This is a genomic window from Blautia sp. DFI.9.10, assembly GCF_024461705.1.
Taxonomy (GTDB): domain Bacteria; phylum Bacillota; class Clostridia; order Lachnospirales; family Lachnospiraceae; genus Blautia_A; species Blautia_A fusiformis.
In genome coordinates, this window is record NZ_JANGAA010000025.1 from 1 (window position 1) to 50456 (window position 50456).

At 46.1% G+C, this 50456-nt stretch carries 41 protein-coding genes; 6 read left to right on the forward strand and 35 right to left on the reverse strand.

The features are described 5' to 3' along the window. Positions 1-809 precede the first annotated feature (809 nt). The 16 genes from NE671_RS13425 to NE671_RS13500 form a co-directional block, all read right to left on the reverse strand. On the reverse strand, positions 810-1598 hold the full coding sequence (locus NE671_RS13425; RefSeq protein ID WP_021652699.1) for a DUF975 family protein: 789 nt from the start codon (positions 1596-1598) through the stop codon (positions 810-812). Between the two features lie 100 nt (positions 1599-1698). After that, the gene (locus tag NE671_RS13430) at positions 1699-2907 is read right to left on the reverse strand and encodes an aspartate kinase (RefSeq protein ID WP_021652698.1); all 1209 of its coding nucleotides are present in this window, start codon (positions 2905-2907) and stop codon (positions 1699-1701) included. A 21-nt stretch (positions 2908-2928) separates the two neighbouring features. Beyond that, positions 2929-4140, reverse strand: coding sequence for a homoserine dehydrogenase (locus tag NE671_RS13435; protein ID WP_021652697.1), 1212 nt, complete (start codon positions 4138-4140; stop codon positions 2929-2931). A 4-nt stretch (positions 4141-4144) separates the two neighbouring features. Then, entirely contained in the window at positions 4145-4597 is a 453-nt protein-coding gene (locus tag NE671_RS13440) for an ACT domain-containing protein (RefSeq protein ID WP_021652696.1), read from the reverse strand. Positions 4598-4768: 171 nt separating this feature from the next. Next, a protein-coding gene (gene prfB, locus NE671_RS13445; RefSeq protein WP_110104007.1) for a peptide chain release factor 2 occupies positions 4769-5888 on the reverse strand; the annotation gives its coding sequence in 2 pieces (ribosomal slippage) (positions 4769-5812 and positions 5814-5888; 1119 coding nt in all). Positions 5889-5961: 73 nt separating this feature from the next. After that, complete coding sequence (locus tag NE671_RS13450; RefSeq protein WP_173740527.1) at positions 5962-6795, reverse strand: carbon-nitrogen hydrolase family protein; 834 nt, start codon at positions 6793-6795, stop codon at positions 5962-5964. 255 nt (positions 6796-7050) lie between these two features. Then, positions 7051-9630: a preprotein translocase subunit SecA gene (gene secA, locus NE671_RS13455; RefSeq protein ID WP_021652694.1), complete on the reverse strand. Its 2580-nt coding sequence runs from the start codon at positions 9628-9630 to the stop codon at positions 7051-7053. Between the two features lie 232 nt (positions 9631-9862). Continuing rightward, complete coding sequence (locus NE671_RS13460) at positions 9863-11662, reverse strand: fibronectin type III domain-containing protein (protein ID WP_173740526.1); 1800 nt, start codon at positions 11660-11662, stop codon at positions 9863-9865. Between the two features lie 70 nt (positions 11663-11732). Next, positions 11733-12626: a hypothetical protein gene (locus NE671_RS13465; protein ID WP_173740525.1), complete on the reverse strand. Its 894-nt coding sequence runs from the start codon at positions 12624-12626 to the stop codon at positions 11733-11735. Between the two features lie 142 nt (positions 12627-12768). Continuing rightward, a complete protein-coding gene (gene hpf / locus NE671_RS13470) occupies positions 12769-13296 on the reverse strand; it encodes a ribosome hibernation-promoting factor, HPF/YfiA family (RefSeq protein WP_015526242.1) in 528 nt (175 codons plus the stop codon). A 247-nt stretch (positions 13297-13543) separates the two neighbouring features. After that, complete coding sequence (hisA, locus tag NE671_RS13475) at positions 13544-14314, reverse strand: phosphoribosylformimino-5-aminoimidazole carboxamide ribotide isomerase (RefSeq protein WP_015526243.1); 771 nt, start codon at positions 14312-14314, stop codon at positions 13544-13546. Positions 14315-14394: 80 nt separating this feature from the next. After that, entirely contained in the window at positions 14395-14853 is a 459-nt protein-coding gene (locus NE671_RS13480; RefSeq protein ID WP_173740523.1) for a hypothetical protein, read from the reverse strand. 179 nt (positions 14854-15032) lie between these two features. Continuing rightward, positions 15033-15788 (reverse strand): 4-hydroxy-tetrahydrodipicolinate reductase, encoded by a 756-nt coding sequence (gene dapB / locus NE671_RS13485; protein ID WP_015526245.1) that lies wholly within the window; start codon positions 15786-15788, stop codon positions 15033-15035. Between the two features lie 35 nt (positions 15789-15823). Beyond that, positions 15824-16720, reverse strand: coding sequence for a 4-hydroxy-tetrahydrodipicolinate synthase (dapA, locus tag NE671_RS13490; RefSeq protein WP_015526246.1), 897 nt, complete (start codon positions 16718-16720; stop codon positions 15824-15826). Positions 16721-16755: 35 nt separating this feature from the next. After that, positions 16756-17262: a cob(I)yrinic acid a,c-diamide adenosyltransferase gene (locus NE671_RS13495; protein WP_015526247.1), complete on the reverse strand. Its 507-nt coding sequence runs from the start codon at positions 17260-17262 to the stop codon at positions 16756-16758. Positions 17263-17393: 131 nt separating this feature from the next. Then, positions 17394-18020 (reverse strand): single-stranded DNA-binding protein, encoded by a 627-nt coding sequence (locus NE671_RS13500; RefSeq protein WP_015526248.1) that lies wholly within the window; start codon positions 18018-18020, stop codon positions 17394-17396. A gap of 201 nt (positions 18021-18221) precedes the next feature. Between NE671_RS13500 and typA the strand changes: the two genes are divergently transcribed. After that, the gene (gene typA, locus NE671_RS13505) at positions 18222-20054 is read left to right on the forward strand and encodes a translational GTPase TypA (RefSeq protein ID WP_044962244.1); all 1833 of its coding nucleotides are present in this window, start codon (positions 18222-18224) and stop codon (positions 20052-20054) included. 788 nt (positions 20055-20842) lie between these two features. Further along, positions 20843-23479 carry a bifunctional acetaldehyde-CoA/alcohol dehydrogenase gene (gene adhE / locus NE671_RS13510; RefSeq protein WP_059086686.1) on the forward strand — a complete coding sequence of 879 codons (2637 nt, stop codon included), beginning with the start codon at positions 20843-20845 and terminating at the stop codon, positions 23477-23479. Positions 23480-23634: 155 nt separating this feature from the next. Here adhE and NE671_RS13515 read toward each other — a convergent pair whose 3' ends face one another. The 14 genes from NE671_RS13515 to NE671_RS13580 form a co-directional block, all read right to left on the reverse strand. Next, positions 23635-24825, reverse strand: coding sequence for a pyridoxal phosphate-dependent aminotransferase (locus tag NE671_RS13515; RefSeq protein ID WP_092069757.1), 1191 nt, complete (start codon positions 24823-24825; stop codon positions 23635-23637). A gap of 156 nt (positions 24826-24981) precedes the next feature. Further along, on the reverse strand, positions 24982-25536 hold the full coding sequence (locus tag NE671_RS13520; protein WP_256164091.1) for a phosphatase PAP2 family protein: 555 nt from the start codon (positions 25534-25536) through the stop codon (positions 24982-24984). A gap of 339 nt (positions 25537-25875) precedes the next feature. After that, positions 25876-26550: a V-type ATP synthase subunit D gene (locus NE671_RS13525; protein ID WP_256164092.1), complete on the reverse strand. Its 675-nt coding sequence runs from the start codon at positions 26548-26550 to the stop codon at positions 25876-25878. A gap of 15 nt (positions 26551-26565) precedes the next feature. Then, positions 26566-27939, reverse strand: coding sequence for a V-type ATP synthase subunit B (locus NE671_RS13530; RefSeq protein ID WP_015526254.1), 1374 nt, complete (start codon positions 27937-27939; stop codon positions 26566-26568). Position 27940: 1 nt separating this feature from the next. Then, positions 27941-29710, reverse strand: coding sequence for a V-type ATP synthase subunit A (locus tag NE671_RS13535; protein WP_256164093.1), 1770 nt, complete (start codon positions 29708-29710; stop codon positions 27941-27943). 24 nt (positions 29711-29734) lie between these two features. Continuing rightward, positions 29735-30055, reverse strand: a complete 321-nt coding sequence (locus NE671_RS13540; RefSeq protein ID WP_021652678.1) for a V-type ATP synthase subunit F — start codon at positions 30053-30055, stop codon at positions 29735-29737. Further along, a complete protein-coding gene (locus NE671_RS13545) occupies positions 30048-31019 on the reverse strand; it encodes a V0D/AC39 family V-type ATPase subunit (RefSeq protein WP_173740538.1) in 972 nt (323 codons plus the stop codon). Before NE671_RS13545 ends, NE671_RS13540 begins: the two co-directional genes overlap by 8 nt. Before the next feature lie 30 nt (positions 31020-31049). Next, a complete protein-coding gene (locus NE671_RS13550) occupies positions 31050-31643 on the reverse strand; it encodes a V-type ATP synthase subunit E (protein ID WP_015526258.1) in 594 nt (197 codons plus the stop codon). A 20-nt stretch (positions 31644-31663) separates the two neighbouring features. Beyond that, positions 31664-32134: a V-type ATP synthase subunit K gene (locus tag NE671_RS13555; RefSeq protein ID WP_015526259.1), complete on the reverse strand. Its 471-nt coding sequence runs from the start codon at positions 32132-32134 to the stop codon at positions 31664-31666. Positions 32135-32138: 4 nt separating this feature from the next. After that, complete coding sequence (locus tag NE671_RS13560) at positions 32139-34145, reverse strand: V-type ATP synthase subunit I (protein WP_173740521.1); 2007 nt, start codon at positions 34143-34145, stop codon at positions 32139-32141. A gap of 16 nt (positions 34146-34161) precedes the next feature. Then, a complete protein-coding gene (locus tag NE671_RS13565; RefSeq protein WP_022427344.1) occupies positions 34162-34470 on the reverse strand; it encodes a V-type ATPase subunit subunit G family protein in 309 nt (102 codons plus the stop codon). 314 nt (positions 34471-34784) lie between these two features. Continuing rightward, a complete protein-coding gene (locus NE671_RS13570; protein ID WP_173740520.1) occupies positions 34785-35882 on the reverse strand; it encodes a substrate-binding domain-containing protein in 1098 nt (365 codons plus the stop codon). Between the two features lie 149 nt (positions 35883-36031). Next, positions 36032-36730: an RluA family pseudouridine synthase gene (locus NE671_RS13575; RefSeq protein ID WP_092069748.1), complete on the reverse strand. Its 699-nt coding sequence runs from the start codon at positions 36728-36730 to the stop codon at positions 36032-36034. 2294 nt (positions 36731-39024) lie between these two features. After that, positions 39025-41283, reverse strand: coding sequence for a hydratase (locus NE671_RS13580; RefSeq protein WP_022427347.1), 2259 nt, complete (start codon positions 41281-41283; stop codon positions 39025-39027). A 227-nt stretch (positions 41284-41510) separates the two neighbouring features. Here NE671_RS13580 and NE671_RS13585 point away from each other — a divergent pair, with 227 nt between their 5' ends. Beyond that, positions 41511-41777, forward strand: a complete 267-nt coding sequence (locus tag NE671_RS13585) for a hypothetical protein (RefSeq protein WP_173740519.1) — start codon at positions 41511-41513, stop codon at positions 41775-41777. Positions 41778-41809: 32 nt separating this feature from the next. Continuing rightward, entirely contained in the window at positions 41810-42010 is a 201-nt protein-coding gene (locus NE671_RS13590; RefSeq protein ID WP_110103583.1) for a hypothetical protein, read from the forward strand. Positions 42011-42179: 169 nt separating this feature from the next. Here the strand turns inward: NE671_RS13590 and NE671_RS13595 are convergent, their stop codons facing one another. From NE671_RS13595 to NE671_RS13615, 5 genes are all read right to left on the reverse strand, one after another. Beyond that, the gene (locus NE671_RS13595; RefSeq protein WP_059086678.1) at positions 42180-42779 is read right to left on the reverse strand and encodes a hypothetical protein; all 600 of its coding nucleotides are present in this window, start codon (positions 42777-42779) and stop codon (positions 42180-42182) included. A 149-nt stretch (positions 42780-42928) separates the two neighbouring features. Further along, the gene (locus NE671_RS13600) at positions 42929-44317 is read right to left on the reverse strand and encodes a UDP-N-acetylmuramoyl-tripeptide--D-alanyl-D-alanine ligase (RefSeq protein ID WP_173740518.1); all 1389 of its coding nucleotides are present in this window, start codon (positions 44315-44317) and stop codon (positions 42929-42931) included. Positions 44318-44381: 64 nt separating this feature from the next. After that, on the reverse strand, positions 44382-45422 hold the full coding sequence (locus tag NE671_RS13605; RefSeq protein ID WP_173740537.1) for a D-alanine--D-alanine ligase family protein: 1041 nt from the start codon (positions 45420-45422) through the stop codon (positions 44382-44384). A gap of 67 nt (positions 45423-45489) precedes the next feature. Next, positions 45490-46890 carry a L,D-transpeptidase family protein gene (locus NE671_RS13610; RefSeq protein ID WP_173740517.1) on the reverse strand — a complete coding sequence of 467 codons (1401 nt, stop codon included), beginning with the start codon at positions 46888-46890 and terminating at the stop codon, positions 45490-45492. A gap of 72 nt (positions 46891-46962) precedes the next feature. Beyond that, positions 46963-48246 carry a hypothetical protein gene (locus tag NE671_RS13615; protein WP_021651427.1) on the reverse strand — a complete coding sequence of 428 codons (1284 nt, stop codon included), beginning with the start codon at positions 48244-48246 and terminating at the stop codon, positions 46963-46965. Positions 48247-48639: 393 nt separating this feature from the next. Between NE671_RS13615 and NE671_RS13620 the strand changes: the two genes are divergently transcribed. Then, positions 48640-49503 carry a class I SAM-dependent methyltransferase gene (locus NE671_RS13620; RefSeq protein ID WP_092069884.1) on the forward strand — a complete coding sequence of 288 codons (864 nt, stop codon included), beginning with the start codon at positions 48640-48642 and terminating at the stop codon, positions 49501-49503. 508 nt (positions 49504-50011) lie between these two features. Further along, the gene (locus NE671_RS13625; RefSeq protein ID WP_015526276.1) at positions 50012-50200 is read left to right on the forward strand and encodes a hypothetical protein; all 189 of its coding nucleotides are present in this window, start codon (positions 50012-50014) and stop codon (positions 50198-50200) included. Positions 50201-50456 lie beyond the last annotated feature (256 nt).

A 50456-nucleotide genomic window follows, 5' to 3' on the forward strand; every position in this document is an offset into this window, starting at 1 on the left:
AATGTAACATAAAGAATCATCTACAAAATGTTCTATCTAAATGGCATTGGGCCGTATCCCCTTCTCGCGCTCTTCCCCTCCTGGCCACGCCGCTGTGATGCGTTGTGGAACGTGTAAGTGCATCGGCTCAGTCCTGTATTCTGCTGTATCGGCAGTGACAGGCTGAGCCGATTATTGATTCGGCCTTGCATTCTGCTGCACTAGCAGTAGCAGGCTAAGCCGATTATTGCTTCGGCCATGTATTCTGCTGCACTGGCAGTGACAGACTGAGCCGATTATTGCTTCGGCACTGTATTCTGCTGCACTGGCAGTAGCAGGCTGAGCCGATTATTGCTTCGGCACTGTATTCTGCTGTACCGACAGTAGCAGGCTGAGCCGATTGTTGCTTCGGCGCTGATTATTGCTTCTTCACTGTTTATCGCTTCTGGCTGAATGGGAAAGTGGACTGCGTAGCGGGCTTGTTCTCTGGATTGTGGTGTATCGCTGTTATTCAGGAACAGGCTTCGCCAATATATTTACGTCAGCATAAATCGGCTCAACCTTCCACAGCCAACGTAGTAGAATCCATCGCCCCTCCAATATCTTCACATATTTCTACAACCTACAATAGCTGCGTGCCCGGAAAGGGGGAGCTCGAGGGGGAAAAGCGGGCTTCGCAACTTTGAGTGCTTTCCCCCTCGTACCTGCCCATGCCAAAATGGTCCCCCGGAAAGGGAAAGTACCTGCGTCTCAAGCATCACCCCCCGGAAAGGGCATCACCTGCGTTTCATGCATCCTCCCGGAAAGGGAAAACATCCTCCGGAAGGCGATCAGGCTTCTGTTTCATCGTGGAACTGCGGGATCGGAGTTACCGGAGGATAAGGATCCTCTGGAGGTTCATCAAACTCTCCGGAAATATTCCGATAGAAAACTGCCATACAGGTTTCTATATAAGGCACCAGCCAGATCAGTGCCAGATACAATGTAAATATGGAAAAAATGATCCACGGAACAAAACTTAAGAGCATTTTCATATATTCCCAGTAATGTCCCTTCATAAGCTTTGCACTGGCTTTCAGTGCCTGCACTCCTTTTATGTCCGAATTATCGGACAGGATGTAATAGCTCATGGTAAACGGCATAGCTGCCAGCAGGTTCAGCGCGAACCCGAGAAGTGTGAGCAGCATGTAAGTTACTGCCCAGTTCATCTGCTCCTCCGTTGTATTTCCCATATTGCTTGTAAAAGAAAACCACGCCAGTGGAAGTGATGTCACCAGATTGATCAATGCCAGCACAAAGGATGCCACGATCACATGATCCGGCTGATGGCTGAAAAAGTACAGAAGGTCTCCGAAAGAGTAGGTTTCCCTTCTGGAAATATTCAGATAGATCCGGTAAAGTCCTGCGGAAAAAATACAGATCACCAGAGAAAGGACAAAGCTGAATACCTCTCCTCCAATGATCGCATACAGGGAATCTCCCGGAAAAAGTGCTGTGGAAATATAGCTTGAAACTGCGCTCATCGCCGCAACCGCAATACTCCCGATCACAGGGACCGTAAAATTACCGGCCAGAGTTTCCCCTGCCAGCTTCTTACAGCCCTTCAGATTTTTTCTCATAATTCTGTATCCCTTCGTTATAGAAGGCGGAGACTCATCCAAGCCTCCGCCCCGTCATTTTTTACTTCAGATATATCATATTCTCATATTTCACATCTGTTTAGTCTGCAAGATTAAACGCATCATGTACCGCATTCATGGCACGTACGCCATCTTTCTCGTTAATGAGAACCGTCACACGGATCTCAGATGTTGCGATCATATTGATGTTCACACCCTCATTGTAAAGGCTCTCGAACATTTTTGCAGCAACACCCGGATTGCTCATCATACCTGCTCCTACAATAGAAAGCTTGGCAATGTTTTTCTCCGCATGAAGCTCAGAATAAGCGATGCGTGCCTGGTTAGCTTCCAGAACACCCATTGCATCGTCCAAATCATTTTTATCAACAGTAAAGGAAATGTCCTTGGTTCCGGCACGGCCGATAGACTGAAGGATCATATCCACATTGATATTTTTCTTAGCCAGGGTATCAAAAAGCTTAAATGCCACTCCTGGTGAATCTTTAAGTCCGATCACAGCAATACGTACTGCATCTGTATCCAGAGCAACACCGCTGATCAGCATTCTCTCCACTGTTACTTCCTCCTTTACCACAGTTCCTTCGCTGTTGTTGAGACTGGAACGTACCACCAGCGGCACGCCGTATTTCTTTGCCATCTCCACAGAACGGTTATGAAGCACTCCCGCACCCAGAGTTGCCAGATCCAGCATCTCATCGTAAGTGATCTCCTTGAGCTTGCGGGCATTCGGAACCTTACGCGGGTCAGCGGTATAAACACCGTCCACATCGGTATAGATCTCACAGGCATCTGCATGAAGCGCTGCCGCAAGAGCTACGGCTGTGGTATCAGAACCGCCACGTCCAAGTGTGGTATAGTCATTATATTTATCAATGCCCTGGAAGCCTGTGACCACAACGATCCTGCGGTTATCCAGCTCTCTGCGGATACGTGCCGCATCGATCTTTTTCAGGCGTGCGCTGCTATGTGCACTTGTTGTGTGCATAGCTACCTGAAAGGCGTTCAGAGAAACAGCCGGTACTCCCAGACTGTCCATAGCCATGGACATCAGTGCCACTGACATCTGCTCTCCGATGGTAAAAAGCATATCCATCTCACGTTTCGGAGGTTTGTCATTGATATCCTTTGCCATGGTGATCAGCTCATCGGTATACTTACCCATTGCAGAAAGCACGACCACCACGTCGTTTCCTTTTTTGTAATCTTCGATACATCTTCTGGCAACATTAAAGATACGCTCTTTGTTTGCCACAGAAGTACCGCCGAATTTTTTTACAATCAACATGTTCTTTTCTTCCCTTCGGCATCAATCCTTTACACGGATCATTGCCAGTACTTTTCCGGTGAGCTTGCTGATCTTCTCATAATATTCAGCCTGCTTCATCACCGGTGTGATAAATCCGAATTCGTCCGGAAGGTCATCCGGCTCGATGGTCTGTACATCACCAAAAGCTTTTTCCACTTCATCCATAGTAGTATCAGACACACGTACGAAGAAACGTCCCTCAACTTCATCCATATCCATAAGCTTCAGGGCATAGCTGCTCCAGTTTGTCATGATATTTCTGTGGAGATGCTTTGCTTCATCCACAACATCTGCAACTACTGCACTTGCAGTCGGAAGCTTACCTGCTCCGCTTCCGTAGAACATGGCATCTCCAAGAACATTTCCGTGCACAAATACTGCATTAAACACATCATTTACACTGTAAAGCGGGCTACTCTGGCCTACCAGGAACGGCGCTACCATTGCATAGAAAGAATCTCCGATCCTGCGGCTTGTGGCAAGAAGCTTGATAGTCATGCCAAGCTCTTTTGCATATTCCATATCTGCCGGTGTGATCTTTGTGATTCCTTCTGTATAAATATCCTCGTAATTCAGGAATTTTCCGTATGCAAGTGAAGAAAGGATGGCGATCTTACGGCATGCGTCAGCACCTCCTACGTCTGCAGTCGGATCTGCCTCTGCATAGCCCTTTGCCTGAGCTTCCTTCAGAACCGTATCAAAATCACAGTTCTCTGTGCTCATCTTGTAAAGCATGTAGTTGGTGGTTCCGTTAAGGATTCCTGTGATCTCATCGATCTCATCTGCTGTCAGCGAAGAATTCAATGCGCGGATGATCGGGATACCACCGCCGCAGCTTGCCTCAAAAAGGAAGTTGATATTTTTTTCTTTTGCGATCTCCATGAGCTCAGAACCATGCTTGGCTACCAGAGCCTTATTGGATGTGCTTACGCTCTTTCCTGCCTGAAGCGCTCTTTTTACAAAGGTATAAGCCGGCTCGATCCCGCCCATAACCTCAACAACAATATCTACCTCCGGATCGTTTACGATCACTTCATAATCATGAACCAGAACTTTCTCAACCGGATCTCCCGGAAAATCTCTTAAATCAAGAACGTACTTGATGTTAATCTCATCTCCAGCTCTCTTGTTAATGCTCTCATGATTGGTGTTAATGACTTCAACAACTCCGCTTCCTACTGTACCGTAGCCTAATACTGCTATGTTTATCATATGCTTACTCCCTGCCTAAAATTTTCAAATAGTGTATACCGTCTCTCTGCTCAATATTCTCCACCATAGCCTCTGCGTCGCCTTCTCCCGGAAGGATGTCAACGCTCAGCGTCAGCGTTGCGACTCCGTTAATGGGAATACTCTGATGTATGGTCAGGATATTACCGTGAAAACGGGCAATCGTCTGCAGCACCATTGATAAAAGCCCCGGCTCATCGTCCATCTGAATGATAAAGGTGATGGTCTTTCCCTTGGTCTCCTCGTGGAAAGGAAAAATATCGTCCTTATATTTGTAAAAAGAACTGCGGCTGATCCCGGTCCTTTCAGCAGCTTCCTGAACAGTAGCCACCCGTTTGGATTCCAGCAGTCTCTTGGCCTCAACCACCTTGAGAAGTACCTCCGGCACTGCCCGTTCTCTTACTACATAGTATTTTTTCTTTTCAACCTGTTTCTGCATAGCAACCTCTCTAACTGCTGTTCACATTGTGGCCAGCAGCCTCCTGTCCGTTTCATAAAGACAACTGTTTTTGTACAAGAGATATATTATCATAATAAAAGAAACTCCACAAGCGCTTTTTTGCCTGCGGAGTCCTTTTCTCTGTCTTTATGGGGTTCCGTGACAGTAATGTTATTCTTTCTTTTTCGCCAGCGCGATCCATTTCAGGTATGCATTGATAAAAATGTCAATACCACCGTCCAGAACTGCGTCAACATTACCGGTTTCTTCATTGGTTCTATGGTCTTTTACCATGGTGTATGGCTGCAGGACATAGGAACGGATCTGGTTTCCCCAGCCGATATCTGTCACTTCGCCTCGAATGCCGGAAAGCTTCTCCTCGGCTTCCTGCTGTTTCAGCAGATACAGCTTGGCCTTCAGCATCTGCATGGCCTTGTCCTTGTTCATGTGCTGAGAACGTTCATTCTGGCACTGTACCACGATTCCTGTCGGGAAATGGGTGATACGGATCGCAGAGGATGTCTTGTTGATATGCTGTCCACCGGCACCACTGCTTCGGTAGGTATCGATACGGATATCGTCATCATTGATCTCAACATCCAGATCCTTCTTGATATCCGGCATAACATCGCAGGATACAAAAGAGGTCTGTCTCTTTCCTGCTGCATTAAACGGAGAAATACGTACAAGACGATGAACACCCTTCTCGGATTTCAGATAACCGTAGGCGTTCTCTCCGTTCACCTGGAAGGTTACGGATTTCACACCGGCCTCATCACCGTCAAGGTAATCCAGGACCTCCAGCGCAAAGCCTTTCTTCTCCGCCCATCTGCTGTACATACGGTAAAGCATTCCGCACCAGTCGCAGGCTTCTGTACCGCCGGCTCCTGCGTTCAGCTTGATGATGGCATTCTCTCCGTCGTACTCTCCGGAAAGGAGTGTCTTCACACGGATGCTGTCAAAGCTTGCCTGGAACTCGTCCAGCATTTCCTGGATCTCAGGGACGATCTCTGGATCATTCTCCTCATATCCCATCTCGATCATGGTTTCCATATCTTCCATCTGTGTTTCCAGATTATGGTATGTCTCAATATCGTCCTTGAGACTCTTTAACTGTTTCATCTTCATCTGGGATGCTTCCGCATTATCCCAGAAATCAGGCGCCTCCATCTCGCGCTCTAATTCTTCGACCTTCTGCTCTTTGTTAGCGAGGTCAAAGTGAATCCCTCACTTCCACTAATGGCTCTGTGTATGTTGCAAGAATACTCTTGAACTGATCTAACTCAACCACAGCTTCACCTTCTTTCTATATATTGATACAGGATTTCCTGCCTGTCTTATACAATACCATATGGGCATGGAAATTACAACGAAAACGTGGTCAGGGCGTAAATATCCCCTCTCCTGTGCTTCAGAAGCGGCAGCTGCTCACGGACTTTTTTTACCTCGTCCAGTTCCAGTTCCACAACCTTCACAGCCGGCTTCTCTTCCATCTCCATGAGGACTTTTCCCCAGGGGTCTGCGGCAATGGAGTGGCCCCAGGAATGATACCCGGCGTTCAGGTCTCTGGCGGGGGCAGCTCCGATGGTGTATACCTGGTTATCCACGGCTCTCTGGCGGAACATCAGCTCCCAGTGAAGGGGCCCTGTTGTCATGTTAAAAGCAGCCGGCACGATGATTACCTGGGCGCCTTCGTCCACCATCAGCCTGGCAAGCTCCGGAAAACGGAAGTCGTAACAGATGCAAAGGCCCATCTTTCCAAATTCTGTATCAAAAACCGTCACCTGGTCTCCCGGTGTCAGAGTATCGGATTCTTTAAAATACTGGCCGCCTTTTACATCAATGTCAAAAAGATGCATCTTCCGGTGCTTACCGATCTGATGACCATTTCTGTCAAAGACATAGGAAGTGTTATAAATATTGCCGGCTTCATCTCTCTCCGGCATACTTCCTGCTACGAGATAAATTCCGTGTTCTGCCGCCAGTCGGGAACATTTTTCCCAGGTATATCCCCTCTCTGGTTCCGCATATTCCGGGAAGTATTTGTTCTCGTAGGGGCAACAGAACATTTCGGGCAGGACTGCCAGATCGATCCCCTGAAGCTCCGGGCTGGCAAGAAGTTCTGCTGCCTGGGTGATATTGCGAAATTTATCAGTATATACATGTATCTGAAGAATTGCAGTTTTTATAATTGCCATATTATCATGTCCCTTCTCTTACAGCGAAAATTAAGTATCTGCTCTATTGACGCAGGATGACTTTCTCATATGCAGGGCGGGAGAATGAAGCGTAGCGGTGGCTACGGCGATTGACGACAACGCAGCATATAAAAAATCAGACAAGTCTATATGACTATTATTTAATATTCGCTGTACTCTGTTCCTATGTAACAGAAATCCCAGAAAAAATAGCCCCACCACATCATCCGGGTGAGACTATTTTTATCTTCCTTCTCAGATCTTGGCAGCCTTACGTCCGCAGCACTGTTTGTATTTCTTGCCGCTTCCGCATGGGCACGGATCATTCGGGTATACTTTATCTTCTTTTCGCTGAACCGGTTTCTTCGGGCCTGCGCTGTCATCTTTGTTTGTGCCGGTTACCTTAGCAACCTGCTCACGCTCGATCTTCTGCTCCACATGAACATGATACAGCATACGTACAGTGTCTTCCTGAATGGAGCTGATCATGCTGTTAAACATCTCGAATGCGTTCATCTTGTACTCAACAACCGGATCTCTCTGGCCGTATGCCATCAGACCGATACCCTGACGGAGCATTTCCATATCATCGATGTGATCCATCCATTTGCTGTCGATGCATTTCAGAAGGACAACTCGCTCAAGCTCACGAAGCTGTTCCGGTTCCGGGAACTCAGCCTCCTTCGCTTCATAAAGCTTCACAGCCTCTTCCTTCACAATATGCTTGATCTCGTCTTTCTTATGGCCTTTTACCTTCTCTGCGGTCAGCGGGTGGATCGGGATGATCGGAGTGATCGCAGTGTTGAACTCATTAAGATCCCACTCAGAAGAATCCATGTCATCGGAAAAGCACATGTCTGTCATGCTGTCTACGATATCTGTGATCATCTTATAGATGGCATCACGCATATTCTCACCGTCAAGTACCTGGCGGCGCTCCTCATAGATGATCTCTCTCTGCTCATTGTTAACCTGGTCATAGTCGAGAAGGTTTTTACGGATACCGAAGTTGTTGAACTCGATCTTCTCCTGGGCTTTCTCGATAGCATTGGAAAGCATCTTGTGCTCGATCTGCTCATTCTCCTCAACACCAAGGGATGTGAACACCTTCATCAGTCTCTCGGAACCGAACAGACGCATCAGGTCATCCTCAAGGGAAATGTAGAAACGGGATTCACCCGGATCTCCCTGTCGTCCGGAACGTCCACGGAGCTGGTTATCGATACGTCTTGACTCATGACGCTCGGTACCGATGATCTTTAGACCGCCGGCCTCTCTTGCCACATCGTCAAGCTTGATATCGGTACCACGGCCTGCCATGTTGGTCGCGATGGTAACGGCATCTGCCTGTCCTGCCTGAGCTACGATCTCAGCCTCAAGCTCATGGAACTTGGCATTCAATACATTGTGGGGGATTCCCTCTCTCTTCAGCATTCTGCTGAGAAGCTCGGAAGTCTCGATGGTGATCGTACCAACCAGTACCGGCTGATGTTTTGCGTGAGCTTCCTTAACTGCCTCTACAACGGCGTTGAATTTCTCTTTCTTTGTCATGTAAACAGCATCATCAAGGTCTTTACGCTGTACTACACGGTTGGTCGGGATCTCTACAACGTCCATGCCGTAAATATCACGGAACTCTTTTTCTTCGGTAAGGGCTGTACCTGTCATACCGCCTTTTTTATCATATTTGTTGAAAAAGTTCTGGAAGGTAATAGTTGCGAGAGTCTTGCTCTCTCTCTTAACCTTCACATGCTCTTTCGCCTCGATCGCCTGATGAAGACCATCGGAGTAACGACGGCCCGGCATGATACGACCGGTAAACTCATCAACGATCAGGATCTCGTCATCTTTTACAACATAATCCTGATCCTTGTGCATCAGATTATGTGCACGAAGTGCAAGGATGATGTTGTGCTGGATCTCCAGGTTTTCCGGATCTGCCAGGTTCTCGATATTAAAGAATTTCTCAACCTTCTTGATACCCTGCTCGGTAAGGTTGACGATCTTATCTTTCTCATTTACAACGAAGTCACCGGTCTCGATAACCTCCTCACCCATGATGGCTGCCATCTTGGTCATCTCATGGCTGGCCTCACCACGCTCCAGCTGCTGTGCAAGGATATCACACACCTCATAAAGCTTGGTGGACTTGCCGCTCTGTCCGGAAATAATCAGAGGTGTACGTGCCTCATCGATCAGGACAGAGTCGATCTCATCGATGATACAGTAGTGAAGATCTCTCTGAACAAGCTGTTCTTTATAGATAACCATGTTGTCACGAAGATAATCAAATCCAAGTTCGTTGTTTGTTACGTATGTGATGTCACATCCATATGCCGCACGACGCTCTTCCGGCTTCATGTCGTTAAGTACCACGCCTACAGTCAGGCCAAGGAACTCGTGAACCTTACCCATCCACTCAGCATCTCGTTTTGCCAGGTAGTCGTTGACGGTTACGATGTGGACACCTTTTCCCTCAAGGGCATTCAGATATGCAGGAAGTGTGGAAACAAGAGTTTTACCTTCACCTGTTTTCATCTCGGCGATACGGCCCTGGTGAAGGATGATACCACCGATGATCTGTACACGGTAATGCTCCATTCCAAGTACACGCTTGGCTGCCTCACGTACGGTGGCAAATGCCTCTGGAAGAAGATCATCCAGTGTTGCACCTTCTGCAAGACGTTTCTTATATTCTCTTGTCTTGTCTCGTAACTGCTCATCCGTAAGCTGCTGCATCTGAGACTGATAGCTCTCGGTTTTTTCAACCAGCGGCATAATACGTTTTACCTCACGCTGGCTGCGGGTTCCAAATACTTTTGAAAAAACATTCATGTTTCTGCTCCAATCATTTTATTCAAATAAGACTGCTGTCTCTGATCTGTCCAATTTTGGATCATTCCAGTTCTCTGTTGATATCCGTTATACTGGATCACATATGGTATATATTCTACCACTTTCCTGTTATAAAAACAATGAACAATTATTTAACAAATCATGTCAGGAACAACAGAAAATATCCCGCATAGGATCCTGTTTTCGAGGATCCCGCGGGATATTACAGATCTTATTTCCTTACTTTTGCATTTTTCACACTGCTCCAGGCACCGTAATATGTCTTTCCGCTCACTTTTTTGTATGCACGGATACGAACATAATAAGTGCTTCCCTTTTTCAAACCGGAAAGTGTTCGGGTCAGTGCACTGGTGGACACTGTTCTGGCCCCTCTCATGGACCTTGAGGCCGCATACTGGATCTGATAGCCGGAAGCGCCAGCTGCTTTTTTCCAGCGGACAGTCAGCTTCCCGGAAGCCTTGCTGGACGGTTTGTACTGCACCGGAGCTGTCAGACGGACGATCCGGCTGCCGTTTTTGTTATAAGCACTTAAAGCAGAGCCCTTGTATGCGCGGACTGTATAGGTATACATGGTTCCTGATTTTACTGATCCGTCTGTATAGACCAGCGTATTGCTTCCGCTTACGGTAGCGATATTGACCCACTTGCTGCTGTTTCCGGTCCTTCGATAGATCTTGTAGCCGGAAGCATTTGCAGCTCTTTTCCATTTGAAGACGATGCCGGCAGGACTGTTGGAAGTGCCGGATAACCCGGGCGTGGTAAGCTTTACCGTTGTAAGGGCCGCGGAACGGAACTGGTATACGGCTGACTGTACTTCATCAGTCTTTTTCCATTCAGCTTTCTGATAAACATACTTCTGGAAAAAGATATACATGTTATAAGTTGCGGCTTTGTTTATTCCTTTGGCAGATCCGATCCGCCATGTAGTATTCTTCCTGTTATCGGTTGGATTTGGTGAAGTACTCCAGTAAACTGGCACCCACTTCACATCTCCAGGCCCGGGATTTGAATTTGTAGTTCCCGCACCGGTCACGGTAAAATTATAATATTTATTCGGAGTAAATTTCAGCGGAGAATCCAACCCTCTTACAAAACTATCTTTGACATCTGGTATAGAAGGTATATAGGTCGGTGTCGGCGTCACATCATATTTCGGGCGGGTTCCCCTGTAATTCAACTTTAATTTTTTCAGGTTGCTGGTTCTTCCGTCTGAACCCAATACCTTAAGATACAGATCAAATTCTTTCTCTGTATCCAGATTCTTAAGATATATCACAAAGCTTCTGTTTGCAGTAACCGCCACACGAGAGTTTCCCGTATCGACCCTCGGAACATCAGAAGTTCCGTCCTTTTTTCTCGCTACAGCTTTATAGTAGCAGGCTCCGTTTGCATCAACTTTAAGTGTCACATTTACAGAATTGCGGCTTACCCATTTTTCTCCGGTCCATTTTACGTTTATTTTTGGCACCGGTGTTGGTGTCACTGTCAGTTCAGGATCCGCTGTCGGTGTCACTGTCGGTTCCGGATCCGTTATCGGTGTCACTGTCGGTTCCGGACCCGCTGTCGGTGTCACTGTCAGCTCCGGATCTGACGATGACATAGCTTCTGCGTTTTCTTCTTCCATACTGTCTCCTGCTTCTTCAGGTATCAGTTCTGTCAATAATACTTCCGGATCATCCTCACTGGAGATTTCTTCTGAAACTCCTTCCTCAGCTCCGCCGAAAGCATCCTCGCTGTTCTCCGCATTTTCTGCGTTTTCCACATCTTCCATGGTTGCATCGGAAGAGTTATCCACCATTTCCTCAGAAATATCCTCACTGTCTTCTGCAGGCTGCTCAGTCTCTCCCATAGACTCTGTAGTTTCCTCTGCGGAAAACACTTCCTGGCTGTCCGCAGCATTTTCTGTGATTTCTGCATCACCGCTGCCAAACTCTGCAGCCATACCGGTTGCCGGAAGCACCGTCACACAAAGTGCAGCACTTAAAAAAAGTGCCAGAACTTTTTTCTTCATTTACCTTCCTCCTTTTCTCCGTGAGTTACATATTTGTTATGTCAAGGAGATATTCGCACTCCACACAGTATTATTTTTCAGAAAGTGGGGCTGACTGAAACTTGTACTGTACAGACTGTATCTTATCCGTAGACTGCCATTTGGAATCCTTGCAGGTATATTTGCGGAAGAAAACATACAGATTAAAAGTTCCCTCCTGGTCGATTCCTTCCTTGGAACCGATCTTCCAGGTGCTTCGGATCCGGTTGGAATTCGGATTCGCAGATGTGCTCCAGTAAACAGGCACCCACTTAATGTCTCCGTTTTCCGGATCCTCATTATCGGTACCTGCACCGATAACCTTAAAATCATAAAATGTATCCGGGTAGAATTCCAAAGGAGAATCCAGCCCCTCTACCGTACTGTCCTCTGCCTTTGGTTTGGATGCTTTATGTTTTTTCTCAGAATCTGTTTTTTTCGCCGGGCGGCTGTCCTGATCCAGCTCCATCCGCTTCAGATCACTTAATTTCCCATTCTCATCCTCAATCTGGATATACAGATCAACTGCCTGGTCTGTATCCAGGTCTGCAAGTGTGATCCCGAACTCTTCATCCTCACTGATCAAAACCTCATCATTCACGGTATTTCCGGTCTCGATCTGAGGCACCTGGGGATTTCCGTCTTCCCCCCGCTCTGCCCATTTATAATAGCAGACGCCGTTAACGGCTGACGTAAGCGTTATCTCTGCCTGGGAATAGCTGTCCCATTTAAATCCTGTCCATTGTATTTCTGACTTTTGTGAATCCTTTGTATTGTTTTCTCCGGAACTCAGTTCCAGGTCCTCCACAGTCTGTTCTTTTATGGTGTCACCACTGTTAAATTCCGCTGCCATACAGGTAGCCGGTATCATGGTCATACCAAGAGATACACTTAAGATCACCACAGGAAGCTTCTTTTTCCTTTCTCCTTTCGCATATGTCTTCATTATATAATTCTCCCCTATTGCTTGCAACAGAAAAGAAGCCTGATTTTGCTGTGACATAAAAGGCTCCGGAAACCTGCCGATTTCTCACACAGATTCCCGGAGCCTTCCATTCAATATTCAGTTGTGATAATAAAATTCCCTATCAGAACTCTGGTTCGATCAGTCCGTAAGTATTTCCTTTACGTTTATAAACTACGTTAACCTGCTCTGTCTCAGCATTAAAGAATACAAAGAAATTATGTCCGAGAAGCTCCATCTGTACGCATGCATCTTCCGGATACATTGGTTTGATCCCGAATTTCTTGGTACGGATGATCTTAACTTCCTCATCCTCTTCATAATCCTTATCAAGGTATGCCTTCTGGAAGTTTGTGGATTCCTGCTGCTTGTCAACGATCTTGTTCTTGTATTTACGAAGCTGACGCTCAATTACCTCTTCAACCAGATCGATGGATACATACATATCATTGCTTACCTGCTCGGAACGGATAATGTTACCTTTCACAGGGATCGTTACCTCGATCTTCTGGCGATCCTTCTCAACGCTTAAGGTTACTGAAATCTCAGTTTCAGGAGTGAAATACCTTTCAAGTTTACCAAGCTTGTCCTCAACAGCTGTTTTAAGTCCTTCGGTTACTGCTATATTCTTTCCACTAATAATAAATTTCATGACTTCCATCCCCTTTGCTGTTTTATGTTGCTATTATAACATATTAAATTGAATTTTAACATCACTTTTCAAAAATTTCATAAATTTTTTCCAAATTTATTCGATATATTCCTTCAAAATGTTTTTTTTGTCGTGAATGCGCAACTATTAGAGTATTTCATCTAATTAATTCATTACAAATGTATATCTGCACACCAGTGCCAGAAGATTGATGGGACAAAAGCATCTGCTTCACTATTTGTATATACTATTTCATTTTAGCCAGAGCTTCAAAGGGTATACTTCCGCCAAAAATATCCAAAGCACTGCCAACAGTCACATCCAGTCTGCCCTGACCTGCTTTTCGAAGCTCTTCAATATCTGCCATAGAACCCACACCGCCTGCATAGGTCACCGGATGGGCTGTATACTGTCCCAGAAGCTTTGCAAGCTCTGTTTCCACACCTCGGGCCTTTCCTTCCACATCCACTGCATGGACCAGAAATTCGTCGCAGAAGCTTCCAAGCCTTTCCATCAGCTCCGGTGTCACGATCTCTTCTGTAAATTTCTGCCATCGGTCTGTGACAATATAATATTTGCCATCTTTTTTGCGGCAGCTCAGGTCAAGTACAAGATGTTCTTTCCCTGCAGCATCACGGATCTTCTCCAGATTTTCCCAGGAGATCACTCCGTTTTTAAACACATAGGAGGTTACGATCACGTGGCTGGCGCCAGCCTCCAGATATTCTGCCGCATTCTCCGGGCAGATGCCGCCTCCGATCTGAAGCCCTCCGGGATATTTTCCCAGAGCCTGAAGTGCCTGGGCTTTCGTTGCTTCATAGTTCGGGGAATCCTTTCCGTTCAGAAGGATCACATGACCGCCCTTTAATCCTGCCTTCTTATAAAGCTCTGCATAGAATGCCGCATCCTGCTCTGACACAAAATTTTCTGCCGCCTGATCCCCCTGATCCTTCAGGCTTCCTCCTACGATCTGTTTTACCTTTCCGTTATGTATATCAATGCATGGTCTGAATTTCATAATCCTGTCCTCCATTTTCTTTCCATGCACTGATAATAGCATCTGAAACAGTTTTATGCAATGCTGTGGTAAAATATCTGTTATCTTCCTTCTACCGCATTTCCCACTGCGTTTCCGATATCATCCACTGCATTACCTACGCCGTCGCCAAGGTCCTTTACACTGTCACCCAGCTCACCGGATACAGTTCCGTCATTTTCGTTTCTGTCAGCATCCGCAGCTCCGGGTGCTGCTGTCCCGTTATTTCCATTTCCTGCAGGCGTCACGGTAATATTTCCATCGGACATCTCATTGTTATCCGTGCCGGAATCCTTAATGCTCTCTCCATTGTCCTTCACACCGTCATTGTCTGCTTTTTCTTCCATAGTTTCATCTTCTGCGGCAGTATTTTCGTTTGTATCTTTTTCCTTATCCTTCGTGTTTTTATCTTTTTCACCCACTGTTTCATCCGCATTGTTTACCTCTGTGCCGCAGGCTGTAAATGTACACAGAGACAGGGTAAGCAAAGTACCAAAAAGAATCGCCTTCCATTTTTTCATATGATCTTCTCCTTTTTCTAAAAAATTCTGTATTCCTAATATGGCACTTTTTCCGCTATCCTATTCTGGAAAAAATTTCAAAAACCGCAATTTCATCCAAAAAAGACGGGGTCCGATCTTACACGAACCCCGTCTGTATTACCTGTAATTTTATTCTGTTGCGGCTCAATCTGTCAGGATCAGCCGATCACGTCACTCATATCATAACGTCCTGCCGGTTTGCCTGCAAGGAATTTGGCTGCTTCTACAGCACCTTTTCCAAAAATAGCCTTGGAATATGCAGTATGCTTGAACTCGATCACTTCGTCCTGACCTGCAAAAATTATCTCATGCTCACCTACGATAGTTCCGCCGCGAACTGCGGAGATACCGATCTCCTTATCATCGCGTTTTTCACGTTTCTGGCTGCGGTCATATACATAATGATACTGATTATCCATAGCTTCATTAATGCTGTCTGCCAGCGCAAGTGCAGTACCACTTGGTGCGTCTAATTTCAGGCGGTGATGCTTCTCTACGATCTCCATATCAAAGCCTGCAGCTGCAAGAACCTTAGCTGCGTCCTGAACCAGCTTCAGAAGTGTGTTGATGCCAAGAGACATGTTTGCGGATTTCAGCACTGCTACCTTTCGGGATGTTTCTTCCACTTTTGCAAGCTGCTCCTGGCTTAAACCGGTACTGCACAGAACAACCGGGATCTGGCGTGCCGCGCTGTACTCAAGAAGCTTGTCTGTTGCCTTTGCGGAAGAAAAATCAATGATCGCATCTGCCTCTACCTGACATGCGTCAATATCGGTAAATACCGGATAGCTGTTTTTTCCCTGATCTGCAATATCAATACCTGCTACGATCTCAGCATCCGGATCTTTCTCCACAATGCCGCTGATGACCTGGCCCATATGTCCGTTGCAGCCGTGCATGATGATTTTTACCATAGTATATTCTCCTTTACCTTTCGCTTACAGTCAGATCACTTAGCAAGCTTAAGGCCGAATTTCTCGATCTCTTTTGCAAGAGCTGCCTTTGTGTCCTCTTCCATCTCGCAGAGCGGCATACGAAGCGGCCCTACGTTCATTCCCATAAGATTCATAGCTGTCTTAACAGGAATCGGGTTTACTTCGCTGAACAGCGCATTGATCAGCGGAAGAGCTTTCAGCTGATCCTCTGTTGCTCCCTTGGTGTCGCCGTCGAAATATTTCATGACCATGTCATGTGTAAACTTCGGTGCAACGTTGGAAAGTACGGAAATAACTCCAAGTCCGCCAAGAGAAAGAATCGGAAGTACCTGATCATCATTTCCGGAGTAAAGCTCAAGCTGTCCGTCTGCCAGAGACATCATCTTGGCGATCTGGGAAAGATCTCCTGTTGCTTCCTTGATTCCGACAATGTTCTTTACATTCTTCGCAAGGTAAGCTGCTGTAGCCGGCTGGATGTTGCAGCCTGTACGGCTCGGTACGTTGTACATGATGAGCGGAGTTTCCGGAACTGCATTGGCAATTGCTGTGTAGTGAGCGATAAGCCCCTTCTGTGTAGCCTTGTTATAGTAAGGTGTTACAATAAGAAGAGCGTCTGCGCCATAGGAAGCTGCTTCCTTGGACATCATGATCGCTGTCTCTGTACAATTGGAACCTGTTCCTGCGATAACAGGCACACGTTTGTTAACTTTATCAATTGTGAACTTAATTGTCTGAAGATGCTCTCCGTGTGTCAGAGTAGAAGATTCTCCTGTTGTTCCACAGATAACGATGGCGTCTGTGCTGTTCGCGATCTGATCCTCAAGGATCTCCTCAAGTTTCTCAAAATTCACTTTACCGTCTTCATGCATAGGTGTTACGATTGCAACGCCTGTTCCTTTAAAAATTGCCATTTGTCTTCCTCCTTCTTTCTTCTGTGAAATATTGCTTATTCCCGTTCCTGGTCAGTCAGCTCTGTTGTTATCGTGGTAATACTATCCACATAGGGCTTCAAAGCATCCGGAAGCCAGCGTCCGGTCATAATTATATGCATACTTTCATCCTTCTGCTTAAGCATATCGATGATCGTCTCAACTGGAGCGATTCCTTTATCCATAAGCCCGAGGATCTCATCCAGTAGCAGAAAATCACACTCTCTGGTAGCAATTACCTTCCGTGCGAAATTAAGGCCATTGAGAATATTAGTTCTCTCTTCTGCCTTTTCCTGCTCACTTAGGTCATTATAGCAGGTGTCCATTTTTTCGAAACGGAAAATCTTGAAATCAAAATTATCCAGTTCCTCAAGGAAATCCAGTTCTCTGCGTTCCCTGCCCTTGAGGAACTGTATGATGATCACACTTTTTCCCTGTGTAGCAAAGCGCAGCCCCCGGCCTACAGCCAGAGTTGTCTTTCCTTTCCCGTTCCCGCAATAAACCTCTGTTATTTCTCTTTCCATGATTTTTCCTCTTACTGTTAGTGAAACCGGTAATTCCCCATTTTTCTGATTTTTTTAATATTACCGCAGATTGGCTGGAAATGCAAGTGTTACCTTAATGTTCTCACCACTATTCCAAAATATATCCAATGTTACTCAACATATTCCAATTTACTCACCGAAACTTCATAGGCAATCCTTTTTTCTGTTTCGTTTTCACTAATCCGTTTCATGTACTCCCTGCTCTGGATCCTGCCCCAGATCAGTACATGCCCGCCTACTTCAAAAGCAGAAGCATATCTGGCATTTCTTCCCCAGCATATACATGGTATGTAATCGGATTTTCCGTAAGGTCGATTAACTGCCATCAGAAGATCTGCGATCTCTCTTCCCAACGGTGTTTTTCTGTATACAGGCGGTTTACAGATATATCCGTCCAGAAAGATCTGATTGACCGGCACAGTTTCTTCTTCCTCCCCCACAAACTTCACTTCCCGGGCAAAGACTGAAAGCACAAGCCGGTTTCTCTTTTCTTCATGACGGTTATAGGATCGGAACTGTCCGTGGATCTCGATATATTCTCCCACATAATCCTGTGTGATATCGATCAGCCGCTCAGACACCATCACCGGGATCCTGTCCTCCGAATCGCTGAGACGTTTTACCAGGATATCCATCATGTAAAATCCTTCTCCAAAGACCTGATGGCTGAAAGTAAACCCCGTAGCGATCCGTCCCATAACGGATACCTGATTGTTTTCAATAATTTTATCTGCCATAATAAGTAGCTCTCCTTCCTCTTCGTGTATTTCGTCTATATCAATCTATGTGTATTTACGGTATAATATGCCTGAAAAATGAAAAACCAAAAATATTTTTTTATGTCTTGTAATCTCACAAAAATGTGATAGACTATAAATTTGGACATCATTTTTAACAAAAAAGATTACTTATATATGGAAAGAAAGGATTTGGATTATATGAAGACCAAGCGTGAAGATGTTCGTAACGTGGCCATTATCGCCCATGTCGATCACGGTAAAACAACACTTGTTGACGAGCTTTTGAAACAGAGCGGTGTTTTCCGTGAGAACCAGGAAGTCCAGGAACGTGTCATGGACTCCAACGATATTGAGCGTGAGCGCGGCATTACGATTCTCTCCAAAAACACCGCAGTTCATTATAAGGATGTAAAAATCAATATCATCGATACTCCAGGTCATGCGGACTTCGGCGGCGAGGTAGAGCGTGTGCTGAAGATGGTAGACGGCGTTATTCTTCTTGTGGACGCCTTCGAGGGTGCCATGCCTCAGACTAAATTTGTACTTCGTAAAGCTCTCGAACTGAACCTGCATGTTATTGTCTGCATCAATAAGATCGACCGTCCGGAAGCACGTCCGGAGGAGGTTGTCGACGAGGTTCTGGAGCTTCTCATGGATCTGGACGCATCTGACGAACAGCTGGACTGCCCGTTCCTGTATGCCTCCGCAAAAGCCGGCTATGCAGTTCGTAACCTTGAGGACAAACCTGAGAATATGGCTCCGCTTTTTGAGACCATCCTTGATGCGATTCCTGCTCCGGAGGGAGATCCGGACGGAGATACGCAGGTTCTTATCAGCACCATCGACTACAATGAGTATGTAGGCCGTATCGGTGTCGGTAAGGTTGAGCGCGGAACCATTTCCGTGAACCAGGAGCTGATGCTTCTGAACCATCATGACCCTGACAAACACGAGCGCGTAAAGATCAGCAAACTCTACGAATTTGACGGGCTGAACAAAGTTGAAGTTAAAAGCGCTACCATCGGAGCTATTGTTGCAATCTCCGGTATCGCGGATATCCACATTGGAGATACCCTCTGTGCAGGAGACAACCCGGAGTCCATTCCGTTCCAGAAGATTTCCGAGCCAACAATCTCCATGAACTTCCTTGTAAACGACAGTCCTCTTGCAGGACAGGAAGGTAAATACATCACTTCCCGTCACCTTCGTGACCGTCTCTACCGTGAGCTGAACACAGACGTCAGCCTTCGTGTAGAAGACACCGATACAACCGAGTGCTTCAAGGTTTCCGGCCGTGGTGAGCTTCACCTCTCCGTTCTTATTGAGAACATGCGCCGTGAGGGATACGAGTTTGCAGTCAGCAAACCGGAGGTTCTCTATCACACAGACGAGCGTGGACGTAAACTGGAGCCGATCGAAATCGCATACGTTGACGTTCCGGAAGAATTTTCCGGTACTATCATCCAGAAACTCAGCGAGCGTAAAGGTGAGCTTCAGGGTATGAGCACAGCAAGCGACGGAACTGTACGTCTCGAGTTCTCCATCCCCTCCCGTGGACTGATCGGATTCCGTAACGAATTCCTTACCTCCACCAAGGGTACCGGTATCCTGAATACCATGTTTGACGGATATGCACCATACAAGGGAGACTTCCCGTACCGTAAACAGGGTTCCCTCATCGCATTCGAGGCAGGCGAAACTGTTACCTACGGTCTTTTCTCTGCTCAGGAGCGTGGTACTCTCTTTGTCGGACCTGGCGAGAAGGTTTACAGCGGTATGGTCATCGGACAGAACGGAAAGGCCGAGGATATCGAACTGAATGTCTGCAAGACCAAGCACCTTACCAATACTCGTTCCTCTTCCGCTGACGATGCACTGAAGCTTGTTCCGCCAAAGATCTTAAGTCTTGAGCAGGCCATTGAGTTCATCGACCAGGATGAGCTTCTTGAGGTAACACCGACAAGCCTTCGTATCCGTAAACGTATTCTGGACTCCAGAGACAGAAAACGTGCCGCATTCCGCAAGAGCTGATCGAACCTGGCTATCATTTACTGTTGAGCAGAAACCTTTTACAGTAATTCGGCGCAAAGCCGCATAGTGAATGCGGATGCTTTTATCCGCCTGACCTATATTTATATAAACTGCCATATGGGAAGCATTTCCTGTATGGCAGTTTTTTTCTGCATTTCTGAAAAAAATCCCGATAATTTCCGCCTAATTATTCTGAAAATTTAAATAATTTCAAGTTTTTTTGTTTCTTATGTTATCACGCTTTACTTTGCTACAATATTTTTGTGAATTTTTTATCAAAATTACTCCATATTTTTGTGAATTATTCATCGAATTCTCTATTGACGTCTGAAATCAGTTAAATTATAATGTGCGCATGATCGTTTGACAAAAGTTTAACGTTAATGTTTTAACCACATGTTGCGTTTTATCTTTTGCCCGCCCTTCATATGTGTGCATGTTTTTTGTCAGTGCTGACAATTTTTTAACATGTCCTTTGTGCACAGTGCTGAATTTCAAAAATTTTTTTTAAGATTTTTCCAATAATTCAGCGTTCTGTAAAGTAAAATTTACAGTATTTTCCCCGAATTTTTTGTTCGTCATTTTGCACATAGCGACAAAATTCAGAATTTGCGTTTTTTTCAGAATTTTGGTACTATATCAGTATTGAAACTGAAAATTCAATCAGATTGAATCAACAACGAAACGCAGCGCGGGGACTTACAAAAACTCTGCAGCATCTGCCGGCGAAAAAAGGATAAGCCCGCAGGACCACAGACCATTATCATATGAAAACAGGAGGATTCCACATGGCAAAGAAAGAAACTATCCCTACCATCATCGACACTCCAGAAGCCCTGACCGCGAAAATGGCTGCAATGAAAGAGGCACAGAAGATCTTTGCTACCTACACACAGGAGCAGGTCGACAAGATCTTTAAGGCAGCTGCTACTGCTGCTGACAAGATGCGTATCCCACTTGCCAAAATGGCTGTTGAGGAAACAGGCATGGGTATCATGGAAGACAAGGTTATCAAGAACCATTACGCAGCAGAGTATGTTTACAATGCATATAAGAACACTCAGACATGTGGTGTTGTAGAAGAAGACAAGGCATACGGACTCAAGAAGATCCTGGAACCTGTAGGACTGATCGCTGCAGTTATCCCTACAACCAACCCGACCTCCACAGCAATCTATAAATCTCTTATTTCCCTGAAAACCCGTAATGCGATCATCATCAGCCCGCATCCGCGTGCTAAGAAATCCACTATTGAAGCTGCAAAAGTTGTTCTGGAAGCAGCTGTTGCCGCAGGTGCGCCGGAAGGAATCATCGGATGGATCGATATCCCAAGCCTTGACCTTACCAACATGGTAATGCAGAACGCAGATATCATCCTTGCCACCGGTGGTCCCGGAATGGTCAAAGCAGCTTACTCCTCCGGTAAACCGGCTGTTGGTGTAGGACCCGGAAATACACCTGCCATTATTGATGACAGCGCAGATATCCGTCTTGCAGTTAACTCCATCATCCACTCCAAGACCTTTGACAATGGTATGATCTGTGCTTCCGAGCAGTCCGTAACTGTTCTGGAGAGCATTTATAAAGAAGTGAAGGAAGAGTTCCTTTACAGAGGATGCTACTTTCTTAAAAAAGACGAGATCGAGAAGGTCAGAAAGACCATCCTTATCAACGGCGCACTGAATGCCAAGATCGTAGGACAGAAGGCTGCTACTATCGCTGAAATGGCAGGCGTTACTGTACCGGCTGAGACCAAGATCCTGATCGGTGAGGTTGAGTCCGTTGATATCAGCGAAGAATTCGCACACGAGAAGCTTTCCCCTGTACTTGCCATGTACAAGGCCAAGAATTTTGACGATGCTGTTGCAAAGGCTGCGCAGCTCGTTGCAGACGGCGGCTATGGTCATACCTCTTCCCTCTATATCAACGTAAATGAAACAGAGAAGATGGATAAATTCGAAGCAACTATGAAAACCTGCCGTATCCTTATCAATACACCTTCTTCCCAGGGTGGTATCGGTGACCTTTATAACTTCAAGCTTGCTCCATCCCTTACTCTTGGCTGCGGTTCCTGGGGCGGTAACTCCGTATCCGAGAACGTTGGTGTCAAACACCTTCTCAATACCAAGACTGTTGCTGAAAGGAGAGAGAATATGCTCTGGATGAGAACACCGGAAAAGGTTTACTTTAAGAAGGGCTGTATGCCGGTTGCTCTTGATGAGCTCGGTACTGTTATGGGCAAGAAACGCTGCTTCATCGTAACAGACTCCTTCCTCTACAAGAATGGCTACACCAAACCGATTGAAGATAAACTGGATCAGATGGGCATCGTTCATACATGCTTCTCTGATGTAGCTCCTGACCCGTCTCTCGCTTCCGCCAAAGCCGGTGCCAAGGCTATGACAGCCTTTGAGCCAGACTGCATCATCGCTCTTGGCGGCGGTTCCGCAATGGATGCCGGCAAGGTTATGTGGATGCTTTATGAGAATCCGGACGCTGACTTTTCCGATATGTCCATGGACTTCATGGATATCCGTAAGAGAGTTTATACCTTCCCGAAGATGGGTAAAAAAGCTTACTTCGTAGCGATCCCGACCTCTTCCGGTACAGGCTCCGAGGTTACTCCTTTCGCCATCATCACAGATCAGGATACCGGCGTTAAATGGCCGCTGGCTGATTACGAGCTTCTCCCGGATATGGCGATCGTAGATACCAATAACATGATGAGCGCACCGAAGGGACTTACCCGTGCTTCCGGTATCGATGTTATGACACATGCCATTGAGGCTTATGTTTCCATGATGGCTTCCGATTACACCGATGGTCTTGCACTGAAAGCGATCAAGCTTGTATTTGAGTATCTGCCGCGTGCATATAAAGATGGCAATGACGTAGAGGCCAGAGATCATATGGCTAACGCTTCCTGCATGGCAGGTCTTGCATTCGCCAATGCATTCCTCGGCGTTAACCACTCTCTCGCTCACAAGCTCGGTGCTTTCCACCACCTGCCACACGGTATCGCAAACGCAGTTGTTCTTCTGGATGTTATGCGTTACAACAGTGCTGAGGTTCCGACTAAGATGGGTACTTTCCCACAGTATCAGTATCCGAAGACACTTGCACGCTACGCTGAGATCGGACGTTCTGTAGGTCTTACAGGCAAGAACGATGCAGAAGTATTCGAAAAACTTCTTGCTAAACTGGATGAGCTTATGAGAACTATCGAGATCCTGCCGACGATCCGTGATTACGGCGTAGATGAGAAACATTTCCTGGAAACTCTGGATGAGATGTCCGAGCAGGCCTTCAATGACCAGTGTACCGGTGCCAACCCGAGATATCCGCTTGTATCCGAGCTGAAAGATATCTATCTGAAAGCTTACTACGGAGAAATGCCAAATAAAGAAAAGAAAAAAGCCAAATAAATGTGGAACATCCTTTTAATGAAACACAGTCGGGAGTCTATTCACTCCCGACTACGTTTCATTTGCTTATTCCCTCTTGCAAAAGATCCCCGATACAGGGCTGCATGAACAGACTGTACCGGGGATCTTTTATTCAACTGCTTTGTAATGACCGTTTATTTCAAGCCATACTCTGCTGCAAGTTTTTTAAATTCAGGAAGAGAATTCACAATTGTCTCATAGGATACACAATATGCAAGTCTCACATAACCGGGGCATGCGAAGGAGCTTCCCGGTACCATAAGGATGTTATATTTCTTACCGGCTTCACAGAAGGCTTTTTCGTCTTCAACCGGAGATTTTACAAAGAGATAGAAGGCACCCTGTGGTTTGATGCACTCAAATCCGCATTCTTTCAGGCCATTATAAAGTGCCTGCCGATTTTTATCATAAGCTGCAAGATCAGTCTTGGCGTCTACACATTTTGCAACTACCTTCTGGATCAGGGACGGTGCATTTACACAGCCAAGTGTACGGTTTGCAATGGTTGCTGCAGAGATCAGCTCTTCGCTTCCGTCTGCCTCATCAGGGATCACCAGATATCCGATACGTTCACCCGGAAGGGAAAGAGATTTGCTGTAGGAATAGCCTACAACAGTATTGTTATAATATTTCGTCAGGTATGGGACCTCCACGCCATCATAAGCCAGCTCACGGTATGGCTCATCGGAGATCAGGTAGATCACGGTTCCGAACTCTTTCTGTTTTGCTTCCAGGATTGCGGAAAGTTTCTTGATCGTTTCTTCTGAATATACAACTCCGGTAGGATTGTGCGGGGTATTTACGATAACTGCTCTTGTCTTCGGTGTGATCTTCTGTTCAAACTCAGCGAGATTTGGCTGGAAGGTTGTGGTATCCGGAGAGATTTCCACAAGGACACCATCATAATTGCGGACATATGCACCGTATTCCAGAAAATAGGGTGCAAAAACGATCACCTCTTCTCCGGGATTCAGGATTGTTTTCAGGATCACATTCAGTCCGCTTGCAGCGCCGACGGTCATGATCAGATTCTTTGCGGAAAATTTCGTATCGAAACGTCTGTTGAGGGATTCTGCGATGGTCTGGCGTACATCCTCAAAGCCTGCGTTGCTCATATATCCGTGAAGAACTGTCGGATCCGTAGTGTTTACAAGCTCGATAATTGCTTCGCGGACGCTGTCCGGTGCCGGTACACTTGGATTTCCGAGACTGAAATCAAAAACCTTGTCTGCGCCATATTTCGCACGGAGGCGGTTTCCTTCCTCAAACATCATACGGATGGCGGAATTATTTTTTACGTAGGGTTTCATTTTTTCTGATATCATTTTGTGCTCTCTCCTTTTATCCGATTTTACAGGGTTTCATATCATTATTTCTACCATAGTCAGAATCTGTTGTACTGTCTACAATTTTACCCCGTCCTGCTTCAGCGTGTCAATACTTTGTCCAGGTAAAGTGCTTCATATTTCCTATGGACAATGCTAGTGTACCTGTTTGTCTTCCGGTTTCGTTCGCACGATCCATACTGACAACATGCTTCCCACCAGCGCGATCACGAATCCGGTCAGAACATCTGTCGGATAATGGACACCAAGATACAGTCTGGAAAATGCCACCAGTGCTGCCAGAATTACTGCCGGGATTCCGAATTTCTTCGGAAGCATACGGAGCATTACCAGAGCAACGGCAAAGGATGCTGTGGTGTGACCTGACGGAAAAGAGAAATCCTTCGGTTTGGTGATCATAGGGATGAGAGCTTCGATTTCCGCAAAAGGCCTTGGTCTTGCCACTATATTTTTGAGAAGCAGGTTGGTAACGATCGCCCCGAAGATCAGGGATAAGGCTGCCGCATAGCCTGTTTTTCTTGTCTTTGGAACAGCCAGAAGAACAACTGCACAGAGGATCCAGAACCATCCTCCGTTTCCCAGAAATGTAACAGATTTCATAAATGGTGTCAGCATATCCGTTCTTAAATATCGCTGGATCAGGAGAAGGATTTCTCCGTCCAGCTGTTGTATTGACTGTAAAATATTCATATACCTCTTACTGATCAGACGCTACCGCAATCTGCTTTGCCAGCTGTTCATAGCCATGCAGCTGCCCGGCAGTTTACCTGGTCAGATCAGCTTTCTCCTCTTTCTTTATTTTTCAGCAGACAGAGCAGCTTTCTTTTATATTTCTGCATCTGCAGCTGTCTGATTTACTTATTATCTATTATACTGTATTTTTCTTGATTTTCTGATAACAAAAGCTAAATATTTTATAAATAAAACGCCCCTGCACTGCCGAAATTTCACACAGTACAGGGACATCTCCTTTCCGTTACTTAAAACTTTCTATATAAACTTTTCTTTTTCTTTCAGGATGGCTGCGCTTTACGCTCCGCACTCTGCCTCCCGCTCCTTATAATGATGTGCCTCCTCCAGCATCATATCTTTCACCTTCATCAGTCGGATCTGGGTACTTCTCTCGTTCTCATCCAGCTTCATGGTGATGTATTTGATGTTTGCCTGTGCTTCCGGTATGATAACATGCTCCAGGGCGTTTACACGGCGCCTTGTTTTTTCGATCTCAGAAGCCATCAGCTGACAGGCTTTTTCCACTTCTGCCAGGCGGAGCATGTCCGGAAGGATATCCGCCAGGGATTTTACCGCTCCGTCCAGATCACTGGAGGTAAAAGCAAAACCATAGGAATAAATATCGTTGGCGTCCGGTGTTCTTGTTTTGTATTCAAAAACAGGAATATCCACACTCATGACATTCTTTTTGCCGGTTTCCAGATAGACTTCCTGCTTGGGAGCCATCAGGGCGGTGTTCAGAGTCTCCTCCGACATTCCGGCTTTTGCAATGACAAAATTCGTGTTGGCGCTTCGGATACCAGCTTCTACTTTTTTACGCAGTTCCATGTTCTCGCGCACCAGATCCAGGAACTGTCTCATCAGCTCGTCCCGCTTATCCTTCAGAAGCTTATGGCCACGTACTGCAGTCACCAGCTTCTTTTTCTGCTTCGTAAGCTCCATACGGGTAGGATTCACCTGTGTTGATGCCACAAATCATCCCCCCCTTTATACTTTTCCGTAATACTGATCAAGGAATTTGTCATCGATACGTTTCAGCTCGCTTCTCGGAAGAATGGAAAGCAGCTTCCAGCCGATGGCCAGTGTTTCCTCAATATCACGGTTAGCCTGATAGCCCTGGGAAACATATTCCTTCTCGAAAGCATCCGCAAATTTTGCATAGATCAGGTCAATATCGGAGAGAGCTGCCTCACCAAGAATGGTCATCAGCTCTTTGGCCTCTTTACCACGGGCATATGCGGCAAACAGCTGATTCATGGTGTTGGCATGGTCTGCTCTTGTCTTGCCTTCACCGATACCCTTATCCTTCAGTCGTGACAGAGACGGAAGAACATCGATGGGCGGTGTGATTCCCTTACGGTAAAGCTCACGGCTCAGGATGATCTGTCCCTCTGTGATGTAACCGGTAAGGTCCGGGATTGGATGGGTCTTATCATCCTCAGGCATAGTCAGGATCGGAACCATGGTGATACTTCCTGATTTTCCTTTCTGACGGCCTGCACGCTCATAAAGAGAAGCAAGATCTGTGTACATATATCCGGGATATCCACGACGTCCCGGAACCTCCTTACGAGCCGCGGAAACCTCACGGAGAGCATCCGCATAGTTTGTGATATCCGTAAGGATTACCAATACGTGCATGTCTTTTTCAAAGGCAAGATATTCAGCCGCTGTCAGTGCCATTCGCGGAGTAGCGATACGCTCAACAGCCGGGTCATTTGCCAGGTTCACAAACAGAACAGTACGATCTATAGCTCCGGTTTCCTTAAAGCTCTCTACGAAGAAGTTTGACTCCTCGAAAGTGATACCCATGGCTGCAAATACAACGGCAAACTGCTCATCTTTTCCGCGAACCTTCGCCTGTCTTGCAATCTGTGCCGCAAGCTGTGCATGGGGAAGACCGGATGCGGAGAAGATCGGAAGCTTCTGTCCGCGTACCAGAGTATTCAGTCCGTCAATCGCAGATACACCCGTCTGGATAAACTCCTCCGGATAGCTTCTGGCCGCCGGATTCATGGGAAGTCCGTTGATATCTCTTCTTTCCTCCGGAAGGATCTCCGGGCCGTCATCAATGGGACGTCCCAGTCCGTCAAAAACACGACCCAGCATATCGCCGGATACACCAAGCTCCATGCTCCGTCCCAGGAAACGTACCTTGCTGTTGGAAAGATTGATACCTGTAGAGCTCTCAAACAGCTGCACCAGAGCATTGCTTCCGTCGATCTCCAGAACACGGCATCTTCTTGTTTCGCCATCGGCAAGCTCGATCTCACCAAGCTCGTCAAATGCTACATCTTCAACGCCCCGTACCAGCATCAAAGGGCCGGCAACTTCCTGTATGGTCCTATATTCTTTTGGCATTTTACAGGCCCTCCTTTCCCAGAAGTTCTGCAGTCTCTGCTGCCAGCTGGCGGGTTACCTTCTCATATTCTGCTGCCAGCTGATCTTCTTTTGTATATTTATAACGGCCGATCTGCTCACGTACCGGAAGCTTTACGATATCATTGATATCTGCGCCCTGTTTCAGCACATCCAGACCCGCATCATAAAATGCAAGTACCAGACGCATCATATTGTGCTGTTTTTCCAGAGATGTGTAGGTATCGATCTCGTGGAAAGAGTTCTGGTGGAGGAAATCCTCTCGGATGGAACGGGCTGCTTCCATTTTCAGGCGGTCACCCGGTGAAAGCGCATCCATACCTACCATCTTTACGATTTCTTCCAGCTCTGCCTCTTCCTGAAGAAGGGTCATCATTCTCTGACGGAGCTTCATCCAGTCATTCGCTACATTTTCGTCAAACCACCCACCAACGCTGTCCAGATACAGAGAATAGCTGGTCAGCCAGTTGATCGCCGGGAAATGACGTTTGTATGCAAGGTTTGCGTCCAGTCCCCAGAATACCTTTACGATTCGAAGTGTCGCCTGGGAAACCGGCTCGGAGATATCACCACCTGGAGGAGATACGGCGCCGATTGCTGTCAGGGCACCCTCTCTTCCGTCTTTTCCACTGCAGATCACATGTCCGGCACGCTCATAGAACTGTGCAAGACGGGAACCAAGATATGCCGGATAACCTTCCTCGCCTGGCATCTCCTCCAGTCGTCCGGACATCTCACGGAGAGCCTCAGCCCATCTGGAAGTAGAATCTGCCATCAATGCTACGGAATATCCCATATCACGGAAATACTCCGCAATTGTAATACCTGTATAGATCGACGCCTCACGAGCTGCAACCGGCATATCTGAGGTATTGGCGATCAGAACCGTACGCTCCATCAGGGATTGTCCTGTTTTCGGATCCTTCAGCTCCGGGAACTCGTTCAGAACATCTGTCATCTCATTTCCACGCTCACCGCAGCCGATATAAACCACGATATCTGCCTCAGCCCATTTTGCAAGCTGATGCTGGATAACCGTCTTACCGCTTCCGAACGGGCCGGGAACTGCTGCCACACCACCCTTGGCAATAGGGAACATGGTATCAATAACACGCTGTCCTGTTACCAGAGGTTTGGCTGGCGGAAGTTTCTTCTTATATGGACGGCCACGTCGTACCGGCCAGTGCTGCATCAGGGTCAACTCTTTATCGCCGTCTGCTGTGGAAAGAACTGCAACGGTCTCATCCACGGTAAACTCGCCGGATTTAATTTCCTTCAGAGTACCTTTCATATTGGGAGGTACCATGATCTTCTGTGTAACAACGATAGTCTCCTGAACGGTTCCAAGAACATCGCCGCCCTCCAGCCGATCTCCCACCTTCGCAACCGGAATGAAATTCCATTTTTTGTCCCGCTTCAAAGCAGGAACCTCAACGCCTCGTTTCAGGTTGTTGCTGCCTGCTACCTTCATGATGTCATCCAGCGGACGCTGGATTCCATCGTAAATGCTTGTAATAAGGCCAGGACCAAGCTCCACGGAAAGGGGCACCTCCATGGACTCTACCGGTTCTCCCGGACGAAGTCCTGAGGTCTCCTCATATACCTGTATGGAAGCCTCATCTTCATGCATCTCAATGATCTCACCGATCAGACGCTGGCTGCTTACACGAACCACGTCATACATATTTGCATCCCGCATACCCTTGGCAATTACCAGCGGTCCTGCCACCTTCTTAATGGTTCCTCTGCTCATCTGAACCAATCACCTGCTTTCTTGTCACTCATTACTGAAAAGAATATCGGAGCCAACTGCCGTCTCCACGGACTTCTTTACATTTTCGATACCTGCACCTGTATTTCCGGAAATTCCGGGAATCTGAATGATCGCAGGCATCAGCTCCTCACTGTATTTACTGATCTCTGCGGAAAGCTGGGCCGCCAGCTGTTCCGTAATATAAATAACCGCATATTCACCGGCCGCCAGACGGTTAAGCTTCTCTTTACCTTCTGCGGGATCCTCCACCGGAAAAGTATCAAGGCCAAGAGCCGCAAACCCGTAAATGCTGTTATAATCACCTAAAACTGCGATCTTATACATACATTTCCCTTGCCCTTTCCCGGATAAACTCTTCCGGAAGGCCGCTGCGCTTTCCGGTGAGAATGATCCGCACCGTCTTGATCTCATTTTCACGGGCAAGCACATAGGCTACCAGCGGTCCCAGTGAAAATGAATTATACAGCTGAGGGCGGATGGTCTCCATGATCTGGTTATCACACCATCTCTCAAAAGCGGAAGCTGATTCCGCCAGTGCCAGAGCTCCGTCCCCATATTTCGTTTCTGCCAGATAACCCATGATCTGATCCATTCCGCTTACTGCCGCGTGGATCAGTCTTTCCTTATCCAGTGTGTCACATTCTGCCATGGCTTTTTTCATAAAGTCCGAACTTTTTCCTGTTTTGCAGGCACGGACTGCGATCCGGATATCTGCTACCGCTACCGTGGATTCCGCATACTGCCGGACGATCTCCTCTTTTGACCGTTCTCCGGCTTTTTTTATGGCATCCAGTGCTGCCCTGTCTACGATAATATCCGCAAGCTGTCCGTCGCTTGTGTGCAAAAAGGTCTCATAGGCTTCTCTTGCCGCTTCCCGCATATCCTCAGGAAAACGATCATATTCCTTATCCTTCAGGAATTTCACCATATCCTCTCCGTCAATGGAACAGTCACTGAAAAAAATATTCGGCGCTGCCCCTTGCAGGATGCTTGCCTTCACAGCCGCTTTCAGATTATGGAAAAGATCCTGATAAGAAAGAACAGAAAACACAGATCGGTCCGCTACCAGCGAATCCATGATCTCCCAGATCTTTTCTCTCTCCCGGGAAAGAATGGCATCCGCACCGGCTGCAGGATCACCGTTTCCCCAGCCCTTCTCTGTAAGGATCTGAAGGCACTGCTGCTCATCCTGACATGCCAGAAGCTGCTCGATCGCTGCCTGATTCAGAAGTCCGGTCTCCAGAACACGTATCCGCGCCACCGCATAGGCATAATCTTCACCAAACATCATTCACGCCCTCCTTTTTGCGATGGTGTTTTACGCAAACAAAATCTTTCTTACCTGATCCAGAAGCTCATCCCGCTTCTCTGCGAACATGGCATCAATGGAACAGTTTTCCTCAATGCCGCCGTATATCAGGATAAAACCTCCGTCTATGTTTCGGGTTTCACCGGAAATTTCCAGCACACCACCCTTTTTCTGTGCCAGGCTCTTTATTTCCTCACGGAAACCTGCCGGCATACGTTCCAGATCCTTTTTTGAAAAACAGATCTCTCCTTCTCTTGGAAGAAGATATTTCTCAGCCATATTCTTAAGGATCCCAAAATATTTTTCTTCATCCAGATTCTTCACACGGTCACAGGCATCTGCGATCACATTTCCGATCAGCTCCTGCTTGGCTGCAAGAACTGCGGTACGCTTCTTCATATCTGCAGCGGAAGCTGTCCGCTCTTCATAGCTTTTCACCTTTGCCCTGGACTGTTCTTCTCTCTGCTGCCGGATCTTATCTGCCTTTTCTCCGGCTTCCCTGAGGATCTCTGCGGCTTTTTTCTCCGCATCACTGATCGTAACGGCTGCAGAAGCATCGGCCTCTTCAAGAATCTGGCTTACCATCTTCTCTAATCCTGTCATGCTCTGCCCCTCCTGATGAATCAAACCTGAATTCCGCTGACTGCAAGAATGGAGATCAGAAGAGCCAGAATCGCATATGTCTCAACCATTGCAGGGAAAAGCATGGCTTTACCGAACTGCTCCGGTTTCTTGGCTACGATACCGATGGAAGCTACGGAAGTTTTTCCCTGATGGATCGCAGAAAGAAGACCTGCGATAGCAATCGGAAGACAAGCCACAAAGATCATAAGACCGGTTTCCAGGGAAATATCAGCAACACCGCCGCCCAGGATACCAACCTTGGAAAGTGCAAGGAATGCTACCAGCAGTCCGTAAATACCCTGCGTACCGGGAAGAAGCTGAAGAAGCAGAACCTTGGCAAATTTGTCCGGGTCTTCTGTTACAACGCCTGCTGCTGCACGGCCGGCTGTACCAACACCGATGGCGGAACCTATACCTGCAAGAGCTACGGAAATTGCTGCTCCCAATAATGCCCAAACGATACCACTCATAATATTAATCCTCCTTAATATCTACATATTTTGTATTTTCGCGGAATGGGTGGAACTCTTTTCCTCCGCCCTCAAAGAATTTGCCGAAAAACTCTACGTACTGTAATCGGCAGGTGTGCACGTATGCACCCAGAAGATTGATCAGAAGGTTAAAGATATGACCAATCACAAATACAAGAATAAATACGATCCATCCCAGAATACTGTCTCCCAGCATACTTCCCATCTGGTTCATAACCGATGCGATAACTCCGGTGGCAAGTCCCAGGGCCAGAAGTCTGGAATAGGAAAGGATATCACTGACCCATCCCGTGATATTGTAAAGATCATAGGCTCCAAGCGCCAGCCTCAGGAACGGATTCTTCTTATCTCTTCCTGACATGAAGAGAATTCCCACCGCACCGATGATCGCCATCCATTTTCCGACCTGTATCACTGCCGGTGAAAGGTTCAGATCCATCTGAGAAATAGAACGGAACATGCTGCTTGGGATAAAGATCAGGATCAGTCCCATAAGAAGCAGGAACCAGAGTACTACGTCACAGAAAAAGTCGAGATATTTTCTGTCACGTAACAGCATGTAGCCCTTAAGACCCATTCCCAGAAACATATGGATCAGACCAAACAGCATGGAGAACACCAGAAGTCTCATTGGCTCATTTAACGGTGCAAACCATACCGGCTTCACCGTGACCGGCCTGTGCAGATATACCTTCGAAAATACATCGATAAAATCTCCGAAATATCCGCCAAACATCACGCCCCAGAACAAAGTGGACAATCCACAGTACATAAAAAGCCGGATGGATTTCTGCATTCCGCTCTCCATCCTGGGGAACTTCAGAAGTACTCCCAGACAGACTGCAAAGACGATCAGTCCATATGCTGCGTCTGACAGCATCAGTCCGAAAAGAAATACATAGCAGGCTGTCATGATCATGGAAGGATCGATCTCTCCCTTTCCGGGAAGACCAAATGCTGCCAGAACTCCCTCTCCTGCTGCTCCGAATTTACCGTTCTGAAGGGCAACCGGAACATTTTCTCCCTCAGCATCTTCTGCTTCAAAAACAATATCGTACTTCTCCGTAAGCCGTTTCTCCATTGCAGAAACCTGTTTCTTCGGAAGATATCCTGTCACAAAAAAAGTGCTCTCCGACTGGCGGAGCTGTCCTAATACCTCATATTTCTGTGCACGGATCCGGAAATAATCGGACAAAATCTGAAGAGAGCTCTTCCTGTCGTGAAGAGCGCGTATCTGTTCCCGAATCTGTTCGGACTCTTCCTGAATGCGTACCACTTCATTTTTAAGGTTCTCCAGCTCCTGTGCCGGAACCTCTGATACCAGCTGTGCCGGTCTTGCAAACCCCTGCATCCGAAGCGCTTCTTCCAGTTCCTGTGCCTGTGCTTTCAGGCAGACAACCACCAGGCTCAGCTTACCGGCATCATTTGAGATTTCCCGGATGTCAAAGGCTTCAAGCTGTGGTGCATCCGCTGCCAGCTGACTGTATACCTGATCCAGAGTTATATTTCCGTCAATACTTCCCACAAGTACCGCTGCTTTCGCTGTACCACTGAAGTTCATCGGAATATCCAGCTTCAGCCATGGAGCAAGAGCTGCTTCCTGCTGCTCGAGCTTAACTGCCGCCGCACTGTTCTCTGTAAGCTTCTTCCGGTATCCCTGGATTTCTCTGGCTGTTCTCAGGATCTCTTCCTGATCCCGGATAGCTTCTTCCTCCTGCTTCCTTCCGATCAGCGGTTTCCCTGCCAGGGATGCCAGCATGGATTGCTTTTCCTTCGAAAATTCATCCAGTATTTCGATTGCCTGATCACAAAGGGATGCGTTCTTCTCAAAGATCAGCCGGGCATTCATAGTATCCATCGTCTTAAGCTCCGAATCCAATTCCGCTGCATCGATCTCCAATACTCCAAGTGACTGCAGTTCTTCCAATATGGCCTTACGGTTCTTTTTCATTGCGCAGATACTGATTCGCTGCATCTGCAATACTGCCATTTTCGCACTCCCCCTCTCAGAACAAACTGTCCATTACTGTCTGGATCGCCTGCTCGTGCTTCGACTCCGCTTTCTTTTTCAAAGCTGCAAGCTCTTCCTCCGCCTGTCCAACGACAGTGTTCTCTGTACTGTGTGCACGTTCTTCGGCTGCTTTCATATCAGATGCCGCCTGTTCGCCGGCGGCTGTTTCCGCCTTTCTGATAATATTCTCTGCCTCTTTCTCAGCTTCGCTGATGATACTCTGTGCACGGACGGATGCATCCTTTATCTTCTGCTGTGCTTTTGCCTCCGCCTCTTTCACTGCCTTGATCGTTTCCTGGATCATCTGATCACCGCCTCTCTGCATATCCAAATTGTACCACAATTGTTTTGTTAAAACAATGTTTATTATGCAATTTAACGAGAAATATATTTGTTTTGTGTCAAAAAATCGTCAAATTCGTTATATTTTTGCCATTTTTTCGCACACTTTTTATTTGTTTATTCTATTCATATTTTTTATTTTTATTCAAAAAAAGCCATCAGTCCGATGAAAATGTTTTTTACATCTTCATCGGACTGATGGCTTTCAATTATGAACAGACGGTGAATGCGGACTAACCTATTCACCCGACCTACAGTGGCTATCTGTTCTATTTGTTAATTGTACAGGTAATTTGCAATGTCTTCGCTTTTGATATTCTCAGCATCGATCCATATCGGATCAAGTAAAACCTTCTTATCAATCTTTGTTTCCTTCTTCGGTGCAGTAGACTGAATAGCCGCCCACATGGTCTGATATCCCATCGCATAAGGATTCTGTGAAAGCACTCCCAGTTCTTCCCCTTTCTGGATCGCTTCCTGCTGTTTGCTGGTTGCATCTACGCCTACCATAGCAACTTTATTTTCTCCTGCGTCCTTATTTACCTCCAGAAACATTTCAGAAACCTCGGCATTGGTACAGAAAACACCATCCAGTGCCGGATATTTATCCAGAACTTCCTTCATGGCTTCCTTCATATCATCAACCTGGTCAGAATATACGGTTTCCACCACTTTAATATCCGTATAATTTGCAATATTATCCAGAAATCCCTTTACACGTTCCTGAGCGCTCTGTGTTTTCTCCTGTGCGGAAAAAACAGCCACATTTCCCATTTTTCCAATGGCGCTGCCAAGCTTATATGCTGCATATTTGCCGATCTGTGTATTGTCTGTTCCACGGAAAGCTCTGACCAGCTTTGTATCACTGACATTGGAATCAAATGCGACCACCGGAATTCCGTTCTCTTTCGCTGCTTCCAGCTGTGCCTGACAGGAATCCATATCTCCGGCAGAAAGACACACTACAGCTGGATTCTCAGCGATCACTGCATCAAGAGTATTGATCTGACTTTCTACGTCCTCTTCATCATCCGGACCCTCAAAGGTCATCGTGATCTGCTTGTCTTTTTTGAAACCATACGCTTCATTTACGTCCTTGACAGCAGCTTCCATTCCTTCTTTTACTTTATTCCAGAACTCGCCTTTTTTGCTTTTGCTGACAACAGCTATTCTGGCACCTTCTTCAATAGAAAGAGTGTCATCGATCTCAGGGATCAGCGGGCTTTTTTCTTCTTCCACTTCGGTTGCTTCAGGGGTTTCCTGGACATCTGCTACAATCGGTGCAACAAGCTTTTCTACTTCTTCTTTCTGACAGCCTGTCAGCAGGGTTGCCACAGCCAACAAGGCTGCTGACGCTACTGCAGCTCTTTTCATTGTAATCTCCTCTTCCTCGCTGGTTACTGTTCTCTATGTTCTTTATCGTCTGCCTTGTCCATCCACAGTAACTTATACTTTACAAAAATCTTACATTTGGTTACTTGCTTTTTACATTATACACTTTTTCGTATTTCCGTCCAGAGTTTTTACACTTTTTTTACAAAATCCAGAAACGCGCTTCCTTGTGGCTCTGTTTCAAACTTCATCATTTTTCCTGTTCTGGGGTGTTTGAATTCCAGACAACTGGAACAAAGTCCCAGTGATGTACCTTTTTCTCCCGAAGGATTATATTTCCGGTCTCCGAGAAGGGGCAGTCCCTCATGAGAAAGCTGCACACGAATCTGATGATGCCGACCTGTTTCCAGCCTGATCTTAAGAAGTGTCCGGGATTTTCCGTTTATCTCCTGCTGATCCAGAACTTTATAGTGAAGGATCGCTTTTTTTGCTCCCGGTGTATTGGCAGACACCACCTGAGACATGTTGGCTTTTCCATTTTTTTTCAGATAGTCTGTAAGAGTCCCTTCTGAGCTCTTTGCTTTTCCCTCTGTTACTGCCAGGTAATATTTTCCGGCGCCTCCTGCCATCATCTGTTTACTCAAATTTCCTGCTGCTTCGGATGTTTTCGCAAATACAAGAATGCCTTCTACCGGCTGATCAAGGCGATGTACTACTCCCAGATATGGGATCTTTCCCGGTGTTTTTTGTGCCAGATAATTTTTCAGGGCACTTTCCATATCCATTGTTCCTATTTTTGCTGCCTGCACCGGCATTCCTGCTGTTTTTCTGCACACAAGGATCTCTTTGTCTTCATATAAAATATTTTCTTCAATCTGATAATTCCACATATTTTCTCATCTTACTTCCTTTCTCACAGAAGTATAACTGATGATGTTTTTGATGGCAACTGATAAATATAACTGTTCGGAAAAATCTCTGATCGAAAATTTTGCTCTCTGCTCGGATCATATTATTTTATCCAGGACTTTTCGGAACGGTTATATACTTAATATATGCAATCTTATATACACAACGAGACGGTCATCACTTTTTTTACTTTTACAGTTTCCAAAAATGATGACCGTCTCAACACTCTTCGTTATTCAATTTTTCTTCCTCTTCGTTCTTTCGAATAAAGTTTTCTTGTTATACTTATTATACTTATCAATCGAAATCTTTGATTTTATATACTTTATAAAATAATTTCGATTCTCTTTATTCAATTTTGAAATTTTTCTTTTTCAGATTCTCTCTTCTTTTTTATTTCCTGCTCATAAACGACTGATATATGTAAGTATATCTCTTCGATTATTTAGAAAGTTTTATAGATCAGAAATCATTTTTTACGATGTTTGATTTTCTGTTTATCTGAAGAATTTCGGTGGTTATACTTTTTCCTGTTCACTAAACAATTCTGGACTTAACTTCTTAAATTCAAAACCATTTGTTATCTCTGTACTTTGCGATCTGCTGATTCAAATCGACCTATTGGGATTTTCTCCTCTGCAGTTCTTTAAAGTATCCTGGAAAAAAGTTCCTGCCCGATTCTTCTGTTTTTAATATCCTCTCAGATATTCTTCTGATGCAAAGCTTCAATCCATATCCTAATGGTTCTGATATGCATTTCAAAGTATCGTTCTCATCTTCACGTTTGTTCTTGGAATCTCTTCTTTCCAACGAACCGGTGAGTTGAGGGTTTTACTCTTTCGGGAAATATTTCTTTACATATTTCCTGAAATCTTTGTATCAGGTGTGTGACAGTTGTTCAATATGAGTTACCGATTCTATATTACCTGAAATACTGATTTCCTTTTGTTTCTGATTTCTTAAAATATAAGTAAGATTTAAGAGGATCTTATTTATATTTCATAAAAGAAACTTCTGTTTTCTTAAGGTGTATCATATGTGATCTGTATCAGGTCTTTCTTGCAGGAAATCCGGTTCCTGTCACTCTCATATTGATGATGGTGTTTGTTTATGTTCCCACTGGAATCACCTTTTCCTTTCTTCATCCTTCATGTGCATCTATGCTATGAATTGAATGATTTTCTTTTTTGTTTTTCTCTTGTTGTTTTTGATGGTCTTATAATAACATCGTTGCGGGTATTTGTCAATACATTTTTGTGTTTTTATGCTATTATTTTTATTTATTTGTTTTATTAGGTGTTTATATTTTATAATTTGTTTGTGTTTTTTATTATTTTCTGTTAATTTGTACTATTGTGAAGTTGTGAAGGTAGGGTATGTCGCGAACGGACGGCCGTGAAGGACGGGCGGGGCGGGTGAGGCTTCGGAGGTCTAGTGCTTCTAAGGCTGCAGGGATTCTGCTAAAACCGCTGAAAAAATCCCAGAACTCGCTTACGCTCAAACAGCTGGGATTTTTCCAGCAACGCAGCCTCCCCGCGGCCTAAGAAGTACTACGACTCCTGCAGAGTCACCCGCCCCGCCCGTCCTTCCCGCCCTGACTTTCGAACATGGAAAATTAGTTAGAAAAGTTTCTGTGTGACTGTATTGGCACTGCAAACATTGCAATGTTTGTACTTTACAATGTTTGCAGGGGATTGAGATAAACTTTATTCGAAAGAACGAAGAAGAAGAAAAATTAAATAACGAAGAGTGTTGAGACGGTCATCATTTATTGAGCTTTTCTTGATATTTTTACCGGGGCTGGGGTTTGTCTCTGGGAATGTCAGCGTGAGGTGTCCTGTGGGGAGCAGGGGCTTCGGAGTGAGCCTTTGGTCATACTTGGCGGCTGAGGTGACCTGTGGAAAGGTATTCTGCGGATACAGGCCGCAGAATAAGGCCCATCTGTCTGAGCCAGGTACGCATCAGCGTACATGGCGAGTTATGGGCCGGACTTTTCACAGGTTGCCTCAGACGCTTAGTATGACCAGGCGAAACGACAGCCTCTGCTCCCCACAGGACACCTCACGCGTCCGCATCGTCATAAGTATCCACAACCCTAAAAACTCCCCACAACCACACCTCTAAAAGTAAAAAAGCAGACCGGCGACCTCGATCAAAACGGTCACCAGTCTGCAAAACAACACGGAAATTCTTAAATTACTATATTCCGCTCTGCAGCATATTCATGAACACACTTCCATCACCTTCACGCTCTATATGTGTTCAATCCCTGCATCTATTTACGATTATAATTGATCAGACAACCCTTAAGGATGATCTCTCTCTCATCATCTGTCAGCTCACCCAGAGTTACATCGAACTCCTTCAAAGAATCACCTTCAACAGTATATCCCTTGATCACGTCTGCCTTTTCCTCAACTGCCTTACGGATTCCCGGGAAGAACAGGTAATCACCGTTCTTGAACGGAAGATCTCCGGACGGGATCAGGAATGGAAGCATACCCCAGTTGATCAGATTGGAACGATATCTCTTGGTTGCATACTCATTGGCAATGTTTGCCCAGCCGCCAAGTACCTTCTGGCAGGATGCAGCCTGCTCTCTGGCAGAGCCATCGCCCGGTTTCACTGCAAAGATGGTGCTTCCTACACCAAGGTTTGTCTTGTCAACATCCGGGTAGGATTTATGGATGGTTTCCATAACCGGTTTCAGTTCCGGAACAGCCTCTGCCGGGCAGTTACCTGCCTGGATCGCCTTCTGTGCTGCCTGGATCTCTTTTGCACGGCCAACATAAGCCGGATCCTTTCTGGACAGTGTGAACTCTGCAAGTCCAAGCGGATTGGAACGGTAGGAAGATGTCTCGCCAGACGGGATCAGCTCGTCAGTGGTAGTAACCGGATCGTGGATCTCGGAAACAACCTTCAGGATCAGGTTGTCTGCAAGTGCAGCCATCTCCGGCCAGTCTTTGATATTCGGTCCAAACTGGATCTCTACGCTTGGATCTGCCACGCCCTTGCTGTCAAATACACGGTTCTCGTAGATAGACTTATCGAAGTAGTATTTATGCTCGGAATAGCTTCCGTCAAACTCCTCTGCTGAGGTAAGGAATCCCTTGTTTGCTGCTGTAGCTGCAATGGAACGTGCATCCATAAGTGCAACCGAAGAGATCTGACCGTTCTGGATCTTGGAGCCTTCACGGTTCGGGAAGTTTCTGGTTGTATGACGGATACTGAATGCATTGTTTGCAGGTGTATCTCCGGCGCCGAAGCACGGTCCGCAGAATGCAGTTTTCACAACTGCGCCTGTTCCGATCAGTTCTGCAAGAACACCATTCTTAGCCAGTTCCATGTAGATTGGAGTACTTGCCGGATATACACTTAAGGTGAAGGCATCATGGCCGATATTTTTGCCCTTGAGGATATCTGCTGCAGCGCAGATATTCTCGAATCCACCGCCTGCACAGCCGGCGATGATTCCCTGCTCAACATAAAGCTTGCCATCAACTACCTTGTCTCTCAATGTGAACGGAATCTTTCCGTCAAGGCTTACCTGTGCTCTCTTCTCCACATCTGCAAGGATATCGTCAAGGTTTGCCTTCAGCTCATCGATGGTGTAGGTGTTACTTGGGTGGAACGGCATTGCGATCATTGGTTTGATCTCACTGAGGTCGATCTCTACACAGCCGTCATAGTATGCAACGTTGCCCGGTTTCAGTTCTTTGTAATCCTCCGGTCTTCCGTGGATCGCATAGAATTCCTCGATCTTCGCATCTGTCTGCCAGATGGAGGAAAGACATGTGGTTTCTGTTGTCATAACATCAACACCGATACGGAAATCTGCGCTTAAGCTGGCAACGCCTGGTCCAACGAACTCCATAACCTTATTCTTCACATAGCCGTTGGCAAAAACCTCGCCGATGATGGCAAGCGCAACATCCTGCGGTCCTACACCCGGACGTGGAGCACCTTTCAGATAAATAGCAACTACTCCTGGCATATTAATATCGTATGTCTGGCAGAGAAGCTGTTTTACAAGCTCCGGTCCGCCCTCTCCCATAGCCATGGTTCCAAGTGCTCCGTATCTTGTATGACTGTCGGAGCCGAGGATCATCTTTCCGCCGCCTGCAAGCATTTCTCTTGCAAACTGATGGATAACTGCCTGATGAGGCGGTACATAAACTCCGCCGTACTTTTTGGCACAGGTGAGACCAAACATGTGGTCATCTTCATTGATGGTTCCGCCTACTGCACAGAGGGAGTTATGGCAGTTGGTCAGTACATATGGTACCGGGAACTTCTCAAGTCCTGAAGCTCTTGCAGTCTGGATGATTCCCACAAATGTGATATCATGGGAAGTCAGTTTATCAAATTTGATCTGAAGTTTCTCCATGTTATCGGATTTATTATGAGCCTTGAGAATAGAATATGCGATGGTATTCTTAGCAGCCTCTTCTTTCGCTACAGGCAGATCAGCCTGGTTCTCGGGAATGATTTCCTGTCCGTTCTGAAGATAAACGCCGGTATCGTAAAGTTTCATTTCGGTTCCTCCAATCTGTAATGATTCTTTTTTTCATAATTTCGTTTATTATAGAGGATTTTTACACATTAGTCAATAAAAGTGAACACACCTGGTGCATTGTTTTGCGTACAAGCGTTATTGCCCTGTGCTTTACTTTCCCTGCAAAATCCGCTATACTGAAGATCATATCGAACGGATATTCATATTCTGCCGGCTGTGGCAGTTTCAATACGGAGGTACTGTTTATGTTTCGTTTATGGGGAAAAATATGGAAAGACAATCGCATGCTTCAGGACACCGTTGTCTGTGATGGCAGCGATGATACCAGAACCCACAAGATCTTTCACGGACTTGAGGAAATCTGTTATCAGATGGATCTGGGAAATCCTATTTGGCTGGATGCCACAGTGCGGGATTTCAAAAAGCATGATAAGGCCCGCTTTTATCAGGATAATTTCATTGAACATATTGAATTCGACTACCTGGAGATCCAGGTGATCGAGGAAGACTGAGTAACATATAAAAGGACGCAGGAAAGCCACGGATGCTTATCCTGCGTCCTCTTTTTTCAGAAATCCCCAATCTGGGAGGTATATTTCAGAAGATCATGCTTACTGCCTTTAATGAAGTTTATGCTCTCAGCCAGGAGAAAAACGTAACGCTCCGTATGGCAGCTTACATGGTTGCGATCAAGAGGATCACCACAGCCGGCAAGCTCCGTGGCGGCCCGATCTCCATGGGTTGATGCAGTATAGCTGATAAATTCCTTATCTTACACAACTGCATACATAAAAAACTCTCCGGCGGATACAGAGAATCGTATCTGCCGGAGAGTTTTTTTGCATCCGGTTCCCTTATTCCGGAATATCTTTGTGTACATTTCTGTATTTTCTCAAATATACCGGGATATGTTTTTACTCTGCATTCATAAATTCCCGTATGATCTCCCGCATGATCTCTTCCTCCTCCGGAGAAAGCATCTTGCTGAAGTGACTTCCGGTAGCAGCCGTCTGACGGATACTTCTGGTGATCTTATCTACGATTTCTTCCTGCAGAACAGGATCCGGCTTTTCTGCGACCGGTACTTCCTCCACCCAGGTACGGACCTGTTCCACATAATCTGCAAGAGTAGCCATCACAAGCTCTTCCTTATAAGAAAAGTCCAATGCCTGGCGAAGAAGAAGCAGTACTACCGGCACTGCCGCCCCTATATAAAGATAAAGCATAGACAATCCTTCCCTGTATCCCAGTCTGCTGTTGAGAAAAACAGACAGTCCCAGAAGAAATGTACAAAACAGTGACGGATACCATACAAATCGGTTCATCCGATGCCAGAGCCTGTCCCTTGACTTCCACAGGTTCAGCCATTTTTCTTTGAGATTCTGTAATCGCTGCGTATTTCGGATCATTCTTCGGTAGGTAAGGTTTGTTGCCAGCATCCCCAGACCGCCGATACATCCCATGGATGTCATGACGTAAAGCGGGATGTTCAGCTTCATGATCATCTCCAGCATAAGCCCTCCCTTTTTCACTGCCGCACAGTGCCTGAGCGTGCTTTTGTTCTTTAGCCGCACTGCTCATCGCCTTAGGAATATTATACTTCTATATAACTTAACTGGAAAGAATTTTCGTTCGTCAAATGCTGCCCCTGTTTTCGGTCTTTTTACATTTCCTGCAGTGCTTTGACTACATTTTCAAATTTCATGAAGTGAGAAGCCTTTACGAGGATGGTATCTCCAGGTTTCACATATGTGTTCAGGTTCTTAAGAAGGCTTTCCAGATCTTTTTCCCGGATGACTGTCAAGTCCGGATTGGTCTGAGATGCTTTTTCCGCGATATGGGCTGCAAGTGGTCCTACGCAGATGCATGCATCGATCCTGCACTGACCTGCATGAACGCCTACACCTTCATGAAGTGCAGCTTCATCCGTTCCAAGCTCACCCATATCGCCAAGGATGGCAACCTTTCTTCCAAGTCCGTCCTGAAGAACATCCAGGGACGCCTTCATGGACATGGGATTTGCGTTGTAGCAGTCATCTACGATCATGAATTTATCGGTCTCGATCATATTGAATCTTCCGCTGACCGGTTCCAGGCTTTCGATGCCATTTTTGATCTGCTCTGCATTCAGTCCGTAAAGTCTGCCCACAGCTGCTGCTGCCAGTGCATTGGATACCATATGACGTCCCGGTATTGGAATATCTACATGGAATATCTGGAACTCTCCGTTCTCTGCCATTTTTCCCTTCAGACAGATGTCACAGCTCATTCCCTTCAGGCCACGGCTTTCCACATTTTCACAGGTAACAGAAGCATTTTCTCCGTTTCCGAAAAATACCGGCTGCATACCGTTGTATTCCTTTACTGTGGAAAGCTTATCATCATCACCGTTAAGTACGATATTTCTCTTCACATACTGAAAAATCTCTGTTTTTGCCTTCAGGACGCCGTCTCTGTCCCCAAGGTTTTCCAGATGGCAGGTTCCGATGTTTGTGATCACGCAGGTGTCCGGTTTTGCGATCTTTGCAAGACGGGTCATCTCACCGAAATCACTGATTCCCATTTCCAGAACTGCGATCTCATCTTCATCACGAAGGCGGAATACTGTCAGTGGAAGTCCCAGCTCATTGTTGAAATTCCCCTGGGTTTTCAGTGTACGGTATTTTTCCTTCAGCACAGAGGCAATCACCTCTTTTGTGCTGGTCTTTCCAACGCTTCCTGTGATTCCCACAACCGGAATATCAAGCTGCTCCAGATAAAACTCCGCAATGTCTTTTACTGCCTGAAGGGAGGAGCCTACCTGGATATACGGATGATCCGCCCCTTCAAGAGTTCTCTCGGATAAGGTCGCGAGTGCACCTGCTTCCATTACCTGCGGGATAAAACGGTGAGCATCCACACGCTCTCCTACTACCGGTACAAAAAGGCCTCCTTTTTCCACCTTACGGCTGTCCGTTGTGATCGCAGTCACTTCCTCCTGAAGTTTTTCCTGCGGGCCGTGGTAAATACCATTGCAGACTTTTGTGATATTTTCCAATGTAAGATTTTTCATGAATAAAATCCTTTCTTTTGCCAGAAACTCCTCCTGTCAACAGGAGGAGTTACGGTCAGATATTTTATTTGCTGTATTTCTTAAAAGAAATGCGGATCAGTTCTTCACAGAGGTCCGGATAGTCGATTCCCAGGACCTTTGCTTCCTGAGGGATCAGACTGGTGGGTGTCATTCCCGGAAGTGTGTTTGCCTCCAGGCAGTACATATCACCATTTTCTTTCATCATGAAGTCAAAACGTGCATAGCCCTCAATGCAGAGAGCCTTTGCGCCAGCTTCCGCATAATGCTGCATCTTCTCAGTCAGTTCCGGTGAGATCTCAGCCGGACAGGTTTCTACTGTGGAGCCTGCCTGATATTTGTTCTTGTAATCATAAAAGCCCTGCTTCGGTGCGATCTCGATGATCGGATAAGCCTTTCCGTCTACAACTGCAACGGAAAACTCACGACCCCTGATATACTCTTCAACAACTACCTCATCTTCATAAGAATAAGCACCATCAATGGCATCCTCATATTCTTTCTGGTTGTTTACAATATAAACACCTACGCTGGAACCACCGCAGCATGTTTTTACAACAACAGGAAATTCCATACCAAGATCATGGATGTTTCTTGTACGGTTTTCTTTCAGCATGGAAACGCCCTTCGGTGTCGGTACCTGATCCATGAGAAAGATCTTCTTGGTGAGGCCCTTATCCATAGCAAGGGCACTGCTTAAATATCCGGTTCCTGTGTAACGGATCCCCAGAAGATCGAAGGTTGCCTGAACCTTTCCATCCTCTCCGTTGGAACCGTGAAGTCCCATAAATACAATGTCTGCTGCCTGACACAATTCCAGTACATTCGGTCCGAAAAAGCTTCTTCTTGTGCGTTTGATCTCTTCGATATCATCATCGAAGCTTCTCATATACTCTGCCGCAGAATCTACCTCATAATCTTTATCTCCAAAGGGCTCATCCCAGTCCACCGGCTCCAGTCCGCAGAAAATATCTACAAGAATGGCATTATGACCTTTTTTACGAAGTGCCTTGCAGACACCGGTTCCTGTTACGATGGAGATCTCTCTTTCTGTACTGGTTCCGCCTGCCAATACAACGATATTCATACTTTCATCTCCCTTGATGATCTTGTGTTTTCTTTTTTCGTATTCTTTTAATATTTCTTTTAATCTCTTATTCATAAACTACAATTGGTACTCCTACACTAATATTATTATAAATGATTGCCGCCTTATCCTTCGGGGTGTTTACACAGCCATGAGAACCATTTGTGATATAGAACTGCCCGCCATACTGTGAACGCCAGCTTGCGTCATGGATTCCGACTCCTCCGGAAAACGGCATCCAGTATGTAACCGGTGATGCATATCCAGGTCCCTTCAAAACTGCCGGTGAACGCATGGCATCCAGTGCAAAGCATCCTGTTGGTGTGGAATGGCCCTTTCGGACACAGCCGGTAACTACCGGTGTATCTACCAGAAGCTGTCCGTCTTTATAGAATACCATTCTCTGGTTGGTCAGGTCAATCTCTACATATGTATTTCCGATATCATTGGTATCTCTGCAAAGTCCGCTGTAAGCATACGCCGGCTGTCTCACTTCTGTAGTTCCTGCAAGAATGGCATTATAAAGCCATTCAGTCTCTGCGGTCTGATCGATAGCCCATCCGTAATCACCGCCTTTAATGGTTTTCTGGCGGCCATCGTAGGTGGTAAATGTCCTCGTGCAGCCAAAGGTATCATATTTATATCCCAGGCTGTTCACATAAGCTGCAACCTGATCTTTATTTACTATATAATCTCCGTTTGCGTCCCTGACCAGCCAATCTTTGATGGTATTTCGGTCAAGCTGTTCCGACCGGTCCGAAAAATCATAGGTGATCACGCAGCTGATAAGCTTGTTCATCTGGTCACAATCTTTTTTCAGAGCTTCATCGTCTTTATATATCGATGGTTTTTTGTAGCAGTTTTTCTTTTCCAGACTAACTGTTTTGTCTCCTGCGGAAACAGCTGCACGGATCACCTTCTGAACCTTTTTTGTATCCAGGGTCGTTCCTTCTTTTTCCGGCTGGATCTCGTAGGTTTCGCCATTATCCTTAATGCATGCGTCTGCAGGCTTTTCCATATTGTCCTTCTGCATGCATTTCAGATTCTTCACAGCCTCTGTCAGCTTGTTCTGATCTTCATAAGCAGTATCCGTTGCCAGTGTATATTTTTTCTTCTGATTAAAAGCAAGGAACCATTTGTACCGGGCCTGTTTCTTGATCAGCTTTTTGGCTCCGCCATCCGGCTTGTAGACCAGGCCGGCTTCTTTTGCGGTAATGCTCTCTTTTCCGTTATTTCTTGTATCAACGGTAAGAACATATGCCTGCACTTCCTTTGCAAGAAGCTTTTCTGTTTCATCTGCAGTTTTATAGGAGCAGTTAAAACCATTCACCTGAGATCCCGGCAAAAAATGATCTGTAAAATAGTGTACACCATATCCATAAGCCCCTGCTGTAAGGATCAGCAGGATCATGATCAGTGCAATGACCAACTTTTTGCCTGTTTTCATTTTTTCTTTTTCCTCATCCATGAGCTCTCTCCAATAGTTATGACTGCCCGGTATTACGCATGCTGAAATACCGGGCAGTCTGATGTGATCGATTTATTTCTCCAGAAGTTTTTCCACACTTACAAGCTTCACACAGAGAACAAATACCTCTGCTGCCTTGCCAAGCTCCTCAACGCTTGGGTAGCTTGGTGCAATACGGATATTGCTGTCTTTCGGGTCCTTTCCATATGGATAGGTTGCGCCTGCTCCAGTCATAACAACGCCTGCTTCTTTTGCTTTGGCAACGATGGCTTTCGCACAGCCTTCCATAGAATCAAAGGAAATGAAATATCCGCCGTGAGGTTTGGTCCACTCACCGATTCCAAGTCCGTTAAGCTCTTTATCCAGTGTTGCGAGAACAAGCTCGAATTTCGGACGAAGGATGTCTGCGTGTTTCTTCATATGCTCATGCAATCCGTTGATATCTTTGAAGAAACGAACGTGACGAAGCTGGTTCAGTTTGTCGTGTCCGATGGTCTGTACAGTCATGTATTTGCGGAAGTCATCCAGGTTCGCCTTGGATGCAGCAACTGCTGCGATACCGGAACCAGGGAAGCTTACCTTGGAGGTAGAAGTAAATTTATAAACAATGTCCGGATTTCCTGCTTTCGCACACTCATCAAGGATCTCAAGAAGGAAATCCTGATTGTCATCATAAAGATGATGGATGCTGTAAGCGTTATCCCAGTAAATACGGAAGTCCGGTGCAGCCGGCTTCAGATGCGCAAAACGCTTAACTGTTTCTTCGGAATAGGTGTAGCCCTGCGGATTGGAATATTTCGGAACACACCAGATTCCTTTTACTGCCGGATCTTCATTGACATATTTCTCAACCATGTCCATATCCGGGCCTTCCGGAGACATCGGAATGTTGATCATCTCAATGCCGAAAAATTCTGTGATACGAAAATGACGGTCGTATCCTGGTACAGGACAGAGGAATTTCACCTTGTCAAGCTTGCACCATGGTGTATTTCCCATTACTCCGTGGGAATAGGAACGTGCAATGGTATCGAACATTACGTTCAGACTGGAGTTACCATAGATGATGATGTTCTCTGGCTCTACCTCTGACATCTCACCGAGAAGTCTCTTGGCTTCCGGGATTCCGTCGATGACTCCATAGTTACGGCAATCCACACCGGTCTCACATTTCAGATCTGCATCCCCTGCAAGTACTTCCATCATTTTCATGGAAAGATCAAGCTGATCCGGTGCAGGTTTACCACGGGACATATCCAGTGCCAGACCTTCGGCTTTGATCTCGTCGAACTCACGGTCAAGTTCTTTCTTTAAATCGAGTAGCTCTTCCCTGCTCATCTCACAATATTTTTTCATAAGTTTGCTTCTCCTCTTTTTGTGCACAGTTTCATATCTGCGGTTGCTGTGTTTCTTCTGTTAACGATTTCTGTCTGTCAGGAATTCTCTGCAAAATCTCTTCCGCAAAAAACAGCCACAGTTTCACGGAAACGGGAAACCTCTGCCCCGGCAGAAAATCTCTGCGTACATTTTAGTATGTAAAAGCGCTGTTGTCAAATCTTTCGTGGAAAATCCTGCACTTCTCTTGCACAGCATTCATTTTTCCTCTATACTGGAAAAAACATTATTATGGCGTTTTTATGGATTCATGTCCCGATCATCCGGATCTGGTACAGCAATCTCCGGAAATGCTATATAAAAATGCTATATATATCTTATAAATTTACTATTATGAAAGAGGTATTGATCATCATGTGGATTGCAGATGGATGGAAAGAATATGAAGTTATTGATACATCAAAAGGAGAAAAGCTGGAGCGCTGGGGGGATTATCTTCTGGTTCGTCCGGACCCGCAGGTAATCTGGGATACTCCCCGCAAAAACCGTGGCTGGAAGCATATGAACGGACATTATCACAGAAGCAGCCGTGGCGGCGGTGAGTGGGAGTTCTTTGATCTGCCTCATCAGTGGGAGCTTCATTACAAGGACCTTACTTTTAATCTGAAGCCTTTCAGCTTCAAGCATACAGGACTTTTCCCGGAGCAGGCTGTGAACTGGGACTGGTTCGGTGAAAAGATCCGCAATGCGGGACGCCCGATCAAGGTCTTAAATCTTTTTGCCTATACCGGCGGTGCTACTCTGGCTGCAGCCGCAGCCGGCGCTTCCGTTACTCACGTGGACGCTTCCAAGGGTATGGTGAACTGGGCAAAAGAGAATGCTGCTGCTTCCGGACTTTCCGGTGCGCCGATCCGCTGGCTTGTGGATGACTGCGTGAAGTTCGTAGAGCGTGAGATCCGCAGAGGAAATCATTATGATGCGATCATTATGGACCCGCCTTCTTACGGCCGCGGACCTAAGGGCGAGATCTGGAAGATCGAGGATGCGATCCATCCGCTGATCAAGCTTTGTACGAAGATCCTCAGTGATGATCCGCTGTTTTTCCTGGTAAATTCCTATACTACAGGTCTTGCACCGGCTGTTCTGACTTATATGCTTGCTACAGAGCTGAAGCCCTGGAAGGGTAATGTAGAGTCACAGGAGATCGGACTTCCTGTAACAGAAAGTGGTCTGGTGCTTCCTTGCGGAGCATCCGGACGGTGGAGCTCCTCCCGGTAGGATAGGGATGTTGTGGCATCCTTATTAGCTGGCACTTTTTTCTGCTGTTGCAAACTGCTGTAAATGAAGATTTTTCCTTTCAGGGGGACACTTTGGCGTGGGCAGGGTTGCGAGAAGGGGAAGCACTCGGAGTTAGCGAAGGCCGTCTCCCCTTCTCGCGCTCTTCCCCTCCTGGCCACGCCGTTGTTCGACGTTTTGGGATGTGATTCTGTATTGGCAGGATGATGGATTCTACTGTGTTGGATGTGACGCATTGTGCCGATTTTTATCCTTACTATTCACTGGTAATATCCCGCGAGGTGTTTTTTGTGAGCGAAGGTCACAGAAAGCCCGAGACATACCACGCGAATTTATACGATCAGTATAAATTCTGTGCATCACAAAGCGTATTACTGAAAACGGAGTGAACAGTAACTTTTTATCAGGTATCTTTTTGTATTTTCTGATTATTTGTATTGAAACGCTTTTTTGATAGGTCTATAATATAGAAAAAAGGAGCGTGATCTTTATGAGTACGGAAACTACGAAGGATACTCTTCCTTTTACCTGCACGCCGGCTTATGACCGGGATGCCTGTAAGGGATGTGTCTGTTCTACTTGCTATGAGCAGGAATTTTGTGACCGGTGCAGCTCCTGTGTAGAGCAGGGACATCGGAAAGAACGATGCAATGCTTATGAGGGAGCCTACAATTACTAACAAAAAAGGATCTGAAAAAGGCAGAACTATTTGTAAAATCTCGCCTTTTACAGATCCTTTTTATTATTATCCACCATCCAACAGATCGGCACAGCCTCCCCTTCTCGACACCCCCGAATCCCGCACCCTGTCAGAACATTCACACCCACTACAACGCCGAACAGCGACGTGGCCAGGAGGGGAAGAGCGCGAGAAGGGCAGACGGCCCAATGCCATTTAGATAGAACATTTTGTAGATGATTCTTTATGTTACATT

Bases quoted from the DNA above. Each gene is read 5' to 3' on its own strand.
- dapB (WP_015526245.1), bottom strand. From the start codon at position 15,788: ATGGTAAAAATCATCATGCACGGCTGCAACGGACATATGGGCCAGGTC.
- hisA (WP_015526243.1), bottom strand. From the start codon at position 14,314: ATGAAATTCAGACCATGCATTGATATACATAACGGAAAGGTAAAACAG.
- NE671_RS13480 (WP_173740523.1), bottom strand. From the start codon at position 14,853: ATGAAAAAATGGAAGGCGATTCTTTTTGGTACTTTGCTTACCCTGTCT.
- NE671_RS13620 (WP_092069884.1), top strand. From the start codon at position 48,640: ATGTGGATTGCAGATGGATGGAAAGAATATGAAGTTATTGATACATCA.
- NE671_RS13625 (WP_015526276.1), top strand. From the start codon at position 50,012: ATGAGTACGGAAACTACGAAGGATACTCTTCCTTTTACCTGCACGCCG.
- NE671_RS13520 (WP_256164091.1), bottom strand. From the start codon at position 25,536: ATGAATATTTTACAGTCAATACAACAGCTGGACGGAGAAATCCTTCTC.
- NE671_RS13550 (WP_015526258.1), bottom strand. From the start codon at position 31,643: ATGACAGGATTAGAGAAGATGGTAAGCCAGATTCTTGAAGAGGCCGAT.
- NE671_RS13575 (WP_092069748.1), bottom strand. From the start codon at position 36,730: ATGTGGAATTATCAGATTGAAGAAAATATTTTATATGAAGACAAAGAG.
- NE671_RS13495 (WP_015526247.1), bottom strand. From the start codon at position 17,262: ATGGAAAGAGAAATAACAGAGGTTTATTGCGGGAACGGGAAAGGAAAG.
- NE671_RS13460 (WP_173740526.1), bottom strand. From the start codon at position 11,662: ATGAAGAAAAAAGTTCTGGCACTTTTTTTAAGTGCTGCACTTTGTGTG.
- NE671_RS13570 (WP_173740520.1), bottom strand. From the start codon at position 35,882: ATGAAAAGAGCTGCAGTAGCGTCAGCAGCCTTGTTGGCTGTGGCAACC.
- adhE (WP_059086686.1), top strand. From the start codon at position 20,843: ATGGCAAAGAAAGAAACTATCCCTACCATCATCGACACTCCAGAAGCC.
- NE671_RS13500 (WP_015526248.1), bottom strand. From the start codon at position 18,020: ATGGCAGATAAAATTATTGAAAACAATCAGGTATCCGTTATGGGACGG.
- NE671_RS13555 (WP_015526259.1), bottom strand. From the start codon at position 32,134: ATGAGTGGTATCGTTTGGGCATTATTGGGAGCAGCAATTTCCGTAGCT.
- NE671_RS13585 (WP_173740519.1), top strand. From the start codon at position 41,511: ATGTTTCGTTTATGGGGAAAAATATGGAAAGACAATCGCATGCTTCAG.
- NE671_RS13540 (WP_021652678.1), bottom strand. From the start codon at position 30,055: ATGTATAAGATCGCAGTTTTAGGTGATTATAACAGCATTTACGGGTTT.
- NE671_RS13610 (WP_173740517.1), bottom strand. From the start codon at position 46,890: ATGGATGAGGAAAAAGAAAAAATGAAAACAGGCAAAAAGTTGGTCATT.
- NE671_RS13535 (WP_256164093.1), bottom strand. From the start codon at position 29,710: ATGAGCAGAGGAACCATTAAGAAGGTGGCAGGACCGCTGGTAATTGCC.
- NE671_RS13435 (WP_021652697.1), bottom strand. From the start codon at position 4,140: ATGATAAACATAGCAGTATTAGGCTACGGTACAGTAGGAAGCGGAGTT.
- secA (WP_021652694.1), bottom strand. From the start codon at position 9,630: ATGAATGTTTTTTCAAAAGTATTTGGAACCCGCAGCCAGCGTGAGGTA.
- NE671_RS13545 (WP_173740538.1), bottom strand. From the start codon at position 31,019: ATGTTTGGTGAAGATTATGCCTATGCGGTGGCGCGGATACGTGTTCTG.
- NE671_RS13580 (WP_022427347.1), bottom strand. From the start codon at position 41,283: ATGAAACTTTACGATACCGGCGTTTATCTTCAGAACGGACAGGAAATC.
- NE671_RS13590 (WP_110103583.1), top strand. From the start codon at position 41,810: ATGCTTATCCTGCGTCCTCTTTTTTCAGAAATCCCCAATCTGGGAGGT.
- NE671_RS13440 (WP_021652696.1), bottom strand. From the start codon at position 4,597: ATGCAGAAACAGGTTGAAAAGAAAAAATACTATGTAGTAAGAGAACGG.
- NE671_RS13565 (WP_022427344.1), bottom strand. From the start codon at position 34,470: ATGATCCAGGAAACGATCAAGGCAGTGAAAGAGGCGGAGGCAAAAGCA.
- NE671_RS13450 (WP_173740527.1), bottom strand. From the start codon at position 6,795: ATGGCAATTATAAAAACTGCAATTCTTCAGATACATGTATATACTGAT.
- NE671_RS13430 (WP_021652698.1), bottom strand. From the start codon at position 2,907: ATGTTGATTGTAAAAAAATTCGGCGGTACTTCTGTGGCAAACAAAGAG.
- typA (WP_044962244.1), top strand. From the start codon at position 18,222: ATGAAGACCAAGCGTGAAGATGTTCGTAACGTGGCCATTATCGCCCAT.
- NE671_RS13560 (WP_173740521.1), bottom strand. From the start codon at position 34,145: ATGGCAGTATTGCAGATGCAGCGAATCAGTATCTGCGCAATGAAAAAG.
- NE671_RS13515 (WP_092069757.1), bottom strand. From the start codon at position 24,825: ATGATATCAGAAAAAATGAAACCCTACGTAAAAAATAATTCCGCCATC.
- NE671_RS13605 (WP_173740537.1), bottom strand. From the start codon at position 45,422: ATGAATATCGTTGTATTGGCAGGCGGAACCAGTACAGAAAGAGAGATC.
- dapA (WP_015526246.1), bottom strand. From the start codon at position 16,720: ATGGCAATTTTTAAAGGAACAGGCGTTGCAATCGTAACACCTATGCAT.
- NE671_RS13465 (WP_173740525.1), bottom strand. From the start codon at position 12,626: ATGAAGACATATGCGAAAGGAGAAAGGAAAAAGAAGCTTCCTGTGGTG.
- NE671_RS13615 (WP_021651427.1), bottom strand. From the start codon at position 48,246: ATGAAAAAATATTGTGAGATGAGCAGGGAAGAGCTACTCGATTTAAAG.
- NE671_RS13600 (WP_173740518.1), bottom strand. From the start codon at position 44,317: ATGAAAAATCTTACATTGGAAAATATCACAAAAGTCTGCAATGGTATT.
- hpf (WP_015526242.1), bottom strand. From the start codon at position 13,296: ATGAAATTTATTATTAGTGGAAAGAATATAGCAGTAACCGAAGGACTT.
- NE671_RS13530 (WP_015526254.1), bottom strand. From the start codon at position 27,939: ATGCCAAAAGAATATAGGACCATACAGGAAGTTGCCGGCCCTTTGATG.
- NE671_RS13595 (WP_059086678.1), bottom strand. From the start codon at position 42,779: ATGCTGGAGATGATCATGAAGCTGAACATCCCGCTTTACGTCATGACA.
- NE671_RS13425 (WP_021652699.1), bottom strand. From the start codon at position 1,598: ATGAGAAAAAATCTGAAGGGCTGTAAGAAGCTGGCAGGGGAAACTCTG.